The organism is Mesorhizobium sp. BH1-1-4 (genome assembly GCF_020165665.1).
Classification (GTDB): Bacteria; Pseudomonadota; Alphaproteobacteria; order Rhizobiales; family Rhizobiaceae; genus Mesorhizobium.
Genome location: NZ_JAIUIN010000012.1, coordinates 1 through 56,438, shown reverse-complemented (window position 1 = coordinate 56,438; position 56,438 = coordinate 1). Strand labels below are relative to the sequence as shown.

55 protein-coding genes (1 of these 55 running past the window's edge) are annotated in these 56,438 nt (G+C 64.4%); 30 read left to right on the top strand and 25 right to left on the bottom strand.

The window, feature by feature from the left end; all coding sequences use genetic code 11:
- Positions 1-195 carry the end of an NAD(P)/FAD-dependent oxidoreductase gene (locus LB569_RS20415; protein ID WP_224693860.1) on the top strand. 942 nt of this gene lie to the left of the window's left edge, so the window shows 195 of its 1,137 coding nt (coding positions 943-1,137); its start codon lies beyond the left edge, outside the window; it ends in the stop codon at positions 193-195.
- Positions 196-251: 56 nt separating this feature from the next.
- Complete coding sequence (locus tag LB569_RS20410; protein WP_224693859.1) at positions 252-602, top strand: RidA family protein; 351 nt, start codon at positions 252-254, stop codon at positions 600-602.
- Between the two features lie 326 nt (positions 603-928).
- Here LB569_RS20410 and LB569_RS20405 read toward each other — a convergent pair whose 3' ends face one another.
- The 3 genes from LB569_RS20405 to LB569_RS20395 are packed head-to-tail and all read right to left on the bottom strand — an operon-like array spanning position 929 to position 3,968.
- Entirely contained in the window at positions 929-2,068 is a 1,140-nt protein-coding gene (locus LB569_RS20405; RefSeq protein WP_140710011.1) for an alpha-hydroxy acid oxidase, read from the bottom strand.
- Positions 2,069-2,101: 33 nt separating this feature from the next.
- Complete coding sequence (locus LB569_RS20400; RefSeq protein ID WP_140710013.1) at positions 2,102-3,199, bottom strand: isocitrate/isopropylmalate dehydrogenase family protein; 1,098 nt, start codon at positions 3,197-3,199, stop codon at positions 2,102-2,104.
- A gap of 25 nt (positions 3,200-3,224) precedes the next feature.
- Positions 3,225-3,968 carry a glucose 1-dehydrogenase gene (locus LB569_RS20395; RefSeq protein ID WP_140710015.1) on the bottom strand — a complete coding sequence of 248 codons (744 nt, stop codon included), beginning with the start codon at positions 3,966-3,968 and terminating at the stop codon, positions 3,225-3,227.
- A gap of 142 nt (positions 3,969-4,110) precedes the next feature.
- Between LB569_RS20395 and LB569_RS20390 the strand changes: the two genes are divergently transcribed.
- Positions 4,111-5,607 (top strand): aldehyde dehydrogenase family protein, encoded by a 1,497-nt coding sequence (locus LB569_RS20390; RefSeq protein ID WP_224693858.1) that lies wholly within the window; start codon positions 4,111-4,113, stop codon positions 5,605-5,607.
- A gap of 167 nt (positions 5,608-5,774) precedes the next feature.
- Here LB569_RS20390 and LB569_RS20385 read toward each other — a convergent pair whose 3' ends face one another.
- From LB569_RS20385 to LB569_RS20360, 6 genes are all read right to left on the bottom strand, one after another.
- Entirely contained in the window at positions 5,775-6,671 is an 897-nt protein-coding gene (locus LB569_RS20385; RefSeq protein WP_140710019.1) for a LysR family transcriptional regulator, read from the bottom strand.
- 124 nt (positions 6,672-6,795) lie between these two features.
- Entirely contained in the window at positions 6,796-8,295 is a 1,500-nt protein-coding gene (locus tag LB569_RS20380) for a sugar ABC transporter ATP-binding protein (protein ID WP_140710021.1), read from the bottom strand.
- Positions 8,296-8,298: 3 nt separating this feature from the next.
- Positions 8,299-9,393 carry a strictosidine synthase gene (locus LB569_RS20375; RefSeq protein ID WP_224693857.1) on the bottom strand — a complete coding sequence of 365 codons (1,095 nt, stop codon included), beginning with the start codon at positions 9,391-9,393 and terminating at the stop codon, positions 8,299-8,301.
- Entirely contained in the window at positions 9,390-11,507 is a 2,118-nt protein-coding gene (locus LB569_RS20370; protein WP_224693856.1) for an ABC transporter permease, read from the bottom strand. Before LB569_RS20370 ends, LB569_RS20375 begins: the two co-directional genes overlap by 4 nt.
- Before the next feature lie 12 nt (positions 11,508-11,519).
- Positions 11,520-12,536, bottom strand: coding sequence for a sugar ABC transporter substrate-binding protein (locus LB569_RS20365; RefSeq protein ID WP_224693855.1), 1,017 nt, complete (start codon positions 12,534-12,536; stop codon positions 11,520-11,522).
- 34 nt (positions 12,537-12,570) lie between these two features.
- Entirely contained in the window at positions 12,571-13,524 is a 954-nt protein-coding gene (locus LB569_RS20360) for an ABC transporter permease (protein ID WP_224693854.1), read from the bottom strand.
- A 319-nt stretch (positions 13,525-13,843) separates the two neighbouring features.
- Between LB569_RS20360 and LB569_RS20355 the strand changes: the two genes are divergently transcribed.
- The 10 genes from LB569_RS20355 to LB569_RS20310 all read left to right on the top strand — a co-directional run bounded on the left by LB569_RS20355 (position 13,844) and on the right by LB569_RS20310 (position 23,214).
- The gene (locus LB569_RS20355) at positions 13,844-14,119 is read left to right on the top strand and encodes a hypothetical protein (RefSeq protein WP_140710031.1); all 276 of its coding nucleotides are present in this window, start codon (positions 13,844-13,846) and stop codon (positions 14,117-14,119) included.
- A gap of 196 nt (positions 14,120-14,315) precedes the next feature.
- Positions 14,316-15,464, top strand: a complete 1,149-nt coding sequence (gene eis, locus LB569_RS20350) for an enhanced intracellular survival protein Eis (RefSeq protein ID WP_224693853.1) — start codon at positions 14,316-14,318, stop codon at positions 15,462-15,464.
- A gap of 14 nt (positions 15,465-15,478) precedes the next feature.
- Complete coding sequence (locus LB569_RS20345) at positions 15,479-16,306, top strand: MurR/RpiR family transcriptional regulator (protein WP_224693852.1); 828 nt, start codon at positions 15,479-15,481, stop codon at positions 16,304-16,306.
- Complete coding sequence (locus LB569_RS20340) at positions 16,290-17,198, top strand: N-acetylmannosamine kinase (RefSeq protein WP_224693851.1); 909 nt, start codon at positions 16,290-16,292, stop codon at positions 17,196-17,198. The genes LB569_RS20345 and LB569_RS20340 overlap by 17 nt, the downstream gene beginning before the upstream one ends.
- Before the next feature lie 64 nt (positions 17,199-17,262).
- Positions 17,263-17,970, top strand: coding sequence for an N-acetylmannosamine-6-phosphate 2-epimerase (locus LB569_RS20335; RefSeq protein WP_224693850.1), 708 nt, complete (start codon positions 17,263-17,265; stop codon positions 17,968-17,970).
- Positions 17,967-18,989, top strand: a complete 1,023-nt coding sequence (locus LB569_RS20330) for a Gfo/Idh/MocA family protein (RefSeq protein WP_224693849.1) — start codon at positions 17,967-17,969, stop codon at positions 18,987-18,989. The genes LB569_RS20335 and LB569_RS20330 overlap by 4 nt, the downstream gene beginning before the upstream one ends.
- Positions 18,990-19,088: 99 nt before the next feature.
- On the top strand, positions 19,089-20,381 hold the full coding sequence (locus LB569_RS20325; RefSeq protein ID WP_224693848.1) for an ABC transporter substrate-binding protein: 1,293 nt from the start codon (positions 19,089-19,091) through the stop codon (positions 20,379-20,381).
- Positions 20,382-20,455: 74 nt separating this feature from the next.
- On the top strand, positions 20,456-21,331 hold the full coding sequence (locus LB569_RS20320; protein WP_224542508.1) for a carbohydrate ABC transporter permease: 876 nt from the start codon (positions 20,456-20,458) through the stop codon (positions 21,329-21,331).
- Positions 21,331-22,143, top strand: coding sequence for a carbohydrate ABC transporter permease (locus tag LB569_RS20315; RefSeq protein ID WP_140710601.1), 813 nt, complete (start codon positions 21,331-21,333; stop codon positions 22,141-22,143). The genes LB569_RS20320 and LB569_RS20315 overlap by 1 nt, the downstream gene beginning before the upstream one ends.
- 9 nt (positions 22,144-22,152) lie before the next feature.
- The gene (locus LB569_RS20310; protein ID WP_224693847.1) at positions 22,153-23,214 is read left to right on the top strand and encodes an ABC transporter ATP-binding protein; all 1,062 of its coding nucleotides are present in this window, start codon (positions 22,153-22,155) and stop codon (positions 23,212-23,214) included.
- Positions 23,215-23,216: 2 nt separating this feature from the next.
- On the opposite strand, the gene LB569_RS20305 is transcribed toward LB569_RS20310, so the two are convergent.
- Both LB569_RS20305 and LB569_RS20300 read right to left on the bottom strand, forming a co-directional pair.
- Positions 23,217-23,717 carry a peptide deformylase gene (locus tag LB569_RS20305; RefSeq protein ID WP_224693846.1) on the bottom strand — a complete coding sequence of 167 codons (501 nt, stop codon included), beginning with the start codon at positions 23,715-23,717 and terminating at the stop codon, positions 23,217-23,219.
- 10 nt (positions 23,718-23,727) lie between these two features.
- On the bottom strand, positions 23,728-24,810 hold the full coding sequence (locus LB569_RS20300; protein ID WP_224693845.1) for a CaiB/BaiF CoA transferase family protein: 1,083 nt from the start codon (positions 24,808-24,810) through the stop codon (positions 23,728-23,730).
- Positions 24,811-24,932: 122 nt separating this feature from the next.
- Between LB569_RS20300 and LB569_RS20295 the strand changes: the two genes are divergently transcribed.
- Positions 24,933-25,955 carry an LLM class flavin-dependent oxidoreductase gene (locus LB569_RS20295; RefSeq protein WP_224693844.1) on the top strand — a complete coding sequence of 341 codons (1,023 nt, stop codon included), beginning with the start codon at positions 24,933-24,935 and terminating at the stop codon, positions 25,953-25,955.
- A gap of 54 nt (positions 25,956-26,009) precedes the next feature.
- Complete coding sequence (locus tag LB569_RS20290; RefSeq protein WP_224693843.1) at positions 26,010-26,657, top strand: ThuA domain-containing protein; 648 nt, start codon at positions 26,010-26,012, stop codon at positions 26,655-26,657.
- Positions 26,658-26,882: 225 nt separating this feature from the next.
- Here LB569_RS20290 and LB569_RS20285 read toward each other — a convergent pair whose 3' ends face one another.
- From LB569_RS20285 to LB569_RS20265, 5 genes are all read right to left on the bottom strand, one after another.
- On the bottom strand, positions 26,883-28,910 hold the full coding sequence (locus LB569_RS20285; protein WP_224693842.1) for an amidase: 2,028 nt from the start codon (positions 28,908-28,910) through the stop codon (positions 26,883-26,885).
- A gap of 127 nt (positions 28,911-29,037) precedes the next feature.
- Complete coding sequence (locus tag LB569_RS20280) at positions 29,038-30,126, bottom strand: Gfo/Idh/MocA family protein (protein ID WP_224693841.1); 1,089 nt, start codon at positions 30,124-30,126, stop codon at positions 29,038-29,040.
- Between the two features lie 72 nt (positions 30,127-30,198).
- On the bottom strand, positions 30,199-30,951 hold the full coding sequence (locus LB569_RS20275; protein WP_140710586.1) for an ATP-binding cassette domain-containing protein: 753 nt from the start codon (positions 30,949-30,951) through the stop codon (positions 30,199-30,201).
- Positions 30,948-31,952: an ABC transporter permease gene (locus tag LB569_RS20270; protein ID WP_224693840.1), complete on the bottom strand. Its 1,005-nt coding sequence runs from the start codon at positions 31,950-31,952 to the stop codon at positions 30,948-30,950. Before LB569_RS20270 ends, LB569_RS20275 begins: the two co-directional genes overlap by 4 nt.
- Positions 31,949-32,938 (bottom strand): substrate-binding domain-containing protein, encoded by a 990-nt coding sequence (locus LB569_RS20265; RefSeq protein ID WP_224693839.1) that lies wholly within the window; start codon positions 32,936-32,938, stop codon positions 31,949-31,951. The genes LB569_RS20270 and LB569_RS20265 overlap by 4 nt, the downstream gene beginning before the upstream one ends.
- 377 nt (positions 32,939-33,315) lie before the next feature.
- Between LB569_RS20265 and LB569_RS20260 the strand changes: the two genes are divergently transcribed.
- Positions 33,316-33,549, top strand: a complete 234-nt coding sequence (locus LB569_RS20260) for a hypothetical protein (RefSeq protein WP_224693838.1) — start codon at positions 33,316-33,318, stop codon at positions 33,547-33,549.
- A gap of 79 nt (positions 33,550-33,628) precedes the next feature.
- Positions 33,629-33,829: a hypothetical protein gene (locus LB569_RS20255; RefSeq protein ID WP_224693837.1), complete on the top strand. Its 201-nt coding sequence runs from the start codon at positions 33,629-33,631 to the stop codon at positions 33,827-33,829.
- Between the two features lie 36 nt (positions 33,830-33,865).
- On the opposite strand, the gene LB569_RS20250 is transcribed toward LB569_RS20255, so the two are convergent.
- Positions 33,866-35,080, bottom strand: a complete 1,215-nt coding sequence (locus tag LB569_RS20250) for an alpha-D-ribose 1-methylphosphonate 5-triphosphate diphosphatase (RefSeq protein WP_224693897.1) — start codon at positions 35,078-35,080, stop codon at positions 33,866-33,868.
- Between the two features lie 220 nt (positions 35,081-35,300).
- Here LB569_RS20250 and LB569_RS20245 point away from each other — a divergent pair, with 220 nt between their 5' ends.
- Positions 35,301-35,849, top strand: coding sequence for a GNAT family N-acetyltransferase (locus LB569_RS20245; protein WP_224693836.1), 549 nt, complete (start codon positions 35,301-35,303; stop codon positions 35,847-35,849).
- Between the two features lie 62 nt (positions 35,850-35,911).
- On the opposite strand, the gene LB569_RS20240 is transcribed toward LB569_RS20245, so the two are convergent.
- Complete coding sequence (locus LB569_RS20240) at positions 35,912-36,970, bottom strand: aminopeptidase (RefSeq protein ID WP_411970241.1); 1,059 nt, start codon at positions 36,968-36,970, stop codon at positions 35,912-35,914.
- 319 nt (positions 36,971-37,289) lie between these two features.
- On the opposite strand from LB569_RS20240, the gene LB569_RS20235 reads away from it, so the two are divergent.
- The 5 genes from LB569_RS20235 (at position 37,290) to LB569_RS20215 (ending at position 40,571) form a co-directional block, all read left to right on the top strand.
- A complete protein-coding gene (locus LB569_RS20235) occupies positions 37,290-37,982 on the top strand; it encodes a Crp/Fnr family transcriptional regulator (protein ID WP_140710572.1) in 693 nt (230 codons plus the stop codon).
- Positions 37,983-38,073: 91 nt separating this feature from the next.
- Complete coding sequence (locus LB569_RS20230; RefSeq protein ID WP_224693835.1) at positions 38,074-38,319, top strand: hypothetical protein; 246 nt, start codon at positions 38,074-38,076, stop codon at positions 38,317-38,319.
- 9 nt (positions 38,320-38,328) lie between these two features.
- A complete protein-coding gene (locus tag LB569_RS20225) occupies positions 38,329-38,553 on the top strand; it encodes a hypothetical protein (protein ID WP_140710568.1) in 225 nt (74 codons plus the stop codon).
- 330 nt (positions 38,554-38,883) lie between these two features.
- Positions 38,884-39,642: an SDR family NAD(P)-dependent oxidoreductase gene (locus tag LB569_RS20220; protein WP_224693834.1), complete on the top strand. Its 759-nt coding sequence runs from the start codon at positions 38,884-38,886 to the stop codon at positions 39,640-39,642.
- Positions 39,639-40,571 carry a sigma-70 family RNA polymerase sigma factor gene (locus LB569_RS20215; protein ID WP_224693833.1) on the top strand — a complete coding sequence of 311 codons (933 nt, stop codon included), beginning with the start codon at positions 39,639-39,641 and terminating at the stop codon, positions 40,569-40,571. Before LB569_RS20220 ends, LB569_RS20215 begins: the two co-directional genes overlap by 4 nt.
- Positions 40,572-40,629: 58 nt before the next feature.
- On the opposite strand, the gene LB569_RS20210 is transcribed toward LB569_RS20215, so the two are convergent.
- Both LB569_RS20210 and LB569_RS20205 read right to left on the bottom strand, forming a co-directional pair.
- Positions 40,630-41,253 (bottom strand): FMN-binding negative transcriptional regulator, encoded by a 624-nt coding sequence (locus tag LB569_RS20210; RefSeq protein WP_224693832.1) that lies wholly within the window; start codon positions 41,251-41,253, stop codon positions 40,630-40,632.
- Positions 41,254-41,367: 114 nt separating this feature from the next.
- Positions 41,368-42,516 (bottom strand): amidohydrolase, encoded by a 1,149-nt coding sequence (locus LB569_RS20205; RefSeq protein WP_224693831.1) that lies wholly within the window; start codon positions 42,514-42,516, stop codon positions 41,368-41,370.
- A 265-nt stretch (positions 42,517-42,781) separates the two neighbouring features.
- On the opposite strand from LB569_RS20205, the gene LB569_RS20200 reads away from it, so the two are divergent.
- From LB569_RS20200 to LB569_RS20185, 4 genes are all read left to right on the top strand, one after another.
- A complete protein-coding gene (locus LB569_RS20200; protein ID WP_224693830.1) occupies positions 42,782-43,642 on the top strand; it encodes an FAD binding domain-containing protein in 861 nt (286 codons plus the stop codon).
- Positions 43,642-44,118, top strand: a complete 477-nt coding sequence (locus LB569_RS20195) for a (2Fe-2S)-binding protein (protein WP_140710556.1) — start codon at positions 43,642-43,644, stop codon at positions 44,116-44,118. Before LB569_RS20200 ends, LB569_RS20195 begins: the two co-directional genes overlap by 1 nt.
- A 2-nt stretch (positions 44,119-44,120) precedes the next feature.
- Positions 44,121-46,385: a xanthine dehydrogenase family protein molybdopterin-binding subunit gene (locus LB569_RS20190; RefSeq protein WP_224693829.1), complete on the top strand. Its 2,265-nt coding sequence runs from the start codon at positions 44,121-44,123 to the stop codon at positions 46,383-46,385.
- A 193-nt stretch (positions 46,386-46,578) separates the two neighbouring features.
- Positions 46,579-46,824: a MoaD/ThiS family protein gene (locus LB569_RS20185; protein WP_224693828.1), complete on the top strand. Its 246-nt coding sequence runs from the start codon at positions 46,579-46,581 to the stop codon at positions 46,822-46,824.
- A 37-nt stretch (positions 46,825-46,861) separates the two neighbouring features.
- Here the strand turns inward: LB569_RS20185 and LB569_RS20180 are convergent, their stop codons facing one another.
- Complete coding sequence (locus LB569_RS20180; RefSeq protein WP_224693827.1) at positions 46,862-47,428, bottom strand: TetR/AcrR family transcriptional regulator; 567 nt, start codon at positions 47,426-47,428, stop codon at positions 46,862-46,864.
- A gap of 100 nt (positions 47,429-47,528) precedes the next feature.
- Here LB569_RS20180 and LB569_RS20175 point away from each other — a divergent pair, with 100 nt between their 5' ends.
- Positions 47,529-47,912 (top strand): DUF4267 domain-containing protein, encoded by a 384-nt coding sequence (locus tag LB569_RS20175; RefSeq protein ID WP_224693826.1) that lies wholly within the window; start codon positions 47,529-47,531, stop codon positions 47,910-47,912.
- Positions 47,913-47,966: 54 nt separating this feature from the next.
- Here LB569_RS20175 and LB569_RS20170 read toward each other — a convergent pair whose 3' ends face one another.
- Together LB569_RS20170 and LB569_RS20165 are read right to left on the bottom strand one after the other, a co-directional pair.
- A complete protein-coding gene (locus tag LB569_RS20170) occupies positions 47,967-48,701 on the bottom strand; it encodes an NADPH-dependent F420 reductase (RefSeq protein WP_224693825.1) in 735 nt (244 codons plus the stop codon).
- Between the two features lie 214 nt (positions 48,702-48,915).
- Entirely contained in the window at positions 48,916-49,326 is a 411-nt protein-coding gene (locus LB569_RS20165) for a winged helix-turn-helix transcriptional regulator (protein ID WP_224693824.1), read from the bottom strand.
- A 101-nt stretch (positions 49,327-49,427) separates the two neighbouring features.
- Between LB569_RS20165 and LB569_RS20160 the strand changes: the two genes are divergently transcribed.
- Entirely contained in the window at positions 49,428-50,546 is a 1,119-nt protein-coding gene (locus LB569_RS20160; RefSeq protein ID WP_224693823.1) for an NADH:flavin oxidoreductase, read from the top strand.
- 848 nt (positions 50,547-51,394) lie between these two features.
- On the opposite strand, the gene LB569_RS31840 is transcribed toward LB569_RS20160, so the two are convergent.
- Both LB569_RS31840 and LB569_RS20150 read right to left on the bottom strand, forming a co-directional pair.
- Positions 51,395-51,541, bottom strand: a complete 147-nt coding sequence (locus LB569_RS31840) for a competence protein CoiA (RefSeq protein WP_263494844.1) — start codon at positions 51,539-51,541, stop codon at positions 51,395-51,397.
- A gap of 384 nt (positions 51,542-51,925) precedes the next feature.
- The gene (locus LB569_RS20150) at positions 51,926-55,312 is read right to left on the bottom strand and encodes a class I SAM-dependent DNA methyltransferase (RefSeq protein WP_318013134.1); all 3,387 of its coding nucleotides are present in this window, start codon (positions 55,310-55,312) and stop codon (positions 51,926-51,928) included.
- Positions 55,313-55,793: 481 nt separating this feature from the next.
- Here LB569_RS20150 and LB569_RS20145 point away from each other — a divergent pair, with 481 nt between their 5' ends.
- Complete coding sequence (locus LB569_RS20145) at positions 55,794-56,237, top strand: hypothetical protein (protein ID WP_224693820.1); 444 nt, start codon at positions 55,794-55,796, stop codon at positions 56,235-56,237.
- Positions 56,238-56,438 lie beyond the last annotated feature (201 nt).

Sequence of the window (56,438 nt, the reverse complement as noted above, 5' to 3'; positions counted from 1 at the left end):
TGCGCTGGCGCGATGCCTGACATCGCCGGTCACTATATGGCGGTGACGCACAGTGGCGTGACGATCGGGCCGCAGTTGGGCAGGGTGGTCGCCGACGAGGTCGTGCGCGGCAAGATACACGACGAAATGGAAACATTCCGCCCGCATCGGTTCTTCCAAGCACATGCACAACGCTCCAGCGTTGCGCACGCCTGACCTCTTTCGAGGCAAGCCGGCCAATCACCTGCTCAGCATAGCTAGGACCCTACTTCATGACGAAAATCGAACGATTCGAAAAAAACGAGCGGTTGAGCCGCATCGTCGTTCACAACGGAACGGTCTATCTCTCCGGCCTGACGGCGGACGACAAGAATACCGACACGTCCGACCAGACGCAGCAGATCCTGGAAAAAGCGGATGCTCTTCTGCGCAGCGTCGGTGCGGACAGATCGAAGCTGCTGTTCGCGCAGATCTGGTTGCGGGACGTCCAGGACTTCGACGCGATGAACAAGGCTTGGGTCAAATGGCTCGTCGGCGCGGAGCCGCCGGCGCGCGCCACGGTGGGGGCGAGTTTCGCGCTACCGGAGATACGAGTCGAAATTCAGTTTACCGCAGCGATCTGACACACACACGCCGCGTCCAGGCAGCGAGACCACCGACCGAGCCTTTCACTCTGTCGACAACCAAATTCGCACGATAGCTTATCATCGGAGGAGCATACCTGCCACTTCCGCCCCATTTCGGCCATTCCGGAACATGGCCCAAGGGCCGCTCATGTTCGGCAAGCAGGCGGGTTTGGCGAAAGTCGACTGAAGGGTTCGCGGGCCTATACGGAACCATACGGGAAGCGTCGTAGATTTGGCCCACGAAAAATGTAGTGAAATCAACGATTTCATTACATCCTCCGGGCCCACCATTGGCTTTGACCCAGTACGCGCGCGAGGCATCGTCAGGCTATCAGGTCGGGTCCCAGCCGTCCGAAGCCCGGCACGCCGCTGAGCTTCAGGCCGTTGGCGACTTCCTCCAGCAGGATGTCGAGCACCCTGGCCACGCCTGCCTCGCCAGCCGCGGCGCCGAACAGGGCGGCCCGGCCGATCGCCGTCGCGGATGCTCCGCTTGCCCCGGCCTTGATGATGTCCATGCCCGTGCGGATGCCGGAATCGATGAGGATCGGCACCTCGGACCCCAGCGCATGGCGCATTGCCGGCAGCGCGTCGATGCTCGATATGGCGCCGTCGAGCTGGCGGCCGCCATGGTTGGACACCCAGATGCCGTCGGCGCCGGCCTTCACGAGGCTTGCGGCATCGCCGGCATGCAGGACGCCCTTGACCACGAGCCGGCCCTTCCACCAGTCGCGGATGCGGCGGAAGTCGTCCCAGTCGAAGCCGGCATGGAGGTTGGCGCCGACACGCGCGGCGATGGTCAGTCCGGCGCTGGTGTCGCCGAGATAGCCGCGCACATTCTCGAACCGGGGCAGCCCGCCGCGCAGCAGGCGCAGCGACCAGCCGGGATGCAAAAGGCCCTCGAGGAGATGCCGGGGCGAGGGGCGCAGCGGGATCGATATGCCGTTGCGCAAATCCTTTTCGCGTTTGCCACCGGCCTGCAGGTCGACGGTCACGACCAGCGTCGAATAGCCGGCCTCCTCGGCCCGTCGCACGAGCTGGCGGTTGAAGTCGAAATCCTTGAGCACGTAGAGCTGGAACCAGAGCGGCCCCTGCACGGCCCTGGCCATGCGCTCGATGCCGGTCGTCGACATGGTGGACAGCGTATAGGGGATGCCGCGCGCCGCCGCTGCCCTGGCGATGGCGATGTCGGCCCCGGGCCTGACCAGCGCGCAGGAGCCCATCGGGCTGATCACCAGCGGCGTCGCGAAGGTCTGCGACCACAGCGATGTGGTCAGGTCTGGACGGGAGACGTCGGTCAGCACGCGCGGCACCAGCCGGATGCGCTCGAAGTCGGCGCGGTTGGCGGCCAGCGTCAGCTCGTGGCCGGCGCCGCCATCGACGAACTCGAAGATCGATCTGGGCAGGCGGCGGCGCGCGCGTTGGCGAAAATCCTCGACCGAAACCATGCGATCGAGCGATCCCATCTCAGACCTCGCCTGTCAGCATGCCCGCCCGCCTCATGCCGGGCCGGCGAGGCGATCGCACACGGCCTGCGTAATCTCGCGGGTCGAGGATGATCCCTTGAGATCGGTGCTGAGCAGGCCGCCGGCAAGGCAGCTTTCGGTGACAGCGCGGATGCGGTCGGCGGTCCGGTTGAGCTTTCCGTCGTCATGCCTGTGGCCGAGCCAGTCGAGCATCGAGGCCGCGGACAGGATCGTGCCGTAGGGATTGGCGATGCCCTTGCCGGCGATGTCGGGCGCGGAGCCATGCGCGGCCTGGAAGAAGCCGTTTGTCTCGCCGATCTCGGCCGACGGCGCCATGCCCATGCCGCCGACGGTGGCGGCGGCGAGGTCGGACAGGATGTCGCCGAACATGTTCTCTGTGACGATGACGTTGAAATGGCCGGGCTTGAGCACGAGATGCATGGCCATGGCGTCGACCAGCGCATGTTCGGTGGCGATATCGGGATGGTCCTTCGCCACTTCGTCGAAGACGGAGCGGAAGAAGGCGTAGCTGCGCAGCACATTGGCCTTGTCGCAGCAGGTGACGCGGCGCACGCCGTCGCGCGGCGCGCCCTTTGACTGGCGTGCCAGCTCGAAAGCCTTGCGCACGATGCGCTCGATGCCGGCGCGGGTCTGCACCAGCGTGTCGACCGCGACCTCGCCGCGCAGCAGCGCGCCCGAGCCGCGCGCCGCGTAGAGCCCTTCGCTGTTTTCGCGCAGGATGATGTAGTCGATGTCGCCGGCCTTCATGCCGCTCAGTGGACTCTGCACGCCTTCGAAGAGCCTGATCGGGCGGATGTTGGCGTAGAGGTCGAGGTCGAAGCGCAGTTTCAGGGTGAAATCGAGGCCGGCTTCGGTGCCGTCGGGATGGACGACGCCGGGCAGGCCGCCGGCACCATGCAGGATCGCATCCGCCGCCCGGCAGGCCTTGAAGGTCGGCTCGGGAAAACTCTGGCCGGTTTTCAGGAAATGCTCGGCTCCGGCGGGGTATTCCGTGAAGCGCAACGGATTGCCCGACCCGAGCGCCGCCTTCAACACCTCGATGGCGGCGGCGCAGACTTCCGGGCCGATGCCGTCGCCATGCACCACCGCGATTTCGTAAGTTTCCTTCATCGGTGGACACCCATATGCCAGAGCCTCAAATGCACTTGCCGCCATCAACGTTGAGGTCGACGCCGGTGATCATGCTGGCCTCGTCCGAGCACAGGAACGCGGCGGCATTGCCCATGTCCTGCGGCGTCGACAGCCGGCCGATCGGGATGGTGGCGACGACGCGGGCACGGTTCTCCTCGCCGGAGCCGATGAAGGTGGACAGAAGCGGCGTGTCGCCGGCGACCGGGTTGATGGCGTTGACGCGAATGCCGAAAGGCGCGAGTTCCACGGCCATGGCCCGGCTCGCGGCGATCGCCCAGCCCTTGGAGGCGTTGTACCAGGTGAGGTTCGGGCGCGGCGAGACGCCGCCGGTCGAGGCGACATTGAGGATGGCGCCCGATTTGGTGGATTTGAAATGCGGCACCACGGCGCGGGCGCCGTTGTAGATTGAGCGCATGTTGACGTCGGCTATCCTGTCGAACAGGTCTTCGTCCATGGTTTCCAGCGGCAGCGGCGGCTGCGCGACGCCGGCATTGTTGACGAGGATGTCGAGGCCGCCAAAGGCCGAGCGGGCGAGGTCGGCGGCAGCCGTGAAGCTCCCCAGCGTCGAGACGTCGCCGGTGATGGGCCGCACATTGCCGCCCACCTCGCTCGCGACGCGGGACGCGGCCGCTTCGTCGCGGTCCATGAGCACGACCAGCGCGCCCTCGGCGACGAATTTCCTGACGATACCTTCGCCAAATCCCGAACCGCCGCCGGTGACGATGGCGACCTTGCCTGCAAGTCTCATATCCGTTCCTCCGTTGGCTGAACCATCGGGGAAGACGCACCAATTGCACAGTCCGATTATCTGAACGCCCTTTTAGCTTTCCTTGTTTGAGGTCGGCCGCACCGGGCGTAATAGTCGCCACGGAATTCTCGAGGAGGAAGAGATGACAGTGAATTTCGACCCGAGGGCGAAGGCCACGACGCTCTACCACGGCGAATTCCGGCCGATGTTCATCGGCGGCAAGTGGGTCGCGGCGCAATCCGGTGCGGTGATGCAGGCACTGAACCCGGCGACCGGTGAAGTGCTGGCCACAGTGCCGCGCGGCGGAGCCGCCGATATCGATGCCGCGGTGGCCGCGGCGCGCGCGGCCTTCGAAGGTCCATGGTCGAAATTCTCGCCCTATGAACGGCAGTGCGTCTTGCTGCGCATCGCCGATCTGTTCGAGACGCATTGGGAAGAGCTCAGCGTTTCCGACACGCTCGACATGGGGCTGCCGATCACGCGCACGCTGGCCAACCGCAGGCGCGTCATCGGCATGCTGCGCTTTTACGGCGGCATGGCGACCGCTTTGCATGGCGAGGCGATCGAGAATTCCATTCCCGGCGAAATCGTCTCCTTCACAAGACGCGAGCCGGTCGGCGTGGTCGGCGCCATCATCCCCTGGAACGCGCCGACCGCGGCCTCGATCTGGAAGATCGCGCCGGCGCTGGCCACCGGCTGCACCATCGTGCTGAAGCCTTCCGAGGATGCGTCGCTGACGCCGCTCTTGATCGCCAAGTTGATGCAGGAAGCGGGCGTGCCCGATGGCGTCGTCAACATCGTCACCGGTACCGGCGCGGAGGCCGGAGCGCGGCTTGCCGAGCATCCCGACGTCAACAAGATCGTGTTCACCGGCTCGACTTTGACGGGCCAGGCCATCGCGCGGGCGGGCGTGGCCAATCTCAAGCGTGTTTCGCTGGAACTCGGCGGCAAGTCGCCTGTCATCGTCTGCCGCGACGCCGATATCGACAAGGCCGTGCCCGTCGCGGCGATGTCGGTGTTCGTGCATTCGGGCCAGATCTGCATCGCCGGCTCGCGGCTCTTCGTGGCGCGCGAGATCCATGACGAATTCGTGCGGCGGCTGGCCGAGTTCGCCGGCAGGCTGCGCATCGGCCACGGCATCGAGGCGGAAACGGAAATCGGGCCGCTCATCAACGCCAGGCAGGCCGGCAAGGTCGAAAGCTACATCAGGGCCGGCAGCGACGAGGGTGCTGAACTCGTCGCCGGCGGCGCGCGGCTGACGGGCGCGCTTTATGACGGCGGCAATTTCATCGCGCCGACCGTTTTCGGCGCGGTGTCGGATACCATGACCATCGCGCGCGAGGAGATTTTCGGGCCGGTCATCTCGGCGATGCCTTTCGACACGCTGGACGAGGCCGTGGCGCGCGCCAATGCGACGCCCTACGGTCTGGCCGCCGGCATCTTCACCACCAATCTCGGCACCGCGCACAAGTTGGCGCGCCGCGTCAAGGCCGGCTCGGTGTGGGTCAACATGTACCACGCCATCGACCCCGCCGTGCCGTTCGGCGGCATGAAGATGTCCGGCTACGGCCGCGAGGGCGGCGTCGAGCATCTGCATGAGTATCTGGAGACGAAGGCCGTCTGGATCCAGACCGACTGACGGGTGTGGCGATATTCAGGTGAGGCCGGCCTGCGAATGGCGGCGTTCTGCGCTTCCGGTGCTCACGTACGAAAAGTACGCTCCGCTCCGGTTCTCGAACGCCATCATTCTCGGCTCGGCCTGACCTGAATCTCGACACACCCTGGCGCATGTGCCGGGTGCGTTGCTCAGTGCGCCAGTTCGCGCAGGTTGGTGCGGATCAGGTTCATCAGCTGTTCGGAAAAGGAGTGGTGCACGTAGCCGCGCGCGGTGATGATGCCGACGGAGCGGTGGGCGTCGCGATGGTCGATCGGCACGACCCGCATGCGCTCGTCATTGCGCGAGATGGCGATGCCTGGCACCACGCAGACGCCAAGTCCCGAACACACCAGCGCCACCGCCGTCTGTGCGCTTTCGACCTCGTATTGCGGCTTGAGCTCGATGCCTTCCGCCGCCGTCAGCCGGTCGACAAGGCCGCGCACCGCCGTCTTGCGGTTGAGCAGGATCAGCGGGAAGCGCTGCAGGTCGGACAAAAGCAGCTTCTTCTCACCGCCATGCATTTCCGTGGGGATGCAGGCCATCAGCGGATCGTCGAGGATCGACTCGAACTGGAAGTCCGTCAGGTTCGGCAATTCGGGGCCGATGTAGAACTCGACTTCCTGCTGCTGCAGCAGGCTGAGCGCCGCCTGCGGCGGCAGTTCGATGACCTCGACGATCGAGCGGGGATAGCGCAGCTTGAAGGTGGCCAGTATGTCGCCCAGCCGGCTCGCGGCAAGCGTCGGCGCGCAGGCGATCTGCACCTTGCCCTTGCGCCGCGCGGCGATCTCGGTCAGCCGGTCGAGGCTGGTCTGCACCTGCGACATCGCATTGGCGATCTCCTCGAACAGGATCTGGCCCTCGGGCGTCAGGCTGGCGCGCTGCGCGGTGCGGATGAAGAGCGAGATGCCGATCTGTTCCTCGAGATCGCGGATCTGCATGGAGACGGCCGATGGCGAGCGGTTGCTCTCTTCGGCGGCACGCCGGAAGCTGCCGTTTTCGGCGGCAAGCAGGAATGTCTGCAGAAGTTTGAGGTTGATGCTGGACATGTCCGTTCGGGCAGGTGATCTGTCCTCCTGACCTATTGAGACGCGGAAGCGATTGCAAGGCAATAGGCCGGGCCAGGCGTCGGTCCTTGATTAGCCAGCAAAGATATCCCCGTTCAGCCGGGGATCAGTGGACCGCGGCGAACATGACGCGCTCCTCGGTCGCTTCCGACAGCATCATCTCTTCCACCACACGGCCACGCTTGACCACCAGGATACGGTCGGAAACCGCCAGGATCTCAGGTAGATAGGAGGAGATGACGACGACGGCCATGCCTTGGTCGGCGAGCTCGCCGATCAGTTGATGGATTTCGACGATGGCGCCGACGTCGACGCCGCGCGTCGGCTCGTCGAAAATCACCAGCTTCGGCTTCTGGATCAGGGATTTGGCGATCACGACCTTTTGCTGGTTGCCGCCGGAAAGCTCGATCATCCTGGCGCGGTCACTGATCTGCCGCAGGCTGAGCCGCTCACCCCATTCGCGGGCGAGCTGCCTGGCGCGCGCCAGCGACACCATGGAGACCGGATTGGCGCCTTCGGTCAGTTCACCCATCTGCAGGTTCTCGCCGGCCGTCATGGTCTCGAAGAAGCCGTCGACCTTGCGGTCCTCGGTGACATAGACGATGCCGTCGCGCACGGCGGGCCTCGGCACGCGGTAACGCACCGATTTGTCGAGCAAGCGGATTTCGCCGCCATGGAAGATGTTGCGCTTCAACAGGCCGGCGACGACCTTGGCCATTTCGGTGCGGCCGGCGCCGACGAGGCCGAACATGCCGGTGACCTGGCCTGAAAAGACCGAGAAGGAGGAGTTGCGCACCAGGCCGGCGCAGGACAGGTTCTCGACCGAAAGCACCTTGTCGCCATAGGGGCGCGCCGCGCGCTTGACCTCGCCATGCAGCGTTTCGGTCAGCGTGCGGCCAACCATGGCCTGAACCACGGAAGCGCGGGTGAAGCCCTTGGCATCGCCGGACGCGACGATCTCGCCATCGCGCATGACGGTGATGCGGTCGGCGACGGCGAGTGCCTCTTCCAGCGCGTGGGTAATGAAGATGACGGCGATGCCTTCCTTCACCAGGCGATGCAAGAGATTGAAGAAATGGCGCTTTTCCTCAGGCGTCAGCGTCGCCGTCGGCTCGTCGAAGATGATGACGCGGGCCTTGTGGTGGACGGCGCGGGCGATCTCGACCATCTGTTTGTGCGCCGCGCCCAGCGTGCTGACCTGTGCGGTCGGGTCGACCTGGAAACCCATGCCGGCGAGGAATTGGCGCGCCTGGATGTAGAGGCCGCGCAGCCGGTTGAACATCTTCTCCTCGCCGAGATAGAGGTTTTGCGCCACCGTCATGGCCGGCACCAGATTGGTTTCCTGGTAGACCATGGCAATGCCGGCACGCAGCGCCTCGGCCGGTGCCGAGAACGACACGTCCTTGCCGTCGAAGGTCATCTTGCCCTCGGTCAGCTTGAAGACGCCGGCCATGACCTTGGTTAGCGTCGACTTGCCGGCGCCGTTTTCGCCGAGCAGCGCGTGGATCTCGCCCTTGCGCAGGTCGAAATTGACATTCTTGAACGCCGGGATGCGCGAGAAGGCCTTGGTGGCGTCCCTGAGTTCGATGATGTTGGCGTCCGACATCGCTTAGCCTCGCTTGCCGCCGGCGGCGTTCGCCACGCGCACGATCCTCGATCCGCCACGCGAGGCGACCAGCAGATCATCGCCCGCCTCGCAGGCGCTGAGCGTGCCGTGCACCTTGCCATCGGCACGCGAATGGAAGCTCGACAGCGGCTTCATGTTCTGGTCGCAATGCACCACCAGCCCGTAGGACCGGGTGACTGCGTAAGGCTTCAGCACGTTCATCTGCTTCAACTGGCTGCCTTGCATCGGCTCGCGATAGTCGCGCCATGAGCCGAGCGACGGCGCCATCCAGTAGGCTTCGGGAACCTCCGCCAGCATGCGCTTGCGATAGGTCTCCTCGCGCAGGATGAACTCCACCAGCTGGTTGCGCACGGAATAGAAGGTCAGCCAGTATCCGGCGTTGAAAGCGGGCGCGATGCGGGCGGGATAGGCCGGCAGATGCTCCAGCACCGGCAACGTCGCCTTGGTGGCAAGGTCGATCGCCAGCACGCGGTGGCGCCAGGCCTCGGTGACGTAGACGCGGTTGGAGCCGGTGGTGGCGATGCCGGCCGGCCAGGCGAGATTGTCGCGGATCAGCTCCAGCCGGCCGTTTTTCAGGTCGAGGCGCCAGAGCGAGCCGGAGGCGTTCTTCTCCATCAGGTCGCGGCGCCAGCCGCTTGCCGGCAGCACGGCCGAGCCGTTGGCCACCAGCAAGGTGTTGCTGTCGAGGAAGGTGAGGGCGGTGACGCAGGAGAGACGCCGGGCCTCGTCACCCGTCGCCTCCCGCCCGTCGTGGAGCCCGCCGCGAATGACGACGCCCGTGCCGTCGATGGCCATTGCGGTCATGCCGCGGGCATGGGCAAGTGCCGTGATCTCGCCGGGAAACTCCTGCAGCACCTCGGCATGGCCGTCGGCGCCAAAGCGCATCAGCCGGTTCGCGCTGCTGGCCAGTATGCCCTTTTCGGTGCGCACGAGATTGTCGGCCTCGGCGAGGCCGGCAAATGGCTCGGCCTCTTCCAGCCTCTGGTTGGGCAAGAGCGGTCCGTCGAGCGTCGGCACCGTCACGGCCCAGTCGCCACGGCCGAGGAAGCGGTCAAAAAGCTGGCTCAAACCGCTCATGGCTTTTTGCCCCAATAGGAATCCGAGCTGAACCAGTTGGGATCGACGCCCTTCAGGGGGAGCGTGCCCATGCGGTTGTTGAAGATGCCGCAGAGGTAGAGGATGCCCTTGTGCTCGCGCATCGAGGTGATCATCGGGTGCTTCTCGCCGGCCTGGTCCCACAGGCTTTCGAGGATCTGGCCGTTCTCGTCGAAGCGCAGCATACAGCCGGTGTTGAGGTTGGGCATCAGCCAGGCGTCTTCCGAAACGCGCCGCGCCATGCGGCGGCGGAAGCCCGGCATCTCAAGCGAGAGATCCAAGGCCGGCGTGCGCATGCCCATCAGGGCCAGCCAGTAGGTTCCGTCGGAGGCCCGGTTGATGTTGTCGGGATAGCCGGGCAGGCCCTCAAGGACGCGCTCGACCTTGCCCTTCTTGGGGCCGTCGAAATAGTAGCGGCTGATGCGGCAGGCCCAGCTTTCGGCGAACAGCACCGACTGGCCGTCGAAAGCGGTGCAGATGCCATTGGGGAAGACGAGGTTCGACAAAAGCGTACGGGTCGAACCGGTTCTGGGATCATGGACGATGATGCGGCCATTGCCCCGGCTTTCCAGTGCGTCGGCATACCAGTCATGCATCTCGAAGCGCACGGTCGCTTCCGAAAAGACGATGCGGCCATCGGGGAGGATATCGCAGTCGTCGGCGAGTTTCATGGTGGAGTCGTCGACCACCGAGGTCAGCGAGCGGTTGGTCTCGGCGGTGAGCAGCTTCACCTCGCCGGCAGGCGAGACCCGGTAGAGGCCCATGCCGGCGACGCAGATGACCAGATTGTCGTCGCGGTCGAAAGCCATGCCGAGCGGCGAGCCGCCAATATGGGCGAACACTTCGCTTTCGGTGTAATGCGGTGGCTGGAAGCGCAGGATGTCGCCCTGGCGGCTGCCGGTGTAGAGACGGTCCTGCCGGTCGAAGATGACGTCCTCGGCGCCGTCGAGAAAGCCGAGGCCGATGACGCCGACATCCTTCAGCCGGTCGTTCACCGCCATCGGCGCGCCCGGCGCGGTCGAGATCGCCTGCGGCATCTTGGCGAAGGTCGGCGAGATGTAGACGCTGCGCAGGATCTTGTGGCGGTTCTTCACCCAGCGCACGTCGAGCAGCACCGACAAAAGCAGCACGAAGCCGAGGATCAGGAAGTTGACAGGGCCGGGAACGGCGAGCGCAAGCAGACTGTTCGAAAGCACGAGCACGAAGACGGTGCCCATCAGCGCCTTGGCGACGGAGCCGCGCCCGCCGCCGAGCGAAATGCCGCCGAGCACGGTCGCGGTCAGCACCTGCAGTTCGAGCCCGGTGCCGATGTCGGAAGCAGCACTGCCGATGCGGGCCGAGAAGAAGAAACCGGAGAGCGCCACCAGCACCGAGCACAGGACATAGGCGCTGAACAAGGTGAAGCGTACATTGATGCCGGCATTGTAGGCGGAGCGGCGCGCCCCGCCGACCGCGAACAGCCGCCAGCCATAGCGGGCGCGCGACAGAACGAGGTGGATGGCCAGCGCGATGACCACGAAGACGACGAAGGATGTCGGCACGCCCCAGACCGTGCCGAAGCCGAGGAAATCATAGGTCGGCGAATCCGGCCCGCTGGTGACGATCGGCGTCGAGACCCGCGGGAAGACGATGTCGAAGGTCGAGCGGTAGATGATCAGCGTCACCAGCGTGGTGAGGAACGCCCGCATGCGCAGGAAGCCGACCAGGAAGCCATTGATGGCGCCGCAGACGACGCCGAGACCAAGGCACGCGAGCAGGCCGGTGCCGAAGCTCCATTGCTCGACATTCATGCCGTAGAGCGTGACCAGCACGGCGAGCGCGAAGGTCGAGCCGACCGACAGGTCGATGCCGCCGGAGACCATGACGATGGTCATGCCGAGCACGACCAGGCCGAGTTCCGCGGTTTGGCCGCTGAGATTGGTCAGCGTCGTCAGATCGAAGAAGCCCGGCACGATCGAGCCGAAGATCGCGCACAGGATCACCAGCGCCGTGAAGGGGATGACGCTGTCGATCCACTTCTTGGTCAGGATCTCCCCGACCACGTGGTCGGGGAGCAGGCGGTAGCGCCAGCGCACAAGGCTTTCGGCCAGGCTCATCAATGAAGTCCGTTACTTGAGCTCGTCCAGCTTCCAGCAGTTCCTGCCGGTCGCATTGGTCTTGTCGACGCGGGTGATCGGGCCGAAGAAGATGGTCTTCTCGCTGCCGGCCTTGCGGTCGGGCTGCTGCAGCAGTTCGGAGATCTGCTGCGCGGCGATCTCGGCCTGGATCGGGGCGTTGAAGTTGAAGATGACGTCGAGCAGCCCGTTCTTGATGCTCTCGCAGCCGGTGGCGCTGCCGGCGCCATTGGTGACGATGGTCACCTGGTCCTGCTTGCCGGCGGCCGCGACGGCGGCACCGGCGCCGACTTCGGCATTGTCCCAGATGCCCATGATGCCGCACAGATCCGGATGCTGCTGGAGGACGGTCTCGGTGATCTGGCGGGCCTTTTCGCTCATATAGTCGGCCGGCTGGTCGGAGACGAGCTGCAGTTCGGGATTGGCCTTCAGCACCTCGTCGATGCCGGTGCGCATGTAGATGTTGGCGGCGCCAGTCTGGACGCCGGCGAGCCACACCACTTTGTGCGAGACGGCGTTAGGCCCGGTGCAGTGCTTGGCCAGTTCGCCCATTTCGAGGCGGCCCATCTCGATCCAGTCATTGCCGACATAGGAATCGGTCTGGGTCGCCGACTGCATGTTGACCTGCAGCACCTTGATGCCGGCGGCCTGCGCCTGCTTCAAAAGCCGTGCGTAGGTCTGCACATCGGGGTTCTGGACGATGATCAGGTCCGGCTTCTCGGCGATCGCGCCCTGCATGGCGCGGATACCGGCATTGGTGTCGCCGGAGGGATCGCGCACTTCGAGGGTGAAGCCGTAGCGGGCGGCGTGACGCTGCCACACCACCACCCATGCCTGGTTGAGGTCCATGCCCTGCGAGATCGGCACGAAGATGACCTTCTTGCCCTTCAGCGCCTCGAGATAGGTCGAGCGGCCGACCTGGTCGGTTTCCTGCGCGCCCGTGACTTGCGCCGCGCCCAGCAGCGTGAGCGCGGTGAGCCCCGCGAACAGCCAGTTCTTGAACAATCTCATGGTTTCCTCCCTGATTGATGTCTTGGTTGTTGTTTCAGATGTCGCCGCTCTGCGAGGTCTGCTCGTCACGCGGATTGATGATGGCGTCGATCGCCAGGGCGCCCAGCAGGATCACGCTCTTGATCAGGTTCTGGCTGGTGTAGCTGAAATTCAGGATGGTCATGCCGTTGGTCAGGATGCCGACCAGGATGGTGCCGACGATGACGTTGCGCACGCCGCCCTGGCCGCCGGAGAGGCCGATGCCGCCCAGCACGACGACCAAAAGCACGTCGTAAATCAGGCTGGAATTGTAGAGGCGCGTGTCGATGCCGGTGACCAGACCCAGCATGATGATGCCGGCGGTATAGGCGATGAGGGCGCTGATGACATATTGCGTCACGATGATCGGGCGCGTCGGGAGGCCGGTGGTGCGGGCCGCGTTCGGGTTGTCGCCGGTGGCATAGACCAGCCGACCGAAGCGGGTCTTCTTCAGGAAGAAGCCCATGAGCGCGGCCACCGCCGCGAAGATGATCACCGACATCGGGATGCCGAGGACGGTGCCGTTGCCAACGAATTTCAGCCAGCCGATATCGGACGGGGCATAGAGCACGTCGGAGGCAAAGACGATGCGGCCGGAGCCGTAGACCGACGAGGCGATGGCCAGAGTGGCGAAGATCGGCGGGATTTCGGCCACCGCCACCATGATGCCGGTGAACAGACCGATGGCCGCGACCAGGACGGCGCCGCAGATGATGGCCAGCGTGAAGTCGACGCCCCAGGTGGAGATCCAGATCGAGAAGGCGACGCCGACGACCATCACCGCCACCATGGTCAGATCGATGCCGCGGCCCACGACGATGAACCCCATGCCGACCGCCAGCGTGCCGAGGATCGAGACGTTCTTGAGGATGGCGAGGATGTTGCCCTGGCTCAGGAAATTGTTGAGCGTCGCCGAAAACACGACGAAGAGAACGGCCGAGATCGCGACGACGACGAGTTCCTGGGACATTTTGATGCCCGGGCGCGCGCTGTCGGATTTGCCCGAACCAGCCAATGTCCTTCCTCCCTTGCCGCAGCCATGAGCGGCAGCCTGCCCGTGCGGCCCCCCTGCCGCCCGGCGATTCCTCCGCAGCCTTGAGCCGGCTGCCTCCCACAAGACCATTGCGGCTCGAGGCGGCAGGGGCAATTTCGATTTTCTGATGCGCTGTGCAGTTCGGTCCGGACGCGTCGCCGGACCGCCGCAAATCGGCTGGCGCGCCTTGCCAAGGGAACTTTTCGCCGTCCGATGATTTGGATATAGATGGAGTCCGAACAGAAGGGTGTTTGCGATGACGATCAAACGGTTGGCGATCTGCGCTGTTGCTCTGGCAATGGGTTGCGGCATGTCCTCTTCGGCATTGGCCGGGTCCAAGCATCGTCATCATCAGGGCGATCAGGAGCGATACGTTCCCGCCGATGACGATCTCATCGACTTCCTGTTCGGCGGCCCGCGTTATTACGACCAGCAGCTGTTCACGACGGCCGCCGGGGCCTGCTCCTATCACCGCACAGGACCGGACGGCTTTGCGATAAACAAGATCAACGATCACCACTGCGGGAAGTGATCGGCTGACGCTCGCCGGCCATCAGGCCGGCACGTTGCGAACGTGACACGGTCCACTGGCGCGGACACGCGTCCGGCTGGGCGCTATCCTGAACGACCGGCCATTACCTCCCGAGCATACCGGCCGATCATTGCCGCCGGCCATTGCGAATTGGCGATTTCAGGTTATGATGAAAATCTCCAATCGTGAGGCCGATATGAAGAAAAACTCCAAAACTGTCGTTGTCGAAGCGGCGACGACCGGGGATGCCCCTGAGATCGCGCGGCTGATGAGTTGGGCCTTCGGCTTCGGCAAGGCGCGATCGGACGAGTATATCGCCCATGTCGGCCTCGGCTCGCTCAGGCTGCTGCGCGGCGAAAGCGGGCAGCCGGAGGCCTGCGCGGCGCTGCTCGAGACCGCGCATGTCTTCCATGGCAAGCCGGTGCCGGCGGCCAACATCGCGCATGTGGCGATCGCGCCCGAGCGTCGCGGGCAGGGGCTGGCGGTGCCTTTTGTCGACGCGCTGTGCGCCGAGGCCCAGGGCAAAGGAGCTGCCATCGTCACGCTGTTCGCCTCGACGCGGCCGGTCTACCGCAAGAGCGGCTTCGAGCTCGCCGGCCACGAGATCGTCTACGAAGCCGAGACGTCAAGCCTGCCGGCCGCGAGCAAGCTCGGCTTCGAGCGCGTCGAGCTCGGCGATCCGCGCCTTGCCGTTGCCTATGCGGCCAAGGCCGGTCGCGAGGCTGGGCTGCTCAGCCGTGGCGCCGCGCATTGGAACGAGCTGCGGCGGGAGCCGACCGATGCCCTCGCCGCCTATCTTGCCGAAGGCGAGGCGGCCTATCTGATCCTGGACATGGGCGACGAGGCCCGCCTCCTGGTCCGCGACTGGCATGCCGCTTCCTCGGAAGCCGCGCAGGGCGTGCTTTCGTTCCTGGCCAGGTTCCGCTCGGTCTATCCGGTCGTGCGCTGGCATGGCGGCCCGCAGGATGATCTGGTGGCGGCGATGCCGGACAAGGGCTGGCGTCTCGCCCATCAGGAGGAATGGCTGCTGCGGGTGCTCGATCCGGCCGCGGCGCTCCGCCAGCGCGGCTACCATGTCGACAATATGAGGCTTGCGCTGCGCATCGGACCCGCTGAGGCGGCGCTGGAGATCGAGATCAGGGATGGCGTGGTCGAGATCCGCGAGGCAACCGGAGGCAGCCCGACGATTGCCGTGCAGGCGCCGGCCTTCGTGCAGATATTCACGGGCTTTCGCAGCGCCTCGAAACTGGCGCAGTATGGCCAGGTGACCGGCGATGCGGCTGATATACATCTCTGTGACCAGCTGTTTGCCGGACCGCCGCCTTGGGTGGCGGAGCACTTCTAGGAACAGGGAAATCCATGACACATGCGCTTATTGCCTCGCTGAGGGCGGCGGCGGGAGACATGACGCCGGCGCTGGCGCGCGTCGCCGAGACGGTGCTGGCGCAGCCCGACGCGACCTTGCGCCAGAGCATCACCGAACTCGCCGAGGCCTCAGCCTCGTCCGAAGCCAGCGTCATGCGCTTTTGCCGCGACCAGGGTTTCACCGGCTTCCAGGATTTCAAGCTGGCGCTGGCCAAGGAACTGGCCACCGACGAGCGGGCAAGGGACATCGGCTTGCCGACCGACGATATCCAGCGGCTGGTGGAAACCGCCATCATCTCGCTGCGCGAAACCGAGCAGCTGATTGTCCGGGAGGACATCGCCACGGCCTCGCGGGAGCTGCTGGCGGCGACGGCGATCGACTGCTTCGGTATCGCCGCCTCCGCGATCACGGCGCAATACCTCGCCTACAAGATGACCCGCATCGGCAAGCTCAGCCGTGCGCTGGGTGACGCTCATCTGGCCGTGATGGCCGCGGGAACCACGCAGAAGGGCGCCGTGCAAGTTGTGATTTCGAGTTCCGGCTCGACCATAGACGCGGTGCGCATCGCCGAACTCGCCCGCTCGCAAGGCGCCTTCGTCATCGGCATCTCCAACCGCTCGAAGAGCCCGCTGGTCGCCGCCTGCGACCTCGCCCTGATCGCGTCCTGGCCGGAGACGCCGCTGACCGGCGGCGCGTTTCCGTCGAAGATCAGCCAGCTTTTGATCGTCGATGCGCTGGCGGCCGAGATGATGCGGCAGGATCCGGCGCGGCTCACGCTGCTCGGCCGCACGGCGGAGGTCGTGAGTGACCGCAGCTTCTGATCGTGCGGTGTTTGCCCCGGTTCTGGCCATCGACATCGGTGGAACCAAGATCGCCGCGGCCGAAGTGCAGGGTGGACGGTTGCACGACAGGCGCCAGACGGCGACGCCAAGGACGGGCAGGGGCGACGATCTGGTCGCGGCCATAGCCGCGCTTGTGCCCAGGCACGCGCCAAGCGCCGTCGCCGTCGCCACCACCGGCATCGTGCGCGACGGCGCGCTGACCGCGCTCAACCCGGATACCTTGCCGATCGAGAACGGCTACCCGCTGGCCGACGCGCTGGAAAGCGCGCTCGGCGTGTCGCCGCTCGTCGTCAACGATGCCCAGGCGGCTGCCTGGGCCGAATTCTCCGTCGGTGCCGGCCGGGGTTTTCGTAATTTCGCATTCTTCACGGTTTCCACCGGCATTGGCTGCGGTCTGGTGATCGACGGCCGCCTGCAGATCGGCGCCACGGGGCTCGCCGGCCATGCCGGGCACATGACGTCCGATCCCGGCGGCGTGATCTGCGGCTGTGGCCGGCGCGGCTGCCTGGAGACGGTTGCATCCGGTACGGCGCTTGCTCGCCGCGGCAGCGAGCGGCTCGGTCGTCCGGTCGGCGCGCCGGACCTGTTCGCGGCCGCCAATCAAGGCGATGGCCGCGCCGCCGAGGTGATCGCCTCCGCCGTTGACGCGCTGGTCAACGGCTTCGCCGACCTGACGGCCGCCGTCGACATCGATTGCTTCGCGGTCGGCGGCGGCGTCGGGCTGGCGCAGGGTTTCATCGAGGCCCTGCGGGCGCGTTCCCTGCGGCTTCCGGCCGTCTTCCAGCGCCCGATCATTGCCGCGCAGGCCGGCGCCGATGCGGGTCTGCTGGGGGTGGCGCTGCGCTATGAAGGAAATTTTCATCTAAAATAATTTCTTGACAAAAAGCATCATCCGCGATTGATTGCAGGGGTAACGCTCGAAGGAGAAGCCCCAGGTGCAAGGCGATGTGCTCGCTCAGCTCGATGGAACGCTGGTCGTCTCGTGCCAGGCGGAATCCGGCATGCCGCTCGACGCTCCCGAGCACATTGCCGCCATTGCCCGCTCGGTGGTTCTTGGCGGCGCGACCGGGGTGCGCATCGAGGGTGTGGCAAACATGGAAGCCGTGCGCCGGCGGGTCAGCGTTCCCATCATCGGACTGATCAAGGCGCGGCGCGGCGACACCGAGATCTACATCACGCCCACGCTTGCCGATGTCGCATCGATCATCGACGCCGGCGCCGACATCGTGGCGCTGGATGCCACCAGCCGGCCGCGCCCGGCCGATCTGAAGACGATGTTCGATGCGATCGCGGCGAGGGGACGCCTGTCGATGGGCGACGTCAGCACGCTCGACGAAGGCAAGCGCGCCCTGGACGCCGGCGCCTCGCTGATCAGCACCACCATGGCCGGATACACGCCTTATTCCAATCAGCAGCGCGGGCCGGACTTCCAGCTGATGGAGCAGTTCGCCGCGGCCGGCCTGCCGTTCGTCGCCGAAGGCCGCATCTGGACGCCGCGGGAAGCCGTCCGCTGCTTCGAGCTTGGCGCTCGCTTCATCGTCGTCGGCGGCGCCATCACGCGGCCCGATGCCATCACCCGCGGCTTCGTCGACCAGGTCGGGTCGTGGAGCGCCAATTCGCAGTTGAAGAGGAACCAGTCATGATCAAGCGCCGCCGCGTCGCCGTTATCGGTGCGGGCTTCATGGGTTCCATGCATGCCGCGATCTTCACTGACATGGTCGGCTGCGAGCTGGCGGCGATCGTCGACCCCAATCTGGAGCTGGCCAGCGCAGTCGCGGCCAAGGCGCCGGGCTGCAAGGTCTATCCCGGGCATGAGGCGCTGCTGGCGGGCGAGCGCGATCTCGACCTCGTCTCGATCTGCACGCCCGACAATCTGCATCTGGCGCCGGCGGTTGCCGTGGCCAGGGCCGGCATCAACATCTTCGTCGAGAAGCCGATCTCCTCCACGGTCGAGGATGCGCGGGCCATCATCGCGGCTTGCGATGAGGCCAAGGTCAAGCTCGGCATCGGCTATCTCCTGCGCTTCGATCCGCGTTACGCCGCGGCCAAGGAGCTGATGATTTCGGGCAAGATCGGCGAGCCGATCCACATCTACGCCCGGCGCAACAGCGCCCGCACCGAGGGCCCCAAACGTTATGGCGGCAAGTTGCCGCTGGCGCTGCACGTCACCGTCCACGACGTCGACATGGTGCTGTGGATGCTCGACGGGCAGCACCCGGTTTCCGTCTATGCCCAGCAGACCGACATTCTGCTCGGCGCATCGGGCACGCAGGACAGCCTGGCCGCGATCGTGCGCTTCTCCGGCGGCACGGTGGTGAATTTCGAAAGCGCCTGGTCGCTGCCGGCCGGCGCGCGCCACATGATCGATGCGCGCATGGAGCTGATCGGGACGGAAGGTTCGTTCGAGGTCCAGTGCGGCGACAGCGGCCTCTATTACGCCAGCAACGAGACGTCGCGGGAGATCGACACCCAGCACTGGCCTGTCGTCAACGGCCGTCTCGACGGCGACCTGGCGCGCCAGCTCGGCGGTCTGCTTGCCTGGCTCGACGGCGCCGACATGCCGATCGCCAGTGGCCGCGACGGCCTTCGTTCGCTCGAACTCACACTGGCGATGATGCAGTCGGCGCGGAGCGGCGAAATCGTGCGCCTCGGCGGAGCATGATCCCGAAAAGTGGTTGCCGGTTTTCGGAAAAGATCATGCTCGAACAGACAACGGGAATTTGAAACGAGGCCAAAGCGGCCCAACAATGGGAGACGAAAAATGCTGAACAGACGCAATGTGTTGATGCTTACCGCGGCCGCGGCCGCGCTTGCCACGGCCTTGCCGGCCCTGGCGCAGGATAAGCCGTTCGACGGGGTGCAGTTGTCGGTGCTGCTCGAAGGTCATCCGACGACCGATGCCATCCAGAGGCTGTTGCCGGAATTCAAGCAGGTGACCGGGATCGACGTGGCGCTCGAGATCGTGCCCGAGCAGGATATCACGGCCAAGGAACTGCTCGAATTCTCCTCCAAGTCCGGCCGCTACGACGTCGTCCAGAACAACATCATCTACCTGCCGGGCTTCGTGAAGTCGGGCTATATCGTGCCGCTCGACGATTTCCTGGCCAAGCACAAGGAGAACTTCGACAAGGCCGATTTCGTGCCCGGCTACTTCAACACCAACATCGTCGACGGCAAGGTCTACGGGCTCCCGGTCTATGGCGAGAGCACCTTCGTCATGTACCGCAAGGATCTGTTCGAGCAGTACGGGCTTGCCGCGCCGAAGACGTTCGACGACATCGAAAACGCGGCCAAGACCATTTCGGAGAAGACCAACAAGCAGATCGCCGGCATCACCATGCGCGGCCAGCAAGGCATCCAGGGCGTCTATGTCTGGGCAGCCTATCTCTGGGGTTTTGGTGGCTCGTTCCTCGATGCCGGCGGCAAGTCGGCGCTGGCAACGCCGGAGGGCGTCGCCGCGCTCGATGCTTTCACCAAGGTGCTGAAGGATTACGGCCCGGTCGGCGTCGCCAATTTCGGCTGGGAAGAAAACCGGCTGCTGTTCCAGCAAGGCAAGGCGGCGATCACGCTCGATGCCACCGTCAACGGCGCCTATAACGAGGACCCCAGCGTCTCCACCGTCGTCGGCAAGGTCGGCTATGTGCCGGTGCCGATGAAGTCCGCCTCGCCAAAGGGCGGCTCGTCCTCGCTCGCCGTGCATTCGATGTATGTCTCGGCCGAATCCAAGAACCAGGAAGCGGCAGCATTGTTCGCGGCCTGGGCGACCGCCAAGGAGCAGCAGTTGAAGGCGATCGAAACCGATCCCAACTCCGGCGTGACATCCCTTTCGGTGCTGAACGGCGAGGCTTTCGGCAAGCGCTACGGCGCCTTCAGGGAGGGCATGATCGCCGCCATCAACGCCGGCAATCCGCAATATCTGCCGACGGTCGAGCAGGCCAACGAGATCATCAACAACACCGGCATCGCCGTCTCCAAGGCGCTTGCCGGCACGGCCAGCGCCGCCGACGCCCTCAAGGAGGCGGACGAGGCCAACAACGCCGCGCTCGCCCGCTAGGCGGGCGCGTGCCCTGCCGCGTGCGCTCCCTGTGCGCGGCAGGGCGAGATTCTCACCGGATGGATTGAGACCGCGTGGCAACAACAGCGTCGGACCCGACGAAGCACTTCTTCCAGCCGATCATCGTCTGCCTGACCGTGGCATCGGTCGCGCTGACGCTGTTCGTGATCTGGATTTCGCTGCACGATCTGTCGCTGATGCGCGCCGGGCGCGAGAAGTTCGTCGGCCTCGACAATTATCTGCGTTTCTTCGGCGATCCGCGCGCCATGGCGGCACTGTGGCGCACGGTGCTGTTCACCGCGCTGGCAACTATCATCGAGATCGCGCTCGGGCTTGCCGTCGTGCTGTTCCTCGATCGCGACTTCGCCATGAAGCGGCTGGTCAGGACGCTGCTGCTGGTGCCCATCATCATGACGCCGGTCGTCGTCGGACTGACCTGGCGCTTCCTATTCGATCCCGCCACCGGCATGGCGAACTACCTGCTGTCGCTGGCCGGGATAGCCCAGGTCGACTGGCTGGGCAGCCCTCGGATCGCGCTGTTCGCCGTGCTGATCGCAGATATCTGGCAATGGACGCCTTTCGTCATCCTTTTGGTGATGGCGGCGCTGGAATCGGCGCCCACCGATCCCTTGAATGCCGCCCGTGTCGACGGCGCGCGCGAATGGCAGGTGACCTGGTATGTACTGTTGCCGATGCTGCGCCGGGCGCTCGCCATCGTCGCGCTGATCCGGGCGATCGACAGCATCAAGGCCTTCGACCTGTTCTACATCATGACACGCGGCGGGCCGGCGCTGTCGACGGAGACGCTGAACTATTACGGCTACATCGTCGCCTTCACCAATTTCGACATCTCCTACGCACTGGCCATCGCCGTGATCCTGACCATCTTCACCAATGTCGCGCTCCTGACCATGTACAGCGTTCTGTTTCCGAAAGCGGGAGAGCGCTGATGGGCCGGCGCGCGATTTTCTATGTCGGGCTGCTCATGCTTTTGCTGGCGGTGCTGTTCCCGCTCTACTGGGTGGTGGTGACCTCGTTCAAGACGACGCGCGACGCCTTCGCCATTCCGCCGGTCTGGCTGTTCAGCCCGACGCTCGACAATTACCGCACGGTGTTCGCCAATCGCGGCTTCCTCAGCGCCTTCGCCAATTCCTTCATCATCTCCATCCTGTCCAGCGCGCTGGCGGTCGCCATCGGCTCGATCGCCGCCTACGGGCTGGCGCAGCAGCCGGGCGACCTGCGCCGTTCCAAGGAAAAATTCATCCTCAGCCTGCGCATCGCCCCGGCGCTGCTGTTCGTCATTCCGATGTATTACCTGGCGACCCGCATCGGCGCGCTCAACCAGCATTGGCTGCTGATCGCCGCCTATGCCTTCGTCAACGTGCCGTTCGCGATCTCGCTGCTGATCACCTTCTTCGACGACATCCCGAAGGAATTGCGCGATGCGGCCCGCGTCGACGGCGCGCGCGAGTTCAGCGTGTTCTGGCATGTCTACCTGCCGGCGGCGCGCGGCGGCATCGTCGCGACCCTGATCCTGTGCGTGCTGTTCACCTGGAACGAGTTTTTCGTCGCCTTGGTGCTGACCGGTCGCGCCACGCAGACCCTGCCGGTCTCCATCACCTCGTTCTTGACATTCCAAGGCATCCAATGGGGTGCGCTGACCGCTGCCGCCACCTTGATCATGCTGCCGATGATCGTGCTTGGCGTCCTGGTGCAGGGGCAGATCGTGCGCGGCATGACGCTGGGCAGCGTGAAAGGCTGAGGGGATCCGATGGCGAATTTGTCGATAAGGTCGGTGTCGAAATCCTACGGCGCGGTCAACGTGCTGGACGATGTCTCGGTCGAGGTCGAGGAGGGGTCCTTCGTCGTGCTGCTCGGCCCGTCGGGCTGCGGGAAGTCGACGCTGCTGCATGCCGTTGCCGGGCTGAACCCGATCGATTCCGGCAGCATCGTGATCGGCGACCGCAACGTCACCAATCTTCCCGCGCGTGAGCGCGACGTGGCGATGGTGTTCCAGTCCTACGCGCTCTATCCGACCATGTCGGTGGCCGAAAACATCGCCTTTCCGCTGAAGATGCGCGGGCTCGACCGCAAGACGTCACAGGAAAAGGTGGCGGCGGTGGCCAGGCTGCTGCAGATCGAGTCCTTGCTGCAGCGCAAGCCACGCGAATTGTCCGGCGGCCAGCGCCAGCGCGTCGCCATCGGCCGGGCGTTGGTGCGCGATCCCCGGCTGTTCCTGTTCGACGAACCGCTGTCCAATCTCGACGCGGCACTGCGCACCGAACTGCGCGCCGAGATCAAGCGCCTGCACCAGTCGATCCGCCGGACCATGGTCTATGTGACGCACGACCAGACCGAGGCGCTGACGCTGGCCGACAAGATCGTCGTGCTCAAGGCCGGCAAGATCGAGCAGGTCGGCACGCCGTTGTCGCTCTACGACGACCCCGACAATGCCTTCGTCGCCGGCTTCATCGGTTCGCCGCGCATGAATTTCCTCAAGGCGAGAGTGGCCGAGGACGGGAAAACCGTGCTCGTCGGCGATGCCAGGGCGGACGTCTCGCATCTTGCCGCCAGGCTCGCCAGCGGCCAGGAAGTCACGCTTGGCATCAGACCGGAACATCTGGACGAAAAGCAGGGCGTCGAGCTTGCGCTTGCCGTCGATGTCACCGAGCGGCTGGGATCGACATCCTACGTGCATGGCGCGCTGCCGAGCGGCGAAACGGTGGTCGCCGAACGGCGCGAGGACCAGCCCCGTTTCGGCGAGACGATCACGCTGCGCTTCCTGCCCGGCCGCACGCGCATCTTCGACGCGCGGGGGTTACGTGTTCGCTGAATCTACGAGGCTCGCATCAGCTTGCCGTAGCGCTTGATGAGCCGGTCGCGCTTGAGGCGCGTCAGCCTGTGCGTCCAGAACAGCCCGTCGAGCTGATCGATCTCATGCTGGTGGCAAACCGCCAGCAGACCCTCGGCGTCCTCGAACCGCTCATTGCCGTCGAGATCCTGATAGCGGACGCGGATGCGGACGTGCCGCTCGATGTCCTCGGTGACGCCGGGCATCGAAACGCTGCCTTCCGCGTGGCGGATCATCTCGGTCGAGGCCTGGATGACGGATGGATTTACGTAGATTCCGGGTTCCGTATCGGATGGAAGCTGGATGACGACCAGACGTTTCAAAACGCCGATATGCGGGGCGGTGATGCCGATCCCCGGCGCCGCGTGCATGGTGTCGATGAGATCGCCGGCCAGATCCTTCAGGCGGCCGTCGAACAGATCCACGGGCTCGGCGACGGCGCGCAGCAGGGGATTGGGGAATTTTATGATCGATCGAATCGCCATGGACCTCGTCTCAACGCGCCAGGCCCGCACGGATTTCGGCATCATGTTCGCCGCGCGCGGGGCTTCTCGCGGGCGTCCTCTGTTCCCATCCGGAAAAGCGCGGCGCGGCCGCCGCCTGCAGGACGCCGTCCGCCGTCAGCCATGTGCCGCGGGCGGCCATATGCGGATGCAGGGCAGCTTCATGGGGGCTGAGAACCGGCCCGACGCAGGCGTCGGACCCTTCGAACAGATTGACCCATTCGTCGCGCGGTCTCGTGGCGAAGATCGCGGCCAGCCGCTCGCAAAGCCCGGGCCACAGATCACGATCGAACTGGTTGGCGAATTGCGGATCGGCGGCAAGGCCAAGCCTGTCGAGGAAGAGCGCATAGAATTTCGGCTCCAGGCACTGGACGCTGACGAACCCGCCGTCCGATGTCGGGTAGACACGGCACCAATGCGGCCCATCGAGCAGGCTGCGGCCGCGTTCCGCTGCGAGCGCGCCGGACTGGCCGAGCGACATCAGCAGGTTCATCATGTGCGCCGAGCCGTCGACGATCGCGGCATCAACGACGGTGCCCTTGCCGCCGGCGCGGGCATTCATGATGCCGGCCAGCATGCCGATCACCAGATAAAGCGCACCGCCGCCTACGTCGCCGACAAGCGTCGGCGGCGCTATTGGCGGGTCTCCCGGCAAGGAGGCATACCAGAGCGCGCCGGACAGGCCGATATAGTTCATGTCGTGCCCGGCGGTGCTGGCGAGCGGTCCGTCCTGGCCCCAGCCGGTCATGCGGCCGTAGACCAGGCGCGGGTTGGCCGCGAGGCAGGCATCCGGATCAAGCCCAAGACGTTCCATCACGCCGGGCCGGAACCCCTCGATCAGCCCGTCGGCGGTAGCGATCAAGCGCATCAGCACGGCCACGTCGTCTTCATCCTTGAGGTCGAGCGCGATCGAGCGCTTGCCGCGATCGAGCAGCGAGCGCTCGGCAATGCCCGGCATGGACGGCTGCCCGCGGTGGACGACGATGACATCGGCGCCGAGATCGGCGAACAGCATGCCGGCGAAGGGCGCCGGACCCAGCGCCTCGATCTCGACGATGCGCATTCCTCCGAGCATCCCACCCTCCATAGCGGTTTTGGCACTTCGGTATCGCGAACATTTGGTGTCGAGAGGGCGACGGTGTGTAACCCTCATCTTTCGCCATTGAAGCATGTGCCGCCGGCATATACTTCAGGACCATGAAAAAAATCGGTTTCCTGTCATTCGGGCATTGGACGCCCTCGTCGCAATCGCAGGTGCGTTCGGCTTCGGACGCGCTGCTGCAATCCATCGATCTCGCGGTCGCCGCCGAGCAGCTTGGCGCCGACGGGGCTTATTTCCGCGTGCACCACTTCGCGCGCCAGCTCGCCTCGCCATTCCCGCTGCTAGCCGCCGCCGGCGCGAAGACCAGCCGCATCGAGCTTGGCACGGCGGTCATCGACATGCGCTACGAGAACCCGCTCTACATGGCAGAGGACGCGGGCGCCGCCGACATCATCGCCGGCGGGCGGCTGCAGCTTGGCATCAGCCGTGGTTCGCCCGAGCAGGTCATCGATGGCTGGCGCTATTTCGGCTATGCGCCGCAGGAGGGCCAGAGCGACGCCGACATGGCGCGCCATCACGCCGAGGTCTTCCTCGACACGTTGCGCGGCGAAGGTTTTGCCCAGCCCAATCCACGGCCTATGTTCCCCAACCCGCCCGGCCTGCTCAGGCTCGAGCCGCATTCGGAAGGTCTGCGCGAGCGCATCTGGTGGGGCGCTGCCACCAACGCCACCTCGGAATGGGCGGCCAAGCTCGGCATGAATTTGCAGAGCTCGACGCTGAAATTCGACGAGAGCGGCAAGCCGTTCCATGTCCAGCAGGCGGAGCAGATCCGTATCTATCGCGAGGCCTGGAAGGCGGCCGGGCACAAGCGCGAGCCACGCGTCTCGGTCAGCCGCAGCATCTTCGCGCTGGTCGACGACCGCGACCGCGCCTATTTCGGGCGCGGCAATGAGAGCCGCGACCAGATCGGCTTCATCGAGGAGAACACGCGGGCGATCTTCGGGCGCAGCTACGCCGCCGAACCCGACGTGCTGATCAAGGAACTGGCGCAGGACGAGGCGATCGCCGAGGGCGACACGCTGCTGCTCACCGTGCCCAACCAGCTCGGCGTCGACTACAACGCCCATGTCATCGAGGCGATCCTAAAGCACGTCGCGCCTGGACTGGGGTGGCGCTGACCGCCGCGCCGTGTAACCATCGGCCATGGCGGGCGGTTCACGGAGGTTCACGGCATGGCGAAGAAGGCCCTGATCGCCTGGGGCGGCTGGGAAGGCCATACGCCGGAGCGCAGCGCCAATGTCGTGCGCGACATGCTGGTGCGCAACGGCTTCACGGTCACGCTCGGCCAGGGCACGGCGATGTTCGCCGATCCGGAGTTGTCGTTCTTCGATCTCATCGTGCCCGTCATTACCATGTCGACGATCGAGAAGGCCGAACTGAAGAACCTGACGCACGCGGTTCGCGGGGGAAGCGGGCTCGGCGGCTTCCACGGCACCATGGGCGACAGTTTTCGTGGCGAGCCCGATTATCAGTTCATGACCGGCGGCCAATGGGTCGCGCATCCCGGCAACATCATCGACTATCAGGTGGTCATCACTCGGCCGGACGATCCGATCACGAAAGGCCTCAGTGATTTCGCCTATCGGTCGGAGCAATATTACATGCATGTCGACCCGAGCAACGAGGTGCTGGCGACGACCACCTTCAGCGATGCGCATTTCCCGGGCATTGGCGGCGTCGTCATGCCGGTGGCATGGAAGCGCAGGTACGGCGCGGGAAAGGTTTTTTACAGTTCGCTTGGTCACACCGCGGATGAGTTCGCGGTGCCGGAGATGGCGCTGATGGTGGAGCGCGGTTTGCTCTGGGCCGCCCGGGGGTAGCAGCAGCGTGGCTTCCCGCGACTTCGTCATCCTAGGGCGTAGCAGGAGCGAAGCTCCGTCGCGGAGACCCTAGGATCCATTCCGTGACGTCTATCGAAGTGCGCAGCGGAGCAGAATTCTGTACCGTGGCGGCGCCCCAGAGTCCCGGCATGGATCCTAGGGTCTGCGCCGCGTCGCTTCGCTCCTTGCTCCGCCCTAGGATGACGAACCGACAGGGGCTGACACTCACCCAATGCCACCCGTGACCACATAGGCGCCGGCGGAGCGCCCATCTTCCACCCGCACCACCGCCGTCACGATCGAGCCGTAGGAGCCGCGCCAGACGCTGTGGAAGCGCCGATGCTCGCTGGTCGGAACGAGCGTCCGGCCGGTGAACCGCGCCCCGCTCCGTTGGATCGCGACGGGCTCTCCGTTGACATGCACCTTGACGCTGGCGTTCCCCGCGTCGGTTTCATCGACAGATAAGTCCACGGTGATGGTGATCGCGTCCTGATCGCCCGAAGCCCGCATCTCGGCCGCGAGCTTGATGGTGAGCGCGGGCGCCTCGCTATTGCCGGCTTCGGCGGGGCCTCGCGAAAACACATCATCCGCAAGCTCCGGCGTGCGTGGGGGGCTCGTACGGCGCCGGGTCGACTGCTCGAAATCGCCGGCCATGCGCAGCAGGTTTTCGTCGTCATAGGCCTTGCCGGCGAAGGTGAGGCCGACCGGCATGCCGATGTCGGCCATGGTGCCCATCGGCACGGTGACGGTCGGGATGCCGAAATGGCGCCAGACCAGATTGCCGTTGGCGACCCAGGTGCCATTGCGCCAGGCAAGATCGGCGGAGTCTTCATTGACGTCGGCATCCGCCGGCCCGACATCGGCGGCGGCCGGCAGCACCACCGCATCGAGGCGGTTGGCGTGCAGCCAGTCCTCGAAATCGATGCGCCGTGTCGCTTCAAGTCCCTTGATGCCGTCTTCGATCGTGGAGATGTCGGCCAACGGCGTGACGCCGGTCTTCGCCCGCTCGACATATTCCTTGAGATCGAAGCCGCCTTCATAGCGGTCGGCCAGCGTGCCCGGCGGCCGTGGGAAGATTTTCGGGCCATCGACCGAAGCAAGGTCGGGCAAGGCGGGGTCGGCATTGGCGCGCAAAAAATCGTCCCAGCCCCAGATGCTGAGATCCCAGAGTTCACGGTCGGCGAAATCCGTCGGCACCAGTCCACGCTCGACCATGGTTTGCGCGCCCGGGCGGTCACGCTCATAGTTGGAGACGACGGGGAAATCGACCTCGACCACCTCGGCGCCGAGCCGGCGCAAATCCGTCGCCGCCTGCTCCCATAGATCAAGCACCGAGGCGCGGGTTTCGATCGGGCGGTCGGCCTCGCTGTCGCGGCCGATATACATTCTGGGCACGCCGAGCCGTTTGCCTTTGAGCGACCCCTTCAGCGCCAGATCGGTGTAACGCGGTGGGCGCAAGTCGGAACTCCTGGGCAGCGCCACCCAGGGTTGGGCGCGCCAGAAATCGCCTCTCGTTTCGGGATCATCGGCGACGATGACATCGAGCAGTTCCAGCATGTCGGGCACGCCGCGCGTGTGCGGCACGACCACATCCATGGTCGGCACCAGCGGCCAGTTGCCGCGCACCGAGATGACGCCGCGCGAGGGCGTATAGGCGACCAGCGCGTTGTTGGTGGCCGGCGCGCGGCCGGACGACCAGGTTTCTTCGCCCAAGCCGAAAGCGGCGAAGCTTGCCGCAGTCGCGGTGCCCGAACCATTGGAGGAGCCCGAGGCGAAAGCGGCGGTCAGGTAGTCGGCATTGTACGGGCTTTCGGCGCGCCCGTAGACGCCGCGCTGCATGCCGCCATTGGCCATGGGCGGCATGTTGGTGAGGCCGATCAGCACCGCGCCGCCGGCGCGCAGCCGCGCGATGGTGAAGGCGTCTTCATTGGCGACAAGGTGCTCGAAGGCGGGCGATCCGGCTGCCACCGTCAGGCCCTTGACCTTGTAGCTGTCCTTGGCGGTGTAGGGGATGCCGTCGAGGGGTCCGAGCGTCCCACCCTCGCGCCGCCGCTGGTCGGAAGCGGCGGCCTCCTCGAACATCGCTGGATTGAGCACCGGGACGGCGTTGAGGCAGATGCCGTGGCGGTCGAAATGAGCAATGCGCCTGAGATACGCCGCGACCAGCTCGACGCTGGTGACCGTGCCATCCTCAAGCGCGCGGCGCAGGTGGTCGATCGTCGCGTCGACGAGATGAAGGGTGGCTTCGGTCATCATTGGTTCCAAACTGTCGTTTCGACACCATGGATGAGCGAGGCCGCCGGCTTCGGCAAGGGGGCAATCGGTTTGTCGCCAGTCTTTGTTGGAGCGGCTGTTTCTGCTGTCACCCTCCTGGCGGAGCTCAGGCGCCTCCCGCCGTCTCCTTCATCCGTTCGATGATCTCGGCCATCAGCGACAGGTCCCGGCGGGAGTCGGCGAGGTCGGTCAGCGGCTTGGTGCCTTCCGCGATGTGGCGGTGGAAGGCTTCCAGTTCGTTGGAGAAGGCGTCGCCATAGAGCGGCCCGAAGGTTTTCGTCACCGGGCCGAGCGCACCGGCTTCGGTCACTTCCAGCCGTGTCGGCAGGCTTCTGATATAGGGCGTGTCGTAGATGATGCGCACGCGCCTGGTGTTGGAGCGCACCTCGATCATGGCGTCGAACAGGCCGAGATCGTCGACCACCGCGTCATAGAGACAGGCGAAGTGGCCATAGTCGAAGGTCACCGAGGTGTTGGCGCCGCCATTGGTGCGGTGCGCTGACACCACGCCTTGCGGCTCGCCGATCAACCCGCGCATGGCCGAGATGTGGTGCGAGGAGAGTGCGGTCAGGCCGCGATAGGCGCGCATCAGGTCGGCGGGTGCGTCGGCGCCGACGACTTCGCGTATCAGCGCGTCCCGCTCCCTGGCGCCGCGTGCCAAAAGGGCAGGGTCGATGTCCCTGGGATAGAGGATGTTCTGGCTCTTGTTGAGGAAATGCCGGCCCTCCGAGATCAGGTCGAAGATGCGGACATGGGTGATGTCGGCATGCGCGGGCAATTCGTCCCTGGCGGCCAGATAAGCCGGTGCGTAGCGGCGCATATAGCCGACGAACAGGGTCTTCTTGTAGACCGGCATCAGGGCCAGCAATTCATCGATTTCGCGCACCGTCAGGCAAGCAGGCTTTTCCAGCAATATGTGCTTGTCGGCTTGCATGGCGGCGCGCACGAAGCGGCTGTGGGTGTCGTCGGACGACAGCACGAAGACCACGTCGATATCGGGCGAAGCGATCAGCGCCTCGGCGGTCTCGAAGGCTTTGGCGGGCGCGTATCCGGAGGTGACGAGGCTCACCAGGCTCGGCGAGACATCGTACACGCCCGCGATCGTCCAGCGGTCGCGCTGGTCGGCCAGAACAGGCAGATGGATCGACTGCGCGACCTCCCCAAGACCGACAAGTCCGACACGAAGTGGTGCCACTGGAAAACTCCTTCCGATTAAGCCCGATGCCGGCCGCGCCGGCGGGCAGCCGTTGATGTCATGAGAGCGCGATCACGCCGCGCCGGTGACCAGCGCGACGAGTTCGTTGCCCGATGTCTCCGAGGCGCGCACGGTCGCTGCCATCCTGCCGGCCCGCATCACCCAGATCTGGTCGGAGAGGCGCCGCACCTGATCGAAATTGTGGCTGACCAGGATGACCGAGACCGACTGTTCGCGCAGGCGCCGGATCAGCGCCTCGACATTAGCGGTCTCCTGCACGCCGAGTGCGGCCGTCGGTTCGTCCATCACCACCAGCTTGGCGCCGGAGCCGACGGCGCGGCAGATCGAGATCGCCTGCCGCTGGCCGCCGGACAGCCGGCGCACACGCTGGTTGATCGAGGGCACGTTGATCGACAGGCGCGACAGCATCGAGCGGGCCTCGCGCTTCATCGCCTTGCGGTCGAGGAAAGCGAGGGGGCCGATGCGGCGCACGAGCTCGCGGTTGAGGAACAGGTTCTGCGCCACCGTCAGTTCGTCGATCAGCGCCAGGTTCTGGTGCACGGTCTCGATGCCGGCCTTGCGCGCCCCGTCCGGGTTGGAGAAGGGGTGCTCGCGGCCGTCGAAGACGATCGAGCCGGCATCGGGCACATGCACGCCGACCAGGCAGCGGATGAGCGTCGACTTGCCGGCGCCGTTGTCGCCGATGACGGCGGTGACCTCGCCGCGGCGCGCCTGGAAAGCGACGTCGGTGAAGGCGCGCACGCCGCCGAAATGCTTGCTCAGGCCGTTGCAGGCGATGATTGCGTCGGAGGATGTGGCGCTCATTTCTGGTACCGCATGATAAGCGCCGCCAGCACCACGATGGCCCCCACGGCGAGCGGTTGATAGAAGGCCGAGACGCTGAGCAGCGTCAGCCCGTTGACGAGCGCGGTCAGCATCAGCGCGCCGATGGCCGGGCCCAGGATCGAGGCGCGGCCGCCGAACAGGCTGACGCCGCCCAGAACCACCGCGGCAACCGAATTCAGGAGCAGGCTGGTGTTGATCTGCGGCTCGGCCGAACCGATGCGCGCCACCAGCAGGATAGCCGCGATGCCGGCGCAGAAGCCCGATATGGTGTAGGCGGCGATCTTGACCCGGTTGGTGCGGATACCGAGCGCGCCGGCGCTCTCGACCTGGCCGCCGGTGGCCAGGAGATGGACGCCGAAGCGTGTGTGGTAAAGTGCGATATGGGCCACGATGACGGCCGCGATCGCCACCCAGACCGGATAGCCGAATGGCCCGAACGAGCCAGAGGCGAGCTTTAACAGGAAGGTCGAGCCGACCATCGTCGGCTCGCCGCCCGACAGGATGAGGCCGAGCCCGGTGATGGCCGAGAGCGTGCCGAGCGTCACCACGAAGTCGGGAATCTTGCCGACGGTGATGATGAGGCCGTTGAGGAAGCCGAGCGCGCTGGTCGCCAGCACGCAAAGCACGCAGGCGATGAAGATGCCGTAGCCGCCGGCGCTGACGAGGCCGAGGATCACGGCGCCCAGCATGACCGCCGCCGCCATCGACAGGTCGATGCCTGACGTCGCCACCACGAAGGTCTGGCCGATCGACAGCACGACCAGGATCGCCGACGCCAGCAGCAGCGCCTGTAAATTGGCGGCGCTGAGGAAGACCGGCTGGGCGATGCCGAAGATGATGACCAGCCCGACCAGGCCGACAACGGACGCCCAGTCGGCCCAGAAGGAGGGATCGAGGAGGAGAGCCGACAGGGAGGGGCGGCTCTCCTCCGGCACGCCCGCCGAATGGGCGGCGGGCGCGTTGTCCATGGGGTTGCTCACTTCAGCATCTCGCGCAACGGATCGGGATACTCGCCGCCGGGGCGCGGGAAGTTCTTCAGCGAGGCCTCGGCATTGTCCTTGTTGATCAGGAGCACGGGCGCCGGCACGTAGGCAGGCAGTTCCTTGCCCTTGACCGCCACCTTGCAGGCCTCGACGCCCATGGCGCCGACGACATAGGGATATTGGGCGACGGTGGCGGAGAGTTCGCCGGCCGCGACCGATTTCAACGCGTCGACGATGCCGTCGAGGCCGATCACCTTGACGTCCTTGCCCGAGGTCCGCACCGCGCGCTCGACGCCGAGCGCCATGATATCGTTGGCGGCGAAGAAACCGGCGAGATCCGGGTGCGCGGCCAGGATGTCGGTGGCCGCCGTCAGTGCCTTCTCGCGATCCCAGTCGGCGCTGACCATCACCACCACTTCGAGCTTGCCTTCGACAGCCTGCTTGAAGCCCTTGATGCGCGCGTTGGAGCCGACATCGCCGACGATGCCGGCGACCAGCGCCACCTTGGCGCCCTTCGGCACCAGCTTCAGCATTTCCTCGCCGGCCAGCGCACCGGCGGCGACATTGTCGGTGCCGATATAGGTCGAGACGGTGAAGCCGGCGGCCTTGGCCTGTTCAGGGTCGATGGTGCTATCGATGTTGACGATCGGCTTCTCCTTCTGGGCGACCGGCACCAGTGCCTGGACAAGATTGGAAACGCTGATCGGGTTGACCAGGTAGCAATCGAAATCCTGCATCGCCATGGCGGTCAGGCGATCGGCCTGGCCGGTGGCATCGCCCATATTGGCGGCGGCCTGTACGGTGACATCGACGCCGTCGGCCTTGGCCTGTTCCTCGATGCCCTTCTGCATGGTCTGGAAGAAGGGGTTGTCGAGGCCCTTGACGATGGCCGCGACCTTCGCCGCATCCTGCGCATGGGCAGGCGCCACCATTGTCGTTGCAAGCAGGCCGGCGCCAATCGCCAGGCTATTCAAGATGCGCATTATCTTCCTCCTCCGAATCCCTTGTTGCCGGCACGGTTTTCCGCGAAGGAATACCGACAGCATGCAAGCAACCCGGCGCTTGCGTTGGCGCGGCGCTTGTATTGTAGGGACTGGCTGGGCGCTTGGGATAGCGACCCCGGCTCAAGTCCCTTGCGTGTCAGGCATTGCTCCTCCCAGAGCGCTGACTTCATGCCACGTCAGCATTGCCGCATGTTTCAGAAAAAATTGACACGCGTCAACATTTAAAATGGTGCGCACTGATTTTTGCGGCGCGTCGTTCCGGCCGCTTCCCCCCGGGCCGAGAAAAATCGATTTTTTTATGCAACCGCTCATGGGTGCGTGCGTTACAGGCTTCCCGGGGGGAGGTGAGGTTTGCATTGGATCGTTTCGAGATATTGCACGAGCCGACAGGCACGTATTCCATTTTCGAGAGGTCAACAGAGTTGCCGGTAACTGTAGAAGGCAGGACTTTCATCGGTCTCTATCGGCACGAAGTGCCGCTGGCCCTGCTTGCCGCCATGGAACCCGACGACAGCGGGGTACCGTCGCTCTCGCCGCTGAGTGGCCGCGGATCCCATCAGGAACATCAACAGGACGACTTGCAAGCGTAAATGAACGCTCGCATAAGTTGCGGAAGGCCGTATAGCATGAAAGAAAATGGGGCCGTTACCATAGCATGAAAGGGGAATCATGCCTGATCAGAACGCGCTTGTGCGCACAGCCATTGCTCGGCTGCTTTCCGAAAAGACCGGAGTTGCCGTCATTTCGATGAAGGAGAGTGTCGCGGAATTGTTGGCGATATCAGGCGCGGCGCTAACCATAGATAGCCTGCAGGATCTGCTGCTGGAAATGGCGGAGGTGCGCGGGATGATGGTCGCGCTCGATCTCTGACTCCCTGTTTTTGCGCAATTTTGGCGGCGTCATTGACTATCGTATCGTCGCGAGGGCCGGAGGTGCCGGCGGTTTACCGTTATTCGTGGACGACACATGGCTCAGCGTGCCGTCACCGTAGATCATGCGGCCGGCGCGGAAGGTGGCGCGCACGCGTGGCACCGGCAGGCGGTCGGCCACGACGAGATCGGCCAGGAGCCCGGCTTCGATGGCGCCGCGATCGGCAAGCCCGAGTGCGGCGGCCGGATTGGCGCTGGTCAGCGCCGCCGCCGCCGCCAGTCCATCCCTTCGCAGCTCCGCCAGGCCGAGCACGGCAGGCAGGATCGAGGCCGGGTGGTAGTCGCTGGCCAGCATGTCGAGCAGCCCGGCCTGATAGGCCTGGCGGGCGGAAAGATTGCCCGAATAGGATTTTCCGCGCAGCGCGTTGGGCGCGCCCATGGCCGTATACATGCCCAGCCGGCGGGCTTCCCGCGCCGCCTCCAGGGTCACCGGGAATTCGCTGAGCACGGTTCCCAGGCCGTGGACGAACTCCACCTTTTCCAACGTGTCGTCATCGTGCGAGGCGAGCACGACGCCGCGCGCGCGGGCAAACGCCGACAGGCCCTGCAGGGTGCCGAGCACGCCGCCATGGCCGTTGCGATCGGCCATACGCTTGCCGACGACCTCGGAGACGTCGGCAATGGACATGCCGCGCTCCTTGGCCAGGCGCGCGATATACAGTTCGACATCGCGGTACTGCCCCTGTCCTGGCGTGTGATCCATCAGCGAGATCAGGTCCAGCTTGCCGGCATCCATCAGCCTTTCCAGCACGCCGACGGCCGCGGTGAACGTCACTTCGAAACGGGCATGGATACGGTGGTCGACCAGAAGGTCGTCCTTCAGCCCGGTGATGGTCTCGATGATGGACGACGTGTGTTCTTCCGAGCGCAGCAAGGCCGCGGTGGCGCTGTTGCCGATGAAGGAGAGCGCGGCATAGGCCGTCGTCACGCCGCAGGAGGCCAGCCTCTTGTCGAGTTCGGCGATGCCGATTGCCATCGGCACGTGAACGCCGGTGCGCGGCTCCACTTCCCGCTCCACCATGTCGCCATGCATGTCGATGAAACCAGGCAGCAGAAGGCGGCCGCCGCCGGTGAAATCGGCATTCTCGACCGGCTGGTCGCGGATCTCGGCGATCAGGCCGTCCTCGATCCTGACGGCGCCATTGGCAATGACGCGGTCGCGCAGCACAATCTCGAATTCACTCAGCCACATGTCCCGTTTCTTCGCGTGATCCCGGTGGGGCGCGGCCCTGTCCGTCCGTTCAAGCATGGTCGTCTCCGAAAACAGCAGTCCACATATCCGGATCGCCCGCCGGCCAGGCGGTTTCAAGGCGTATCATGCGGATGGTTCTGACGACCGGATAAGCTGGCTTCGTGACAGCTTTGTGTAGGACACCGTTGCATCGGCGCTCCCCCAGGTCGAAAATGCCGCCATGAAAACAGTTCCCAGGCTCACCACGGCAAGGCTCGTGCTTCGGGCGCCGGGCGAGCGGGATATCCCGGCGTGGTTCGCGCGGGCCACGGATGTCGAATCCGCCTCCCTTGCCGGCGATCCCGTTCCCGACGACATCAGCGCGGGCGCGCGATGGCTCGCCCTTGCGCGTCGGCGGTTGGCCGAGGGCAAGGCGATCAAATGGTCGATCGACCAGGCGGGCGTGTCGGACGCGATCGGGACGATAACCCTGTCCTTCGCTGCAGACGCCAAGGCGGCCGCGTTGGGATTTGTGCTGGGGCGTGCGCATTGGGGGCAGGGGCTGGGCAGCGAGGCCGCGCGCGAAGTGGTTCGCCATGCCTTCGAGACCCTGGCGCTCGAACAGGTCACGGCCGAAGCGGCGGCGCGCAATGCCGCGTCGCTGCGGATCCTGGCGAAGCTCGGCTTCAGACATGTGGAGAGCTTCATCGACGAAGCCGACGGCGAGCGCTGCGAGCGTTTCGTGCTCGACGCGGGCGTCGGAACGTCACCGTTGGCGAGCCAGGCTTAGAGCCATCCGCTCGCCGCCCGCGCCGACATCGGAGCCTGTCAAAAGCCTCGGTGCTTGTCAAATCAATCGCAGGTGGTCGCGGCCTTGAGCGCTTCGGCGCGGGCAGGTTGGCGCAAATCCGCGATCCGTCGAACGGAAGCGTAGAACCTCGGATAATCGCCGGCGCACAGGTCGAACAGGCGAAGGAACGCCGGCACCTGTTCGCCGTAGACAGAAGTCGCGGCGAGCTTTGCGTTGTTGATCGGGGCATCGAACCAGGCGTCGTATCCCCCGTATCCGGCCCACCGTTTGTCGCGCGTTTGCCGATAGCGCATCCGCAGCCTGTCGAGCGTGGCTGCCTTTTCGGCCGCCATCTGCTCAGGGCTTCGGGAGCTTTCGTAGACTTGCCTCAACTCGTCGCGGGTTTTCGACACCAGTGCAAGAAAATCGGCGCTGCGCCTGCGATCGGCTTCGTAGCGGCGCAAGCCGGCGCGATCGCCGGCCGCGCGGAGCCATTTTCTTGTGCCGGTGGTTTCGACGGCAACCGCGAAAGCCTCGTTGAACGCGGAATCGCCGTTCACATAGAGGCGCTGATGCGCCAGTTCATGGAAGATGAGGCTCGCGAGATAGCTGTCGTCCTGACGCAGCATGGTGCTGAGCAGCGGGTCACTGAACCAGCCGAGCGTGGAATAGGCGGTGACGCCGGAGACATAGACGTCCAGCCCCTGTTCATGAAGCGCGGCAGCGCTTTCCGTCGCGGATTTCCGGTCGAAGTAACCCCGGTAGGGAACGCATCCGAAAACAGGAAAGCACCACGTTGTTGGCGTGAGCGAGAATTGCGGGGCGGCGAAAACAGCCCAGGTCACGGCGTCCCGGTGGATGTCGACATAACTGCGGTAGCTGCTGTTTTCGGGCAGTGTCAGTTCGTCCGTCGCGAACCGCCTGATCGCGCTCGCCGACGTCAGCTTGGTGCGCAACGCCTCCGGCGTCGAAGGGGCCTCGATCAGTTTTCCGACGTCCTGGCGCGCGGCCATGATCCGGACATGGCCCTCCAGCGATTGCGCATAGTAGGAAACGCTGGTGCAACCGCCCACTGCGGCCCCCATCATCGCCGCGACAAACAACCGAAAAACGCGCTTCACTTCTTCCCCACCGCTTCGTCACATGCCCATGGAGCACATGTGCGGCGGAGCGTCCACTAGGCACGGCCGCGATGCCGCCGGTTCGCCGCCGGGTTCAAGCCACATGGTTGCCATGCGCCTTCGTTTCGTTCACCGAAATCGGCTTTGCTCGTTCCTGGAGGCTGACATCATCGACGACGACGACAAGGGGCGTCCGAACGGACCCGATCGTTGCTAAGCCCTGGTCCGAAGCCTATGCTTTCGGTATCGGCCGCCAGTCACGTACGGATGCCGCCGACAGTGAGAGGAAAGTGCTCTTGCCCGCAACGGGAGAGGAGCCATGCCTCAATCCATTTTTCGCAACCACGTGCTTAAAACCTTGTCTCCGGAGGATTTCACGCTCCTGCAGCCGTCGATGCATCACGTCGAACTGGGGATCAAAGCCAGGTTGGAGTATCCCCATCAGCGTATTGAGCATGTGTATTTTCCCGAATCCGGGATCGCTTCGGTGGTCGCCATCATGACCGGAGGGCGACAGTGCGAAGTCGGCATCGTCGGCCACGATGGAATGACCGGCGTTACGGTCATTCTCGGCCAGGAGAGCTCTCCCAACGAAACCTATATTCAAGTCGCCAGTCAGGGCTGGCGCCTGCCGGTTGAAAATCTTCGCGCGGCCCTCGCGAAAAGCCCGACTCTTCGGGAATCGTTACTAGGCTATGCCAACGCCTTCCTCATCCAGGCTTCCCGGACCGCGCTGGTCAACGGCCACTCGAAGATCGAGGAGCGATTGGCTCGGTGGCTGCTGATGGTCCACGATCGCTCGTCAGGAGACAGGATCTACCTGACACATGAATTTCTGGCCACCATGCTGGGCGCCCGGCGCCCTGGGGTCACCACGGCCCTCCAAATGCTTGAATATCGTGGGCTTGTCCAGGCCAGGCGTGGCGAGATCACGATCGTCGATCGCAGCGGACTGATAAAGCTCACTCACGGCGCCTACGGAGAGGAGGAGCAGAGGCATTCGGCATTGTAGCCGACTGACTGTCCGCAATCGTACATAAGCTTGATGGGTGCGGATAATAGGGCGTAAATCACGTTGGTTCGAGTTCAGGGAGGAGCTCGCAATGACCAGCGCTTTTCACCGTGTCACAGTGGAAAAGGCGACCGAGGCCTATGTCCTTTCAAGGGGCCGAGCCCGGTTTTTTTCCATCGCCCGGGCAATCCGCGCCATCCGAACACTTATGCCGGCCTGCGGAGCCACCGACCGCGAGTTGGCGGGGATGCTGGCGGCGGCCTGCATCGTTCACGGCATTCCCGTCACCTTCGACGCAGCGATGCCCGAGGGCGCGGAAATGCGGCTTCATTCCTAGGTACGCGAGATGCCCGCGGTCGCGCAGACAGCCTTTTCGGACGTCAGGCAGGCGATTGTCCGCTACCTGCTCGATAATGTCGACAACCCCAGCGTTTCGATCTCCGAGGCTGTCCATGCCATGAGAGCGATGTTTCCACTTTGCGAGTTCACGGATTGGCAACTGGGCGATCAGGTCGCACGGGCCGCCATCGACGCGGGCTTTGCAATTGAATTCGACGCCAACATTTCCTGATGAAGATAACTCGTCGGCGACTATCTGGACCACGTTTGGAATGCACCTTTTGCGGGACGATCCGCCTTCGGATCCCCGCCGACGTCCAACCTTCAACGCCAATCAGCTGCGCCGTTTGCGGGAAATATCTCGGCACATGGGACGAACCGCGGATTCCCAAGGTGGCAATGACGGGATATTCCGCCTCGACAAGGGAGCGAAAGCCGCCGGTCCGCTCCGACCCATTTGGCAGGTCATATCCAGCCACCCATCACCAAATCTCGCCCACCGCTGACTCTTTCCCCAACCCTCGAACGTCTTGGCTACAGTGAAACACTGGAGCAGGATCCAATGAGCCTCAGGGATAAAAAGATCGTGGTCACCGGCGGCAGCCGGGGGCTTGGCCTCGGCTTGGTCGAGGCGCTGGTCGAACAGGGCGCCGATGTGACTGTCGTCGCGCGGGGTGCCGAGGCGCTGGAGGCGGTCGGCGCGCGGCTCGGGGTCACCACCATCGCGGCCGATGTCACGGACGAGGACGCGGCCTATCGCATTCTGGGCGAGGTCCGCCCCGATATAGTGGTGCTCAACGCTGGCGTCACGCCGCGCATGGGGCGGCTGGACCAGTTGAAGTGGGAGGATTTCTCCATTGCCTGGGAAACCGACGTCAAGGCCGGGCTCTACTGGCTGCAGGCGGCGCTGAACCTGCCGCTCGGGCCGGGCAGCCGGGTGCTGATCGGGTCGAGCGGTGCGGCCGTCACCGGGTCGCAAATGTCGGGCGGCTATGGCGGCGCCAAGCGCATGCTCTGGTTCATGGCCAAATACGCCAATGGCGTGGCGCAAGAGAAAGGCCTCGACATACGCTTCCAGGCGATCCTGCCACGGCAGATGATCCTCGGCACCGGGATTGGCGATGCGGCGGCGAGCGCCTATGCCGGGTCGATGGGCATCACGCCGGAACAGTTCATCACCCGCTTCGGCGCGCCGATGCCGCCCCGGGCGTTTGGCGACAGGGTGGTCTCGCTGCTGGAGGATCCGCACTATGAAGAGGGCGTCGTCTTCGGCCTCAGCGGCGACGCGGGCGTGACCATCATGGAGGGCGCTGGTCCTTGAGCGACGGAAAGACAGCCGTGGAGCGCGACCGGCAGGAGGGGCTGCTTGCCCTTGCCGCCGCGCTGCGGCCGGAGCTGCATCGCTATTGTTCGCGCCTGATGGGCTCGGTCATCGACGGCGAGGATGTGGTGCAGGACACGTTCGCCCGCGCCGTCCTGGCGCTCGACGAGTTGAGCGAGGTGCCGCAACTCAGGCCCTGGCTGTTCCGCATCGCTCATAACCGGGCGCTCGACCTGTTGCGCAGCCGCGCGATCCGCGCCGCGGAGCCGATCGAGGCGGCGCTCGACATTGCCGACGACACCAAGCCCGATCCGGTGGAGATGCTGATGCGCAGGCAAGCCGTGCAAACCGCCGTGTCGCGCTTCGCGGAGCTTCCCGTGCCGCAACGCAGCGTGGTCATCCTGAGGGACGTGCTGGACGAGCCGCTGGCCGAGATCGCCGCTTTGCTTGGCACCACCGTCGATGCCGTGAAGGGGCATCTGGCGCGCGGCCGCGCCCGGCTTCGGCAGATCAATGCCGGGGCCAATCCGCTTCCCGACGCGCGCATCGCTTCCGCCGCCGTGGTGCGTTACGTCAACCTGTTCAACCAGCGCGACTGGGACGGCTTGCGCGCGCTGCTTGCCGACGATGTGAGGCTCCAGCAGTCCATGCACCCGCCGCGCGCGGGCGCCAGCGATGTCGGCATGTTCTTCACCATTTACGCCAAGGGCGATGGCGTGTGGCTCAGGCCGGCATGGGTCGAGGGCCGCGAGGTGATCGCGGTGTTTCAGGACCGGACCGACGCGAAGCCTCATCATTTCATGTGGCTGGAATGGCGCGGAGGCCGGATCAGCTTCATTCGCGACTACCGTTATGTCCGCTACATCCTCGACGACGCCAACCTGGTGCTGGCACGGGAGGCCGGATTTTCCAGTGGTGGACGCCGATAGGCGACTTGAGGTCGCGGGCCGGATCAACGCCTGACGGCAGCGGGCCTGATCGACACCCTCACGATGGGATGAGGGGGGCGACCTCGCGGTCGGACGGCCGCTCGCTGGCGGCCAGCCCGGCGGCGACGCCGGCGCGGTCGGCGGCATTGCGGTTCTGGCTCATCTTGCGCTTGCCTTCGAGCCTCACGACCGGCATGCGCAGGCCGACAATGCCGCGAAGCTGCGACTGGATGAAGTCGGGCGGCGCATCCGACACCGCCCAGGGCGCCGTCCGGGCGCCCTCATGCAGGTTGGTCAGCCGGGTGACGACCTCCAGCAGCCTGTCGGCATCCTCGAAGAACTCGACCGGCCCGTAGGCATGAACGGCCGCGTAGTTCCAGGTCGGCACGACCTTGCCGGTTTCCTGCTTGGTGGCGTACCAGGCCGGCGTCACATAGGCGTCCGGCCCCATGAAGATGGCGAGCCCGTCGCCAATCGCGGGAACACGCCATTGCGGGTTGGCCCGGGCCAGATGGCCGTGGATGACGCCATGCTCGCCCTCGGTCTCGTCGAGGAAAAGCGGCAGCGGGGTGGCCAATGGCCCGTCCGCCGTTGCGGTGACGAAGTTCGCCAGCCGCGCGGCGCGGATCGTCGCGATGAGGCTGTCCCTGTCATCATCGCGAAAGGCGGGCGGCGTGTACATGGTCGAACTCCTCGCATTGGCCTGACAGATGCCACACAATCGGGTCCGTCGGAAATATCCAGTTCGAGGAGTCCAGCTGGCCAGTCGATCGGAGGCAGGCCTTGCCCGCTGAAATCAGCCGAGAAGATTGCGCGCCGTGCGCATGAAGATTTTCGAGCCGATCGGGATCAGGTCGTCGGGAAAGTCGTAGTCGGGATTGTGCAGGGCGGGGTGGCGTTCGCCGGCGCCGAGGAAGAACATCGCCGACGAGGCGCTGTGGCCGAACAGGCCGAAATCCTCCGAGGCGCGCATCGGCAAGGCTTCCTCGCCATGCGCGACGGCTTCTTCATCGAGGGCGCGCCGCAGATGTTCGACCGCGTCGGGCGCGTTGACGCTGGCGACGAAGATCTCGTGATAGTCCCAACTGGCCGCGAGGCCGTACCGCCCGGCAATCTCCTTGACCAGCGCCTCGGCGGCGGCACAGAGGTCGGCCATGCGCTCGTCGCGGCGGGTGCGCAGCGTCGCCCAGACCTCGGCGTGGGCGGGGGCGATGCCGAATACGGCTTCGCCCATCCGTGCATGGGTGACGGTGACCATGGAGAAGTCGTCGTCGGCGAAGGTCGCGCGGCCGAGCGCGGGCAAAGCCGGCATCAGCTCCGAGATCGCCGGCATGGGCGAAGTTCCCGTCTCGGGCATGGAGGAGTGCGCGGTCTTGCCTTCCAGCACGATGCGCATGCCGCGCGAGGCGCAGTTGACCACGCCCGGCTTGAGCCTGACCTCGCCGAACGGCACGCCGGGCAGATTGTGCAGCGAGAAGGCGAAATCGGGCGCGATCTCGCCAAAGCGCGGATCGGCGACCACGCCGGCCGCGCCATTGCCGGTTTCCTCGGCCGGCTGGAACATCAAGACGACGCGGCCGCTGGCTGGCCGCGCGCGGCCGAACTGGCGGCCAAGCGACGCCAGGATCGCGGTGTGCCCGTCATGGCCGCACATATGCGATTTGCCCGGCACCTGCGAGGCATGCGGCACGCCGGATAGTTCCTCGATCGGCAGTGCGTCGAGTTCGGAGCGAAACAGGACGGTCGGTCCGTTTTGGCCGCTGTCGTAGATGGCCGCGACGCCATGGCCGCCCAGTCCGGTCAGCACCTTGTCCGGCCCGGTGTCGGCGAGGAACGCGACCACCGCTTGCGCCGTCTTCTCCTCCTCGTTGGAGATTTCCGGCCGCCGGTGCAGGGCGCGCCGCCACTCGGTCAGTTCGACGATGTCGCGATTGGTCAGGGTCATGGTCTTTCGCCTCCGCTGCGCTCACGAATTGCTATCGGCAAACCGCCGTGCCGGCCACGGTCCAACTCCGGGGCTTCGGCGGGCCAGGGCGGCATCCAGTCCCCAAACGCACAAGCCCGGCCGACGCTCCCCCGCAGGCGTGTTTCCCTTCAGGTGGATCGCATTTTGCAGCACCTGGCCCAATCGCCTCGGCCCACGAACCGGATGGTCATTATGAGACGATTGTTTATAACGGTCGCTGAAATCGCCATACCAAGGGGAGACGATGCGCTACATACGTCCGCTTTCAATCGAAGACGCCGTCGGCCAACTGGCCGGATCGGCCGGCCCGGCCGCAATCCTTGCCGGAGGCAGTGACCTGCTGGTGAGGATGAAGGGCGGCTTTGTCGAACCCGAACTGATCATCGACATCAAGGGGATCACGGGCCTGTCCGAAATCCGGGCAACCGCCGACGGTTTCAGCATCGGCGCCGCCGTGCCTTGCGCCGTGCTGGGCGAGAACGCTGCCCTGAAGAAGGCCTGGCCAGGCGTGGTCGAGGCGGCCAAGCTGATCGGCTCCAAGCAGGTGCAGGGGCGCTGCACCATCGTTGGCAATCTGTGCAACGCCTCGCCGGCCGCCGACAGCGTGCCGGCGCTGGTGGCGGCGGGCGCTCGCGCCGTGGTCGTCGGCCCGTCGGGCAAGCGCACCATAGCAGTCGAGACCGTGCCGACCTCGCCGGGCCGGACATCGCTCGCCAAGGGCGAGATCATCGAGGCGATCCTGCTCGGCAGCCAAGCGCCGCGCTCGGCCGATGCGTATCTCAGGTTCATTCCGCGCACCGAAATGGACATCGCCGTGGTCAGCGCCGGCGTCAACCTGACGCTTGACGAGACTGGCGTCGTGACGGCTGCCCGCGTGGCGATCGGCGCCGCCGCGCCGACCGTGCTTTTGGTCGAAGAAGGGGCCGAGGCCCTGATCGGCCGCAAGCTCGACGAGGCAGCGCTGGAGCGGCTGGCCAAGGTCTGTTCCGGGGCCTGCCGCCCGATCGACGACAAAAGAGGCACAATCGAATTCAGACGCAAGGTTGCGGGCGTGCTGGCCAGGCGGGCCGCACAGACCGCCTATGCACGTGCAGGAGGCAAATGATGGCTGGTGTAGCGGTTTCAACCACAATCAACGGCGACGCGGTCGAATATCTCTGCCAGCCCGACGAGCCCTTGCTCGACGTGCTGCGCGACCGGCTCGGCCTGACCGGCGCCAAGGAAGGCTGCGGCACCGGCGACTGCGGCGCCTGCTCGATCATCCTCGACGACCGGCTGGTCTGTTCATGCCTGGTGCTGGGCGCGGAAGCCGAAGGCCGCCGCATCGAGACCGTCGAGGGCATGGCGCATGGCGACAGGCTGCACCCGCTGCAGCAGAAATTCCTCGAGCATGCCGCGCTGCAATGCGGCATCTGCACGCCGGGCTTCCTGATCGCGGCGAAGGACCTGCTGGCGAAAAACCCCGACCCGACCGAGGAGGAAATCCGCTTCGGCCTGGCCGGCAATCTCTGCCGCTGCACCGGCTATGACAAGATCGTGCGCGCCGTCCAGGACGCCGCAATCGTTATGAAGGGAGCGTGAGCATGAATTTCGATCCACGTTTTTCCGGCCGTAAATTCGCTTCCGTCGGCACGCGCCCGATCCGTCCCGACGGCGTCGACAAGGTGACCGGCCGCGCCCGCTATGGCGCCGACTTCAACATGGCCGGCCAACTGGTCGGCCGCGTGCTGCGCAGCCCGCACGCGCATGCGATCATCCGCAAGATCGACACGTCCAAGGCGGAAGCGCTTTCGGGCGTCAAGGCGGTGATCACCGCGGCCGACCTGCCTGATCTCACCGATGGCGATGCCGCCATGTACGACATCCTCGACAATTGCATGGCGCGCACCAAGGCGCTCTATGACGGCCATGCGGTGGCCGCGGTCGCGGCGATCGACGCCCGCACGGCCAGGCAGGCGCTGAAGCTGATCGAGGTCGACTACGAGGTGCTGCCGCATGTCACCGATGTCGACGAGGCGATGCAGCACCACGCCCCGCTGATCAACGACACGATCTTCACCGAGGGGCTGGAGCAAAAGCCGGCAAAAGCGTCCAACGTGACCAAGCGCTCGCAGTTCGGCCATGGCGACGTGCATCAGGGTTTCGGGGCGGCCGATTTCATCGTCGAGCGCTCGTTCAAGACCGAGCAGACGCACCAGGGCTATATCGAGCCGCATGCCTGCGTGGCCAATGTCAGCACCGACGGCACGGCGGACCTCTGGGTCTGCACGCAGGGCCATTTCGTCTACCGCCAGCATTGCGCGCAACTGCTTGGCATGGAAGCTTCGAAGCTGCGCGTCACCTCCTCGGAGATCGGTGGCGGCTTCGGCGGCAAGACCCATGTCTGGGCCGAGCCGGTGGCACTCGCTTTGTCGCGCAAGGCCGGACGCCCGGTGAAGCTGGTGATGACCCGGGACGAGGTCTTCCGCGCCTCGGGCCCGACCAGCGCCACCTCGATCGACGTCAAGATCGGCGCCCGCAAGGACGGCACCATCACGGCGGCCGAAGCGACGCTGCGCTATTCCGCCGGTCCCTATGCCGGTTCATGGGCCGAGATCGGCGCCATGACGGCGTTCGCCTGCTACAAGCTCGATAACGTCAAGACGGTGGGCTACGAAGTGCTGGTCAACCGGCCGAAGACCGCCGCCTATCGCGCGCCGTCGGCGCCGATGGCGGCCTTCGCGGTGGAAAGTGCGGTCGACGAACTCGCCAAGGAGATCGGCATCGATCCGGTCGAGTTCCGCATCAGGAACGCCGCCCAGGAAGGCACACGCTCTTCCTACGGTCCGGTCTATGGACCGATCGGCATCGGCCCGACGCTGGAAGCGGTGAAGAACCATGCGCACATGAAGGCGCCGCTCAAGGCAAACCAGGGACGCGGCATGGCCTGCGGCTTCTGGTTCAATTTCGGCGGCCAGACCTGCGTCGACCTGAACATCGGCATGGACGGCTCGGTGTCGCTCGCCGTGGGCACCGTCGATGTCGGCGGTTCCCGCGCCTCGCTGTCGCTGGTGGCGGCGGAGGAGCTCGGCATCGACTATGCCCAGCTCAAGGCTGTTGTCGCCGACACGTCGAGCCTCGGCTATAACGACATGACCGACGGCAGCCGGGGCACCTTCTCGTCCTCGATGGCGACGATCTCGGCCGCCCGCAACGCGATCAAGATCTTGCGCGAGCGTGCAGCGCAGATGTGGGACATTTCCGTCGACGACGTCGTCTGGGAGCAGGGCCATGCGGTCGCCAAGGGCGAGAAGCACGGCAATCTCGGAAAACTGTCGCTGAAGGAGATCGCGGCCAAGTCGGGCACGACTGGCGGGCCGATCGCCGGCCATAGCGAGCTCGTCGCCGACGGCGCCGGCGTCTCCTTCGCCACGCATATATGCGACGTCGAGGTCGACCCCGAAACGGGTTCGACCAGGGTGATCCGCTACACGGTGGTGCAGGATGCCGGCAAGGCGGTGCACCCGACCTATGTCGAGGGCCAGTACCAGGGCGGTGCCGCGCAAGGCATCGGCTGGGCGCTCAACGAGGAGTATATTTACGGCAAGGACGGCCGGCTGCAGAACGCCGGCTTCCTCGACTACCGCATCCCGGTCTGCTCCGACCTGCCGATGATCGACACGCAGATCCTGGAAATCCCCAACCCCAACCATCCCTATGGCGTGCGCGGCGTCGGCGAAACCTCGATCGTGCCGCCGCTGGCGGCGATCGCCAACGCGGTCTCGAACGCGGCCGGCGTGCGCATGACGCACATCCCGATGTCGCCGCCGCGCATCCTGGCGGCGATCGAGGCGGAACGGGAAGGCTAGAGGGCGAAAGCTAGGGATAAGGTGTGTTGAGATTCAGGTCAGGCCGAGCCGAAAGTGGCGGGTTCCGAGAACCGGAGCGGAGCGTATTTAAGTACGTGAGCTCAGTTCTACTGCGACGCAGTAGAACGGGGAAGCGCGGGAAGCTGCCATTTGCAGGCCGGCCTCACCTGAATATCGGCACACCGCAGCGCTGATGGTCGAAGTCACCCTCTGGGGCGCGCTAAGCCAGGTCGCCGGAGGCAAGAGCAAGGTCGAGGTCGAGGCCAAGGACATCAGGGAGCTGTTCAGGAAACTGGCTGAACAGTATCCCGGCCTGGAGCCATGGATCGACCGCGGCATCGCCGTCGCGATCGACGGGACGATCTATCGCGATACGTGGAGTAAGGAGCTGCCGCCGGGCGCGGAGATTTTCTTGCTGCCGCGGCTGGCTGGGGGGTGAGGGCGCGCAAGGGATCCGGGTCGGGCGCCGTCAACACTCAGTGATCTCTGCTGAATTTTTGGACGAGAATGTTCAATCGAAGCTCGGCTCCCGCCGTCGGGATGCGTTCGGATTGCATGAGGACGACCATTCCATGCAAGGCGCTCCATAGCACTTCGGCCAGAAATACCGGCTCTTGCCGATTTGGCCCAAGTGCGGCGACCAACGCCTCAAAGGCGGCACGAAGGGCTGTCGGCGTTTCCTCACTGGCGAACTTGATCATCGTCGGCAAGACGAACATCGCCTCGTAGACGACCGGCCACGAGCGGGCAAAATCGAGATAGGCGGCACACACGCTGCGCAAGACATCCGGAGCGCCGGTGTCGTTCGCCGTTTTCAATCGCGTTGCAAGTTCCTCGAACCCTCTCTTGGCCACCGCGGCCATGATGTCGGCCTTTCCCTTGAAGTGGCTGTAGAGAACCGGCTGGCTATAATTGATCAGCTCCGCGAGACGGCGCGTGGTGACAGCGTCCCAGCCGTCGGCTTCCGCCAGGTCGCGCGCCGCCGCCAGGATCAGTTCATAGCGCTCAGCGCGCTGGCGCTCTTTGCGTTCAGCGATTGACATAGGGCAACCCTATCGACGCTCAAATTTCTGTCAATGCTAGATTTCCGTTGACGCATAATGCTAGCGGCGCTAGAATATCTGCAAATGACAGGAGTTTCTCATGCTACAAATCGGATATGGACTTTCCGGCCTGATCGCGGCCGCAATCATTTTCCTTGGCGCGCGCTTCTGGTTGGCGCCTGGCACCGCGGCGGCGGGCTTTGGCATCGCCGGCTCCCCGCCGCCATCGGCCGGATTCACCGCATGGCTGTCCGTGAAGGGCACGCGCGATATCGGGTCGGGCCTTTTTGTCATCCTGCTGATGGCCAACAGCACGCCGCGCCTGCTCGGCGAATTCCTGCTCCTGGCCAGCCTCATCGCATTTGGCGACATGGCGACCGTCCTTCGGTCGCGCGGAAGCAGGGCGCTGGCCTTTGGCATGCATGGCCTGACGGGGCTGGTCATTGTCGCAGCGGGCGTCTGCCTCATCGTCGGCGCAAAGTGAAAACCGCGCCCAGATCGGCGCGGCGCTACCTGCTGGACAACCGTTGGAAGCCGACTACCTCCTGCTGTTGAGCTCGCGGTTCAGCGCGGTCATCTCCTCGGTGCTGGGGAAGGCGGCGCCGAGCCTGGCCATGAGATCCCTGAGGTTGCGCGGTGCGCTGGCCTTGTCCGCCGCCGCCAGCGCGTCGCGCAGAGCGGCCGCCGTCAGGGACGTGCAATAAGCGGGCGTGCCCGGTTGCAGGCGCCATGAGTCGGCGAGGCCTCCGGCGTCGACCGGATCGAATCCGGTTTCGTCCACCAGCCGCGACGCAACGGCCTTGGCGGCCGCGTCATCGCCGGCAATTGGAATTGCGATCCGGTCGGCCGCGCCGCGCGGTTTTCCGGCATCCGCCAGCACGCCAGCCAGAATGGCGTTGAAGGCCTTTACCACCGGGCGGCCGAACTGGGCGCTCGACCAGACGCTCTCGGGCACGCCACTGTCGACTTCGGCGATATTGCCATCGCGCGCGGGATAGTAGTTCGAGGTGTCGATGACGATGACGTTGGCCGGCATGTCGGCGAACAGCGGGGCGAGTTCAGGGTTTTTGCCAAACGGGATGGACACGACGATGACGTCGACGTCCTGCACCGCCTCGGTCGGGGTGACGGGTTGCGCGCCAACCGTCCCGGCCAGATCGCGCAGCTTGTCAGGGCTCCTGGTCGCGGCGAGCTTGACCGCGTGGCCGTTCGCCGAAAATTTCCGCGCCAGCGTTGCGCCGATATTGCCCGCGCCGATGATGCCGATCTTCATGTTTTTTCCTTTCAAAACGTTCGATGCCGCGGGCGACGATGGGTCGGACGCCGATCACGGACGGGCGGCGGCAACGCCACCATGTCCACAACTATCCGTCACGGACCTGGCGTCAATCAGGCACCTGGAGGTGCGCTGGTAGGGCTCGGGATATCGCCAAGACCGTGGTCGGATCCGCGCCGTGGCAAGACACAGGACCGGATTGTCGCGGGGGTCAGGCGGCCGATTTGAGCCGCGAAACGTCAATCGGCGTCATGGCGCCGGCGGAGGCGTCGAAGAGCTGACGGGCGGCATCGACCTCGGCCATGTTGGCGAGCGTCCACTGATAGAGTGCCCGAAACGGCTCGTGCAATGTGTGGCCAAAGGGCGTGATCTGGTACTGCACCGCCACCGGCGACAGCGACAGCACCTGCCTGGAGATCAGGCCGTTGCGCTCGAGGCGGCGCAGGCACTGGGTGAGCGCCTTTTGGGTCACGCCCTCCAGGCGGCGCCGGATCCCGTTGAACCTATGCGGTCCGTCCTCCAGCACGGTCAGCACCATCATCGACCATTTGTCGGCGATCTGGTCGAACAGCACGCGGCTCGGGCAGTCCGACGAGAAGCATTTCGGATCCAGACTGGGCATTGCGGTTTCCTTCGATAGACCTGGGCGACTTGAAGTGCCTAATTGACGTCAGGTCTACGTTTTATACCTATGCGGCATCGATCACAACGGAGTTTTGATTAATGTCGCATGCAGATAGCAGCACCCTGTTCCGTCCCTTCGCCATCGGGTCGCTCAAACTGAAGAACCGCATCGTCATGGCGCCGATGACGCGGCTGTTCGCGCCCGACGGCGTGCCCGGCGCGGCGAACGTGGCCTATTACCGGCGCCGGGCGGAAGGACAGGTCGGGCTGATCCTGTCGGAAGGAACGGTCGTCGACCGTCCCGCGTCGCGCAACGATGGCGGCATTCCGCTGTTCCACGGCGAGGCGGCGCTGGCGGGATGGAAGGACATCATCGACGCCGTCCACCAGGCTGGCGGGCGCATGGCGCCGCAGCTCTGGCATACCGGTTCCACCCGCTACCTCAACGGCTGGGAGCCGGACGCGCCGGTCGAGAGCCCGTCCGGGCTGATCGGGCCGGATCAGCCGCGCGGCGTCGCGATGACCGAGGAGGACATCGCCGACACCGTGGCGGCCTTCGCCAAGGCGGCGGCCGACGCCAGGCGGCTCGGCTTCGACACGGTCGAGCTGCACGGCGCGCATGGCTATTTGGTCGACCAGTTCTTCTGGGCGGGCACCAACCTGCGCACCGACCGCTACAACGGCCCGACGATCAAGGAGCGGTCGCGCTTCGCCGGCGAGATCGTCGCCGCCGTCCGCGCCGCGGTCGGCCCCGATTTCCCGATCATCATGCGCTTCAGCCAGTGGAAGCAGCAGGACCTCGCGGTGAAGCTCGCCGAAACGCCGGCGGTGATGGAGGACTGGCTGCTGCCGATGGTGGAAGCCGGCGTCGACATCGTGCACTGCTCGCAGCGCCGCTTCTGGGAGCCGGAATTCCCCGAGATCGATGGCGAGAACGGCCTCAACTTCGCCGGCTGGGCCAAGAAGGTGACCGGCGCCGCGACGATCAGCGTCGGATCGGTCGGCCTCGAAAAAGACTTCGCCACCGCCTTTGCCGGCGAGGGATCGACCCCGGCAAGCCTCGACCGCCTCATCGAGCGGATGGAGCGCGACGAGTTCGACCTGATCGCCGTCGGCCGGGCCATCCTCAGCGACCCGCACTGGGTGGCAAAGGTCGAGGGCGGCCAGTACGATGCGCTGAACGGCTTCGAAGCAGCGGCCCTGGCGGAGTTGGTGTGATTTGCGGTGGGCGGGCGAGGGCTCTTGGCTGCCTTGCCCGCCCGCTGATTTTTGCTGGGATTGGGTGGCTGCTTCGATTGACGCGCGGTTGCTCGCGGGGGATGAAGGGCGAGGCCAAGGACATAAGGGAGCTGTTGACGAAACTGGCTGACGAGTATCCCGGCCTGGAGCCGTGGATCGATCGTGGGATTTCGGTGGCGATCGATGGGACGGTTTGTGTGGTCGAAGAGGCTGCGGCCGGGGAGGGACTTCCCCCCTAGTATCGTGATCGCCGAGGAGAGTTGCGGAACGATTTGGACTTGCGCTGTCGATACGACGGGCGCCCATAAATCGAGGATCGAGCCTCGCGTTCCGCAATTGCCCGCTCGCGCCTCAACGTGGCAACAACCGTTTCCATTACTGCCCGAACTGGGACGATCCAGGGCCACTTCCGCGCGGCATTCACAAAGGTGGCTGGCGAAACCGCAACGACGACGGCACATCCTTCAGCGCGCCCCGGTAAAAGGCACCAAAGCGTCTCGCTGCTTGCTGTCGACGTACCAGCAGATCCAGCGGAGTGCCTAAAATCAAAGAACACGGGCATGCTGCAGGTACGCCAAGCGGGTGGGAAACAGCCGCCTGGATCAGCCGTAGTGAACACACCATGGAGGCGCGTGGGTCTGAACACCCGGCGACCATCGAGAAATCGGGAGTGGTCTCTTTTTAAACGCGTTCCGTCCACAACCCAAACCATGCTTCTGTAAAAGCCTTCGCGTGCCGCCTGCTCTTGTAAAGGCAGATGCGAATGCTGGAACTCAATAACCAGACCATTTTCGGTCATCACGTCTGCGATGTGCCTCTCACCGTGCTCATCGTGCCGGATGATTTCCTGCCACTCCGAACTGATATTTCCAGTCTCGGTGCCAGAGCGTTTCCGGCTCCCACCAGGCATCGCAGTTTCTGCTGCCGCGATGCGCCCAATGCCAAACTCGTTGTGTTCCGCATCTTGCGACCATCTGCTGCGAACAGCCTGGACAGTTGCCTGTCAACTCGGGCGCGGCCTCGCTTCGTTCGTTATTCACCAATGCAAACCGCATAACTATCTCCATAGATTCATGGGCAGCCGTTGCAGGGCGACCGCTGGTTTCTTTCGTGGAGTTTTTCGGCAGCATAGCCAGCCATAGGCTGGCGCTGGTTCTTCTTATCGTCGACGTAAGGGACCAAACCCACTGTCGGTTATCGTGCGGCCGTCCTCAGTGCCCGGCGCCGCTTATTCTCGGGATACGAAGTGAATTGTAGCTAGTGAGTTCGATCGGTCAAGTCGTGGGCGCGTGTACCACCAGCCGAGACGTGCCGTACTGTGGCTTCAGAGTCGCCGAACTATCTTCGCGGCATAGCGCTTATGCAGCTCGAAAGAAGCTTCTTCCGGCGTCGTAGCTTTCTGCTTGGCCGAGTCGAACTAGGGATTGAAGCACGTCCCGCACTTCGGCGATGGTCTGCTCCGGTGATGAGAACGTCGCGGCAATTTCCTCAACCGACAGAGGTGCCTTGGCGCGGCCCATGATATCTAGAACAACTTGAGCCTGGGATAGCCGTGCGACGGGGAACACTGTCTTTCTGCTTCTTGCTTTCGTGGAAAGGATCGCTTGTATTCGGTCACCGCGATGCGCCAGCGGGCCGATTTTCTCGATCTGATATTCAGGGCGCAGCCATTTGATGAAGCCACGGGCCTCTTCGGTGGCTCGGGCTTCGTTCAGCCGGACAAGGCCATCAAGGATTTGCTCGACATCGATGTCCGCCTGCCATCCATAGGATTTCAGAACAGCTGTGTCGAGCCGACTGTGAAGTTCCCGTAGGATGAGGACGCGAGCGCGGCTTCGGACGTCCTTCTCTCTATCGGAGAGTTGGCTGCCCGCGACTATAAGATCAAGAACATTGTAAAGCGTGGTCAGAGTTAGGTCCGGGTGGTCGGCAAGAACCCGTTTGCGCGTCCAATCAAGTTCCTCCGCGATTGCGCCGATTTCGGCGCGGGCTGATGCGCTGGCTTCGGGAAACGGGAACGGATCGAAGCACCGCGACTTCGAATATCTCGGATCGTTGCCGACGCCTTGCCGACCTCCTGTGCGCAAAGCCCAAGCCACGTGTGCCTTCGACGACAGCACCCCGAGATGATAAGCGTTGTCTGACGCAATGGCGACCAGCATGTTGTCTGGAAGTATTTCGGCGTCCATGAACTGGAAAATACGATGTTTCATCGTTTCCACCGTGGCGATGTAGCGGTGCAACCCCTCCATTGCGGGGCGAAGTTCCCTTCGCGGTTCACCGAACCACCACCACTTCTCTCGGTATGACGTTCGATTGTTTCGGTCTCGCTCCGGCTTCACAGTTTCCAAGAGGTGTTGGTAGACTTCCGGAAACTCTCGACGAGCTTCATTGGAAGAAGTTCCAAAAAGGTCGATCACCATCACTCCGCGCGGCCGTGACGTCAGATCTCTGCCATTCCGATATTCGCGGATATGTTGATCGAGGCCCGGCCGCTGCCCAAGGCCTAGTTCAAACGCCTTCTTCCGCGTGACGATGAAACCGTCCCCATGCAGCTTCACTCCCGGCGAGCAGATCGCGTCGTTGGCCACCAACGCCTTTGCCTTCGTCACATCCACCCCTATCGTGAGATCAGGATTGATCCTGCCCTCACGCTCAACGAACTCGATCGTGGGTTCGTCGGTGTCCAAAGCTTCGTCTCGTGTAACGCTGCGCACTGTACCATCGCGGTCGCCGGCTTCAGCTACAGTCATCGCGATCCTGACCGCTGCAGCATCCTTCGACGCCTTGGTCCACGGATGATCCGGAATGGCGAGCACAAGTGAAACTGGCGAAGTGCCTGACAGATGCCTCTCAAGCACTCGCCGTTGAAATACCTGTGTTATGGAGTTTGTTGTGACGAAGCCGAAGCGACGCAGTCGGGTTCCTCTTTTCACGAGCAGTTCGGCCGCGTGGTCCCACCAATACATGACGAAATCCGCTGCGGGATTCATCTGCGGATTGGCGGCCCACAAGGCTTCGGCGTAACCAGCCCCGAGGCGCCCGCGAATGTCTTTTCCACCAATGAACGGGGGATTCCCGACGATGAAGTCTGCCTCCGGCCAGTCCGCGCTGACCGCATTCGGATAGGCGTAGGTCTCGTTGCCTTGACTGTCGCTCACAGGCTTTCCGACCGCGTCTCGTTTTAGTTGCGGATGCGGATAGCCTGACCAAGTGAGGAGGGCATCCTTCGCGTGGACATGGTCACTGCTCCCCAAGACTGGCTCGGGGGGTACGGTAGCGCGTGTGCGCATGTGCCACTGGATGTATCCGATCCAAAGAACCAGTTCAGCGATTTCCACAGCTCGTTTGTTGAGCTCCATGCCGAAGAACTGCTCCGGCTTCACCGAGATATTCTCAACCCTTGCGACTGCCTCATCGCCTCCAATATCCTGCAATTGTTTGAGCGCTTCGCCCTCCAACTGCTTCATCCGTCGGAGGGCGACATAGAGGAAGTTCCCTGTGCCGCATGCCGGGTCGAGTACCCGCACCAAGGCCAGATGGCGAAGGAAGTCTTCGATCTCGCGAATGGCCGCCGCCTTGGAACCATCGCGGAGTTCGCGGGCGGCAGCCGATTGATGACTGATCCAGTCTTTGGTCAGGGGTTCTATAATGGTCGCATCAACGACCCTTTCGACGTAGGCACGCGGCGTGTAGTGCGCTCCCAAGCGTTTTCTTTCATCGGGATCCAGCGCCTGCTCGAAAAGGGTGCCGAATATCGCTGGCTCCAGATCACGCCAATCTGCATCCGACGCGTCGCGAAGCAGACGTATCTCCTCTTCCGTGAGCGGAAGGGACGCAGCGTTCTTGAACAGCTTGCCGTTGAACCGAAGCAGCCTTTCGCCAATGCCAGGTGAATAGTCTCCGCGATCCATGTGACGCCAAAGGTCGTCAATTTCAAACGTAAACCTTGTGGGATCGTCGAGACACTTTGTCAGAAGCTCCGTGAAACCCTTCTTGCGAAGGAGGCCGACGTCCTCAACGAACATTGTGAAAAGGCAACGCATGAGGAAAACTGCGACGCTGCGAGCTTCAAAGCCTCGCCTTTCAAGGGCCTTGGAGATTTCAGCGAGTCGCCCGGCAATCTCACGAGTGACTTTTGCCGTCTTCTTTGCCGGATCTAACGATTGAGGCTCTTCCCAGACGGCGCGGAGTACATCTCGCGTCTCGGAATTCGCCAACTGGCCGAGTTCGATGCGGAACTGCCGCGCGTCGGGAAACTGCGCATAGTGGCGGCCGTGGCCGGAAAAATCGGCATAGAGTTCGATAGCGCGCCCGACATCGCATGCGATGATGAATGGCGGGTATGGGTGATCAGCAGGCAACGACGCGGCATACCGTTCTGCCTGCCGGCGAGCCCGGACCATCACGTGATCAAGACCTGATGCGGCGGTGTCAAGACCGCTCTCTGTCTCGGCGAATAAGTCCGCCTGGCCTTCCGGCACCGCTTTCTTACCACCACGGAGACGGCTCTGTTTTGCTTCTAGAATGAAGCAGCCACGTTTATAAAGGTCGATGCGGCCGGCTTCGGTTGTTCCGTCTGGGCGTTTTCGCTCGACGCGCCGTTCGAATACATAATCGTTGAAGTCATGTTCGGCCAAGGCTGGATCGGGTCTTCTTACCCCAATCACATCACAAAGCTCCGCCAGGAAAAGTGAGTAGTTGGCGCGCTCCTGACCGCCGTCAAGATTAGACCACCGCCCGATGAAATCGGTGATCGATAATCCTATATTAAGATTTTGCCCTTGTCACACACGTTATACTGGCATCGTGTGGTTATCAAAAGCATAACACGCTCGAATGCTACCTTGTTGGCAATTCGGGGCAGCTTGATTGGCTCAATGTATTCGTTATTCAATGAAGGACGACGAGGCTACAAATGACCAGATAGGAAGATCTCGCGGCGACCCAGATGCACTTCAATTTTTGGGCTTTTACTCGCCAGCCCTAAGCCTCCGCCGTAGGCTCCCGTATTCGCCTCCAGCGCCTCTTCCCCTCATTGTCTTCGCCAAGGCTCTCCCCGTGCACGCCAATGTAGGCGCAGCCATTCGGCCTGCTCTGGCTCGGTCTCCCCGCGTGATAGCGGGCGATCTCCGAAAGTTCCTTAAACGGGCAGCGTCTTCGTTTGCCGGAATCGACGGGTTGGAAGATCTGTGCTCTAAATTGCCGAATCTTCGGGGGAGCACCATGTATCGGGCTGTCGTTTTGACCGCCGCGCTGGCACTTGCTGGCTGCGCAACCACATCAGAAATGCCGTTGGCTCCGAATGTAGTTCGGCTGGATACTCACGCCAGCGGCGCCCTTTTCACCGGATCTGCCGGTGCGATCACGATGAAGAAGGCCGCTGAGGCAACATTGTCTCGTGGCTATACACATTTTCGTTTTGACCAAGCCTCAACTGCGAGCGGCTCTCGGTTTGTCGGTATGTCCAGCAATACATTTGGGAACGCAAATGCAACAGTCCAGGGCAATACGGCTTACGGCACTTATAGCGGAACAACCATCAGCACGCCCATGTATGCTCCGACGGCCGATATCGGTGTGACAGTGATAATGTTCCATGCCGACGAAGCCGGCGCCCAAGGCGCGTTTGATGCCACTGAAGTCCTGAAGAAGGGCGGACGGGTGTGATGGATTGAGCGTTCGTTGGGGGCGGATTAAGGACCTCGAAGGACGAGTAGGCGGAGAGCCCTCTAGCGTAAGCTCTGTGTTCACCTCCAGCGCTTCCCGCATCATGCACGCCCAACGCTCGGCTTGCCCGTACGGGCCAACTGGTTTGTCATGCCCATTGCCGAACCGCTTGGCGTTCTCCCGCCCTAAGCCCCAACCACC

Bases quoted from the DNA above. Each gene is read 5' to 3' on its own strand.
- LB569_RS20145 (WP_224693820.1), top strand. From the start codon at position 55,794: ATGTATCGGGCTGTCGTTTTGACCGCCGCGCTGGCACTTGCTGGCTGC.
- LB569_RS20365 (WP_224693855.1), bottom strand. From the start codon at position 12,536: ATGAGATTGTTCAAGAACTGGCTGTTCGCGGGGCTCACCGCGCTCACG.
- LB569_RS20405 (WP_140710011.1), bottom strand. From the start codon at position 2,068: ATGGGATCGCTCGATCGCATGGTTTCGGTCGAGGATTTTCGCCAACGC.
- LB569_RS20265 (WP_224693839.1), bottom strand. From the start codon at position 32,938: ATGCGCATCTTGAATAGCCTGGCGATTGGCGCCGGCCTGCTTGCAACG.
- LB569_RS20190 (WP_224693829.1), top strand. From the start codon at position 44,121: ATGAATTTCGATCCACGTTTTTCCGGCCGTAAATTCGCTTCCGTCGGC.
- LB569_RS20295 (WP_224693844.1), top strand. From the start codon at position 24,933: ATGAAAAAAATCGGTTTCCTGTCATTCGGGCATTGGACGCCCTCGTCG.
- LB569_RS20175 (WP_224693826.1), top strand. From the start codon at position 47,529: ATGCTACAAATCGGATATGGACTTTCCGGCCTGATCGCGGCCGCAATC.
- LB569_RS20235 (WP_140710572.1), top strand. From the start codon at position 37,290: ATGCCTCAATCCATTTTTCGCAACCACGTGCTTAAAACCTTGTCTCCG.
- LB569_RS20385 (WP_140710019.1), bottom strand. From the start codon at position 6,671: ATGTCCAGCATCAACCTCAAACTTCTGCAGACATTCCTGCTTGCCGCC.
- LB569_RS20210 (WP_224693832.1), bottom strand. From the start codon at position 41,253: ATGTACACGCCGCCCGCCTTTCGCGATGATGACAGGGACAGCCTCATC.
- LB569_RS20315 (WP_140710601.1), top strand. From the start codon at position 21,331: ATGGGCCGGCGCGCGATTTTCTATGTCGGGCTGCTCATGCTTTTGCTG.
- LB569_RS20185 (WP_224693828.1), top strand. From the start codon at position 46,579: ATGGTCGAAGTCACCCTCTGGGGCGCGCTAAGCCAGGTCGCCGGAGGC.
- LB569_RS20220 (WP_224693834.1), top strand. From the start codon at position 38,884: ATGAGCCTCAGGGATAAAAAGATCGTGGTCACCGGCGGCAGCCGGGGG.
- LB569_RS20380 (WP_140710021.1), bottom strand. From the start codon at position 8,295: ATGTCGGACGCCAACATCATCGAACTCAGGGACGCCACCAAGGCCTTC.
- LB569_RS20255 (WP_224693837.1), top strand. From the start codon at position 33,629: ATGCCTGATCAGAACGCGCTTGTGCGCACAGCCATTGCTCGGCTGCTT.
- LB569_RS20230 (WP_224693835.1), top strand. From the start codon at position 38,074: ATGACCAGCGCTTTTCACCGTGTCACAGTGGAAAAGGCGACCGAGGCC.
- LB569_RS20330 (WP_224693849.1), top strand. From the start codon at position 17,967: ATGATCAAGCGCCGCCGCGTCGCCGTTATCGGTGCGGGCTTCATGGGT.
- LB569_RS20160 (WP_224693823.1), top strand. From the start codon at position 49,428: ATGTCGCATGCAGATAGCAGCACCCTGTTCCGTCCCTTCGCCATCGGG.
- LB569_RS20275 (WP_140710586.1), bottom strand. From the start codon at position 30,951: ATGAGCGCCACATCCTCCGACGCAATCATCGCCTGCAACGGCCTGAGC.
- LB569_RS20360 (WP_224693854.1), bottom strand. From the start codon at position 13,524: ATGTCCCAGGAACTCGTCGTCGTCGCGATCTCGGCCGTTCTCTTCGTC.
- LB569_RS20165 (WP_224693824.1), bottom strand. From the start codon at position 49,326: ATGCCCAGTCTGGATCCGAAATGCTTCTCGTCGGACTGCCCGAGCCGC.
- LB569_RS20170 (WP_224693825.1), bottom strand. From the start codon at position 48,701: ATGAAGATCGGCATCATCGGCGCGGGCAATATCGGCGCAACGCTGGCG.
- LB569_RS20245 (WP_224693836.1), top strand. From the start codon at position 35,301: ATGAAAACAGTTCCCAGGCTCACCACGGCAAGGCTCGTGCTTCGGGCG.
- LB569_RS20395 (WP_140710015.1), bottom strand. From the start codon at position 3,968: ATGAGACTTGCAGGCAAGGTCGCCATCGTCACCGGCGGCGGTTCGGGA.
- LB569_RS20180 (WP_224693827.1), bottom strand. From the start codon at position 47,428: ATGTCAATCGCTGAACGCAAAGAGCGCCAGCGCGCTGAGCGCTATGAA.
- LB569_RS20285 (WP_224693842.1), bottom strand. From the start codon at position 28,910: ATGACCGAAGCCACCCTTCATCTCGTCGACGCGACGATCGACCACCTG.
- LB569_RS20205 (WP_224693831.1), bottom strand. From the start codon at position 42,516: ATGACCCTGACCAATCGCGACATCGTCGAACTGACCGAGTGGCGGCGC.
- LB569_RS20225 (WP_140710568.1), top strand. From the start codon at position 38,329: ATGCCCGCGGTCGCGCAGACAGCCTTTTCGGACGTCAGGCAGGCGATT.
- LB569_RS20200 (WP_224693830.1), top strand. From the start codon at position 42,782: ATGCGCTACATACGTCCGCTTTCAATCGAAGACGCCGTCGGCCAACTG.
- LB569_RS20390 (WP_224693858.1), top strand. From the start codon at position 4,111: ATGACAGTGAATTTCGACCCGAGGGCGAAGGCCACGACGCTCTACCAC.
- LB569_RS20355 (WP_140710031.1), top strand. From the start codon at position 13,844: ATGACGATCAAACGGTTGGCGATCTGCGCTGTTGCTCTGGCAATGGGT.
- LB569_RS20375 (WP_224693857.1), bottom strand. From the start codon at position 9,393: ATGAGCGGTTTGAGCCAGCTTTTTGACCGCTTCCTCGGCCGTGGCGAC.
- LB569_RS20250 (WP_224693897.1), bottom strand. From the start codon at position 35,080: ATGTGGCTGAGTGAATTCGAGATTGTGCTGCGCGACCGCGTCATTGCC.
- eis (WP_224693853.1), top strand. From the start codon at position 14,316: ATGAAGAAAAACTCCAAAACTGTCGTTGTCGAAGCGGCGACGACCGGG.
- LB569_RS20305 (WP_224693846.1), bottom strand. From the start codon at position 23,717: ATGGCGATTCGATCGATCATAAAATTCCCCAATCCCCTGCTGCGCGCC.
- LB569_RS31840 (WP_263494844.1), bottom strand. From the start codon at position 51,541: ATGGTCGCAAGATGCGGAACACAACGAGTTTGGCATTGGGCGCATCGC.
- LB569_RS20290 (WP_224693843.1), top strand. From the start codon at position 26,010: ATGGCGAAGAAGGCCCTGATCGCCTGGGGCGGCTGGGAAGGCCATACG.
- LB569_RS20400 (WP_140710013.1), bottom strand. From the start codon at position 3,199: ATGAAGGAAACTTACGAAATCGCGGTGGTGCATGGCGACGGCATCGGC.
- LB569_RS20310 (WP_224693847.1), top strand. From the start codon at position 22,153: ATGGCGAATTTGTCGATAAGGTCGGTGTCGAAATCCTACGGCGCGGTC.
- LB569_RS20195 (WP_140710556.1), top strand. From the start codon at position 43,642: ATGGCTGGTGTAGCGGTTTCAACCACAATCAACGGCGACGCGGTCGAA.
- LB569_RS20410 (WP_224693859.1), top strand. From the start codon at position 252: ATGACGAAAATCGAACGATTCGAAAAAAACGAGCGGTTGAGCCGCATC.
- LB569_RS20370 (WP_224693856.1), bottom strand. From the start codon at position 11,507: ATGAGCCTGGCCGAAAGCCTTGTGCGCTGGCGCTACCGCCTGCTCCCC.
- LB569_RS20300 (WP_224693845.1), bottom strand. From the start codon at position 24,810: ATGCTCGGAGGAATGCGCATCGTCGAGATCGAGGCGCTGGGTCCGGCG.
- LB569_RS20325 (WP_224693848.1), top strand. From the start codon at position 19,089: ATGCTGAACAGACGCAATGTGTTGATGCTTACCGCGGCCGCGGCCGCG.
- LB569_RS20345 (WP_224693852.1), top strand. From the start codon at position 15,479: ATGACACATGCGCTTATTGCCTCGCTGAGGGCGGCGGCGGGAGACATG.